Annotated in this window: 58 protein-coding genes and 4 tRNA genes (2 of these 62 only partly in view); 29 read left to right on the top strand and 33 right to left on the bottom strand. The window is 70.9% G+C overall.

The window, feature by feature from the left end; all coding sequences use genetic code 11:
- The 6 genes from AC3IYI_RS24105 to AC3IYI_RS24080 form a co-directional block, all read right to left on the bottom strand.
- Positions 1-152, bottom strand: the beginning of a protein-coding gene (locus tag AC3IYI_RS24105; protein WP_489405724.1) for a TetR/AcrR family transcriptional regulator. The gene continues 403 nt to the left of window position 1, outside the view; only the first 152 of its 555 coding nucleotides appear in the window; the start codon lies at positions 150-152; the stop codon falls past the left edge of the window.
- Positions 153-333: 181 nt separating this feature from the next.
- Positions 334-762, bottom strand: a complete 429-nt coding sequence (locus AC3IYI_RS24100; protein WP_243333324.1) for a MaoC family dehydratase — start codon at positions 760-762, stop codon at positions 334-336.
- Between the two features lies 1 nt (position 763).
- Positions 764-1,255: an FAS1-like dehydratase domain-containing protein gene (locus AC3IYI_RS24095; RefSeq protein ID WP_489405723.1), complete on the bottom strand. Its 492-nt coding sequence runs from the start codon at positions 1,253-1,255 to the stop codon at positions 764-766.
- 107 nt (positions 1,256-1,362) lie between these two features.
- A complete protein-coding gene (gene rpmG / locus AC3IYI_RS24090; protein WP_003956487.1) occupies positions 1,363-1,527 on the bottom strand; it encodes a 50S ribosomal protein L33 in 165 nt (54 codons plus the stop codon).
- Positions 1,528-1,616: 89 nt separating this feature from the next.
- A tRNA-Met gene (locus AC3IYI_RS24085) sits at positions 1,617-1,689 on the bottom strand.
- A gap of 48 nt (positions 1,690-1,737) precedes the next feature.
- Positions 1,738-1,810: transfer RNA gene (locus tag AC3IYI_RS24080), tRNA-Thr, on the bottom strand.
- A gap of 1,530 nt (positions 1,811-3,340) precedes the next feature.
- On the opposite strand from AC3IYI_RS24080, the gene AC3IYI_RS24075 reads away from it, so the two are divergent.
- Positions 3,341-4,657, top strand: coding sequence for an amidohydrolase family protein (locus AC3IYI_RS24075; RefSeq protein ID WP_489405722.1), 1,317 nt, complete (start codon positions 3,341-3,343; stop codon positions 4,655-4,657).
- A gap of 54 nt (positions 4,658-4,711) precedes the next feature.
- Positions 4,712-5,368, top strand: a complete 657-nt coding sequence (locus AC3IYI_RS24070; RefSeq protein ID WP_489405721.1) for an SDR family oxidoreductase — start codon at positions 4,712-4,714, stop codon at positions 5,366-5,368.
- 107 nt (positions 5,369-5,475) lie between these two features.
- On the opposite strand, the gene AC3IYI_RS24065 is transcribed toward AC3IYI_RS24070, so the two are convergent.
- The 4 genes from AC3IYI_RS24065 to AC3IYI_RS24050 form a co-directional block, all read right to left on the bottom strand.
- Complete coding sequence (locus AC3IYI_RS24065; RefSeq protein ID WP_489405720.1) at positions 5,476-5,913, bottom strand: DUF3574 domain-containing protein; 438 nt, start codon at positions 5,911-5,913, stop codon at positions 5,476-5,478.
- 87 nt (positions 5,914-6,000) lie between these two features.
- On the bottom strand, positions 6,001-6,432 hold the full coding sequence (locus AC3IYI_RS24060) for a hypothetical protein (RefSeq protein WP_489405719.1): 432 nt from the start codon (positions 6,430-6,432) through the stop codon (positions 6,001-6,003).
- Positions 6,433-6,596: 164 nt separating this feature from the next.
- Positions 6,597-6,686, bottom strand: a tRNA-OTHER gene (locus AC3IYI_RS24055).
- 55 nt (positions 6,687-6,741) lie between these two features.
- Positions 6,742-6,966: a hypothetical protein gene (locus tag AC3IYI_RS24050; RefSeq protein WP_489405718.1), complete on the bottom strand. Its 225-nt coding sequence runs from the start codon at positions 6,964-6,966 to the stop codon at positions 6,742-6,744.
- Between the two features lie 1,291 nt (positions 6,967-8,257).
- On the opposite strand from AC3IYI_RS24050, the gene AC3IYI_RS24045 reads away from it, so the two are divergent.
- Both AC3IYI_RS24045 and AC3IYI_RS24040 read left to right on the top strand, forming a co-directional pair.
- Positions 8,258-8,695, top strand: a complete 438-nt coding sequence (locus AC3IYI_RS24045) for a GntR family transcriptional regulator (protein ID WP_489405717.1) — start codon at positions 8,258-8,260, stop codon at positions 8,693-8,695.
- 25 nt (positions 8,696-8,720) lie between these two features.
- Entirely contained in the window at positions 8,721-9,269 is a 549-nt protein-coding gene (locus AC3IYI_RS24040) for an HD domain-containing protein (protein WP_489405716.1), read from the top strand.
- A 7-nt stretch (positions 9,270-9,276) separates the two neighbouring features.
- Here the strand turns inward: AC3IYI_RS24040 and AC3IYI_RS24035 are convergent, their stop codons facing one another.
- Together AC3IYI_RS24035 and AC3IYI_RS24030 are read right to left on the bottom strand one after the other, a co-directional pair.
- Positions 9,277-9,750, bottom strand: a complete 474-nt coding sequence (locus tag AC3IYI_RS24035; protein WP_489405715.1) for an NUDIX domain-containing protein — start codon at positions 9,748-9,750, stop codon at positions 9,277-9,279.
- A gap of 2 nt (positions 9,751-9,752) precedes the next feature.
- Positions 9,753-10,493, bottom strand: a complete 741-nt coding sequence (locus AC3IYI_RS24030) for a helix-turn-helix domain-containing protein (protein ID WP_489405714.1) — start codon at positions 10,491-10,493, stop codon at positions 9,753-9,755.
- A 909-nt stretch (positions 10,494-11,402) separates the two neighbouring features.
- Here AC3IYI_RS24030 and AC3IYI_RS24025 point away from each other — a divergent pair.
- The 10 genes from AC3IYI_RS24025 (at position 11,403) to AC3IYI_RS23980 (ending at position 18,300) form a co-directional block, all read left to right on the top strand.
- On the top strand, positions 11,403-11,675 hold the full coding sequence (locus AC3IYI_RS24025) for a DUF6284 family protein (RefSeq protein ID WP_489405713.1): 273 nt from the start codon (positions 11,403-11,405) through the stop codon (positions 11,673-11,675).
- Positions 11,672-11,953, top strand: coding sequence for a DUF6303 family protein (locus AC3IYI_RS24020; RefSeq protein WP_489405712.1), 282 nt, complete (start codon positions 11,672-11,674; stop codon positions 11,951-11,953). Before AC3IYI_RS24025 ends, AC3IYI_RS24020 begins: the two co-directional genes overlap by 4 nt.
- Positions 11,950-12,795, top strand: a complete 846-nt coding sequence (locus AC3IYI_RS24015; RefSeq protein WP_489405711.1) for a hypothetical protein — start codon at positions 11,950-11,952, stop codon at positions 12,793-12,795. The genes AC3IYI_RS24020 and AC3IYI_RS24015 overlap by 4 nt, the downstream gene beginning before the upstream one ends.
- Entirely contained in the window at positions 12,795-13,136 is a 342-nt protein-coding gene (locus AC3IYI_RS24010; RefSeq protein ID WP_489405710.1) for an RRQRL motif-containing zinc-binding protein, read from the top strand. The genes AC3IYI_RS24015 and AC3IYI_RS24010 overlap by 1 nt, the downstream gene beginning before the upstream one ends.
- A gap of 26 nt (positions 13,137-13,162) precedes the next feature.
- Positions 13,163-13,405: a hypothetical protein gene (locus AC3IYI_RS24005; protein WP_489405709.1), complete on the top strand. Its 243-nt coding sequence runs from the start codon at positions 13,163-13,165 to the stop codon at positions 13,403-13,405.
- Positions 13,406-13,486: 81 nt separating this feature from the next.
- Complete coding sequence (locus AC3IYI_RS24000; protein ID WP_489405708.1) at positions 13,487-15,109, top strand: hypothetical protein; 1,623 nt, start codon at positions 13,487-13,489, stop codon at positions 15,107-15,109.
- On the top strand, positions 15,109-17,178 hold the full coding sequence (locus AC3IYI_RS23995; RefSeq protein WP_489405707.1) for a hypothetical protein: 2,070 nt from the start codon (positions 15,109-15,111) through the stop codon (positions 17,176-17,178). Before AC3IYI_RS24000 ends, AC3IYI_RS23995 begins: the two co-directional genes overlap by 1 nt.
- 231 nt (positions 17,179-17,409) lie before the next feature.
- Positions 17,410-17,598: a hypothetical protein gene (locus AC3IYI_RS23990; protein WP_489405706.1), complete on the top strand. Its 189-nt coding sequence runs from the start codon at positions 17,410-17,412 to the stop codon at positions 17,596-17,598.
- Between the two features lie 25 nt (positions 17,599-17,623).
- Positions 17,624-18,109, top strand: a complete 486-nt coding sequence (locus AC3IYI_RS23985; protein ID WP_489405705.1) for a hypothetical protein — start codon at positions 17,624-17,626, stop codon at positions 18,107-18,109.
- An 11-nt stretch (positions 18,110-18,120) separates the two neighbouring features.
- Entirely contained in the window at positions 18,121-18,300 is a 180-nt protein-coding gene (locus AC3IYI_RS23980; RefSeq protein WP_489405704.1) for a hypothetical protein, read from the top strand.
- A 30-nt stretch (positions 18,301-18,330) separates the two neighbouring features.
- On the opposite strand, the gene AC3IYI_RS23975 is transcribed toward AC3IYI_RS23980, so the two are convergent.
- Entirely contained in the window at positions 18,331-19,329 is a 999-nt protein-coding gene (locus AC3IYI_RS23975) for an SRA domain-containing endonuclease (RefSeq protein WP_489405703.1), read from the bottom strand.
- 137 nt (positions 19,330-19,466) lie between these two features.
- On the opposite strand from AC3IYI_RS23975, the gene AC3IYI_RS23970 reads away from it, so the two are divergent.
- The 5 genes from AC3IYI_RS23970 to AC3IYI_RS23950 all read left to right on the top strand — a co-directional run bounded on the left by AC3IYI_RS23970 (position 19,467) and on the right by AC3IYI_RS23950 (position 23,726).
- Positions 19,467-20,387 (top strand): bifunctional DNA primase/polymerase, encoded by a 921-nt coding sequence (locus tag AC3IYI_RS23970; protein ID WP_489405702.1) that lies wholly within the window; start codon positions 19,467-19,469, stop codon positions 20,385-20,387.
- On the top strand, positions 20,384-20,737 hold the full coding sequence (locus AC3IYI_RS23965; RefSeq protein WP_489405701.1) for a hypothetical protein: 354 nt from the start codon (positions 20,384-20,386) through the stop codon (positions 20,735-20,737). Before AC3IYI_RS23970 ends, AC3IYI_RS23965 begins: the two co-directional genes overlap by 4 nt.
- Complete coding sequence (locus AC3IYI_RS23960) at positions 20,737-21,984, top strand: DUF3631 domain-containing protein (protein WP_489405700.1); 1,248 nt, start codon at positions 20,737-20,739, stop codon at positions 21,982-21,984. The genes AC3IYI_RS23965 and AC3IYI_RS23960 overlap by 1 nt, the downstream gene beginning before the upstream one ends.
- A gap of 177 nt (positions 21,985-22,161) precedes the next feature.
- Entirely contained in the window at positions 22,162-22,368 is a 207-nt protein-coding gene (locus AC3IYI_RS23955) for a helix-turn-helix transcriptional regulator (RefSeq protein ID WP_489405699.1), read from the top strand.
- Complete coding sequence (locus AC3IYI_RS23950) at positions 22,365-23,726, top strand: tyrosine-type recombinase/integrase (protein ID WP_489405698.1); 1,362 nt, start codon at positions 22,365-22,367, stop codon at positions 23,724-23,726. The genes AC3IYI_RS23955 and AC3IYI_RS23950 overlap by 4 nt, the downstream gene beginning before the upstream one ends.
- 174 nt (positions 23,727-23,900) lie before the next feature.
- Here AC3IYI_RS23950 and AC3IYI_RS23945 read toward each other — a convergent pair.
- Positions 23,901-23,982 (bottom strand) — tRNA-Tyr (locus AC3IYI_RS23945).
- 198 nt (positions 23,983-24,180) lie between these two features.
- Between AC3IYI_RS23945 and AC3IYI_RS23940 the strand changes: the two genes are divergently transcribed.
- The 3 genes from AC3IYI_RS23940 to AC3IYI_RS23930 all read left to right on the top strand — a co-directional run bounded on the left by AC3IYI_RS23940 (position 24,181) and on the right by AC3IYI_RS23930 (position 27,630).
- On the top strand, positions 24,181-24,669 hold the full coding sequence (locus tag AC3IYI_RS23940) for a YajQ family cyclic di-GMP-binding protein (RefSeq protein WP_489405697.1): 489 nt from the start codon (positions 24,181-24,183) through the stop codon (positions 24,667-24,669).
- A gap of 255 nt (positions 24,670-24,924) precedes the next feature.
- The gene (locus AC3IYI_RS23935; protein WP_489405696.1) at positions 24,925-26,352 is read left to right on the top strand and encodes a SulP family inorganic anion transporter; all 1,428 of its coding nucleotides are present in this window, start codon (positions 24,925-24,927) and stop codon (positions 26,350-26,352) included.
- Between the two features lie 54 nt (positions 26,353-26,406).
- Positions 26,407-27,630: an APC family permease gene (locus AC3IYI_RS23930; protein WP_489411640.1), complete on the top strand. Its 1,224-nt coding sequence runs from the start codon at positions 26,407-26,409 to the stop codon at positions 27,628-27,630.
- Here AC3IYI_RS23930 and AC3IYI_RS23925 read toward each other — a convergent pair.
- The 14 genes from AC3IYI_RS23925 to AC3IYI_RS23860 all read right to left on the bottom strand — a co-directional run bounded on the left by AC3IYI_RS23925 (position 27,614) and on the right by AC3IYI_RS23860 (position 41,611).
- A complete protein-coding gene (locus tag AC3IYI_RS23925; protein ID WP_489405695.1) occupies positions 27,614-28,159 on the bottom strand; it encodes an SMI1/KNR4 family protein in 546 nt (181 codons plus the stop codon). The two genes, AC3IYI_RS23930 and AC3IYI_RS23925, sit on opposite strands and share 17 nt — an antisense overlap.
- A 78-nt stretch (positions 28,160-28,237) precedes the next feature.
- A complete protein-coding gene (locus AC3IYI_RS23920; protein WP_489411639.1) occupies positions 28,238-29,194 on the bottom strand; it encodes a glycosyltransferase family 2 protein in 957 nt (318 codons plus the stop codon).
- Positions 29,195-29,386: 192 nt separating this feature from the next.
- Complete coding sequence (locus tag AC3IYI_RS23915; RefSeq protein WP_489405694.1) at positions 29,387-29,779, bottom strand: YccF domain-containing protein; 393 nt, start codon at positions 29,777-29,779, stop codon at positions 29,387-29,389.
- Positions 29,776-30,639, bottom strand: coding sequence for a zinc metalloprotease HtpX (gene htpX / locus AC3IYI_RS23910; RefSeq protein ID WP_489405693.1), 864 nt, complete (start codon positions 30,637-30,639; stop codon positions 29,776-29,778). Before htpX ends, AC3IYI_RS23915 begins: the two co-directional genes overlap by 4 nt.
- 294 nt (positions 30,640-30,933) lie before the next feature.
- Positions 30,934-32,535 carry an NADH-quinone oxidoreductase subunit N gene (locus tag AC3IYI_RS23905; protein ID WP_489405692.1) on the bottom strand — a complete coding sequence of 534 codons (1,602 nt, stop codon included), beginning with the start codon at positions 32,533-32,535 and terminating at the stop codon, positions 30,934-30,936.
- Entirely contained in the window at positions 32,532-34,100 is a 1,569-nt protein-coding gene (locus AC3IYI_RS23900; protein ID WP_489411638.1) for a complex I subunit 4 family protein, read from the bottom strand. Before AC3IYI_RS23900 ends, AC3IYI_RS23905 begins: the two co-directional genes overlap by 4 nt.
- Before the next feature lie 38 nt (positions 34,101-34,138).
- Positions 34,139-36,166 carry an NADH-quinone oxidoreductase subunit 5 family protein gene (locus AC3IYI_RS23895; RefSeq protein WP_489405691.1) on the bottom strand — a complete coding sequence of 676 codons (2,028 nt, stop codon included), beginning with the start codon at positions 36,164-36,166 and terminating at the stop codon, positions 34,139-34,141.
- Positions 36,163-36,537 (bottom strand): NADH-quinone oxidoreductase subunit NuoK, encoded by a 375-nt coding sequence (nuoK, locus tag AC3IYI_RS23890; RefSeq protein ID WP_489405690.1) that lies wholly within the window; start codon positions 36,535-36,537, stop codon positions 36,163-36,165. Before nuoK ends, AC3IYI_RS23895 begins: the two co-directional genes overlap by 4 nt.
- Positions 36,537-37,142 carry an NADH-quinone oxidoreductase subunit J family protein gene (locus AC3IYI_RS23885; protein WP_489405689.1) on the bottom strand — a complete coding sequence of 202 codons (606 nt, stop codon included), beginning with the start codon at positions 37,140-37,142 and terminating at the stop codon, positions 36,537-36,539. The genes nuoK and AC3IYI_RS23885 overlap by 1 nt, the downstream gene beginning before the upstream one ends.
- On the bottom strand, positions 37,139-37,774 hold the full coding sequence (locus tag AC3IYI_RS23880; protein WP_489405688.1) for a NuoI/complex I 23 kDa subunit family protein: 636 nt from the start codon (positions 37,772-37,774) through the stop codon (positions 37,139-37,141). The genes AC3IYI_RS23885 and AC3IYI_RS23880 overlap by 4 nt, the downstream gene beginning before the upstream one ends.
- Positions 37,775-38,743, bottom strand: a complete 969-nt coding sequence (locus AC3IYI_RS23875; protein WP_489405687.1) for a complex I subunit 1/NuoH family protein — start codon at positions 38,741-38,743, stop codon at positions 37,775-37,777. It abuts the gene before it with no gap.
- Positions 38,740-40,572 carry an NADH-quinone oxidoreductase subunit C gene (locus tag AC3IYI_RS23870; RefSeq protein WP_489405686.1) on the bottom strand — a complete coding sequence of 611 codons (1,833 nt, stop codon included), beginning with the start codon at positions 40,570-40,572 and terminating at the stop codon, positions 38,740-38,742. Before AC3IYI_RS23870 ends, AC3IYI_RS23875 begins: the two co-directional genes overlap by 4 nt.
- The gene (locus AC3IYI_RS23865) at positions 40,569-41,213 is read right to left on the bottom strand and encodes an NADH-quinone oxidoreductase subunit B (RefSeq protein ID WP_489405685.1); all 645 of its coding nucleotides are present in this window, start codon (positions 41,211-41,213) and stop codon (positions 40,569-40,571) included. The genes AC3IYI_RS23870 and AC3IYI_RS23865 overlap by 4 nt, the downstream gene beginning before the upstream one ends.
- Complete coding sequence (locus AC3IYI_RS23860; RefSeq protein ID WP_489370539.1) at positions 41,204-41,611, bottom strand: NADH-quinone oxidoreductase subunit A; 408 nt, start codon at positions 41,609-41,611, stop codon at positions 41,204-41,206. Before AC3IYI_RS23860 ends, AC3IYI_RS23865 begins: the two co-directional genes overlap by 10 nt.
- 155 nt (positions 41,612-41,766) lie before the next feature.
- Here AC3IYI_RS23860 and AC3IYI_RS23855 point away from each other — a divergent pair, with 155 nt between their 5' ends.
- From AC3IYI_RS23855 to rarD, 6 genes are all read left to right on the top strand, one after another.
- Positions 41,767-42,960, top strand: a complete 1,194-nt coding sequence (locus AC3IYI_RS23855; protein ID WP_489405684.1) for a sensor histidine kinase — start codon at positions 41,767-41,769, stop codon at positions 42,958-42,960.
- A 674-nt stretch (positions 42,961-43,634) separates the two neighbouring features.
- A complete protein-coding gene (locus AC3IYI_RS23850; RefSeq protein WP_489405683.1) occupies positions 43,635-45,002 on the top strand; it encodes a sensor histidine kinase in 1,368 nt (455 codons plus the stop codon).
- Between the two features lie 356 nt (positions 45,003-45,358).
- Positions 45,359-46,018: a response regulator transcription factor gene (locus AC3IYI_RS23845; RefSeq protein WP_308313410.1), complete on the top strand. Its 660-nt coding sequence runs from the start codon at positions 45,359-45,361 to the stop codon at positions 46,016-46,018.
- 144 nt (positions 46,019-46,162) lie between these two features.
- Complete coding sequence (locus AC3IYI_RS23840) at positions 46,163-48,151, top strand: 2-oxoacid:acceptor oxidoreductase subunit alpha (RefSeq protein WP_489405682.1); 1,989 nt, start codon at positions 46,163-46,165, stop codon at positions 48,149-48,151.
- Positions 48,144-49,211, top strand: coding sequence for a 2-oxoacid:ferredoxin oxidoreductase subunit beta (locus AC3IYI_RS23835; protein ID WP_489405681.1), 1,068 nt, complete (start codon positions 48,144-48,146; stop codon positions 49,209-49,211). Before AC3IYI_RS23840 ends, AC3IYI_RS23835 begins: the two co-directional genes overlap by 8 nt.
- A gap of 197 nt (positions 49,212-49,408) precedes the next feature.
- On the top strand, positions 49,409-50,392 hold the full coding sequence (gene rarD, locus AC3IYI_RS23830; protein WP_489405680.1) for an EamA family transporter RarD: 984 nt from the start codon (positions 49,409-49,411) through the stop codon (positions 50,390-50,392).
- 78 nt (positions 50,393-50,470) lie between these two features.
- Here rarD and AC3IYI_RS23825 read toward each other — a convergent pair whose 3' ends face one another.
- Positions 50,471-50,869, bottom strand: a complete 399-nt coding sequence (locus tag AC3IYI_RS23825) for a DUF6193 family natural product biosynthesis protein (RefSeq protein WP_489405679.1) — start codon at positions 50,867-50,869, stop codon at positions 50,471-50,473.
- A gap of 192 nt (positions 50,870-51,061) precedes the next feature.
- On the opposite strand from AC3IYI_RS23825, the gene AC3IYI_RS23820 reads away from it, so the two are divergent.
- Positions 51,062-52,378 (top strand): M28 family metallopeptidase, encoded by a 1,317-nt coding sequence (locus AC3IYI_RS23820; RefSeq protein ID WP_489405678.1) that lies wholly within the window; start codon positions 51,062-51,064, stop codon positions 52,376-52,378.
- 63 nt (positions 52,379-52,441) lie between these two features.
- Here the strand turns inward: AC3IYI_RS23820 and AC3IYI_RS23815 are convergent, their stop codons facing one another.
- The 4 genes from AC3IYI_RS23815 to AC3IYI_RS23800 form a co-directional block, all read right to left on the bottom strand.
- Positions 52,442-52,858, bottom strand: coding sequence for a hypothetical protein (locus AC3IYI_RS23815; RefSeq protein ID WP_243333280.1), 417 nt, complete (start codon positions 52,856-52,858; stop codon positions 52,442-52,444).
- Positions 52,855-53,058 (bottom strand): ribbon-helix-helix domain-containing protein, encoded by a 204-nt coding sequence (locus tag AC3IYI_RS23810; protein ID WP_239516343.1) that lies wholly within the window; start codon positions 53,056-53,058, stop codon positions 52,855-52,857. Before AC3IYI_RS23810 ends, AC3IYI_RS23815 begins: the two co-directional genes overlap by 4 nt.
- A 98-nt stretch (positions 53,059-53,156) precedes the next feature.
- Positions 53,157-54,398 (bottom strand): LolA family protein, encoded by a 1,242-nt coding sequence (locus AC3IYI_RS23805; protein ID WP_489405677.1) that lies wholly within the window; start codon positions 54,396-54,398, stop codon positions 53,157-53,159.
- A 303-nt stretch (positions 54,399-54,701) separates the two neighbouring features.
- Positions 54,702-54,977, bottom strand: the final stretch of a protein-coding gene (locus AC3IYI_RS23800; protein WP_489405676.1) for a polyprenyl synthetase family protein. The gene runs 735 nt beyond the window's last position; the window shows 276 of its 1,011 coding nt (coding positions 736-1,011); its start codon lies beyond the right edge, outside the window; its stop codon occupies positions 54,702-54,704.

The raw sequence follows: 54,977 nt of genomic DNA, 5'->3' as shown, positions 1-54,977 counted from the left end.
TTCGGAAAGAGCCGGAACAGGTACGGCTGAGACACCCCGACCCGCTTGGCGATCGCCTCGGTGGAGGTCCCGTAGTACCCGCCCCGAGCGAACTCGCCCATCGCCGCCAGGATGACGCTCTCGCGCCTCTCCTCCGCACTCATCCTTGCCATGCTTCAAAGTTAGTACTCAATCACTAACTTGGCAAGCCGCACCTCGAAACGAGCACCAAAAAGGCTCTGACCTGCGAGTTTCCTCGCCGACCAGAGCCTTGTCGGTAACGCCTGAAACGGATGGGACCCGAGGGACACCCAGGGAGACACCCAGGGAGACACCCAGGGAACCGGGGGCTCCCTACGCGAGAGCGACCACCGCGCGCGACATCCCCAGCACCTTCTGCCCGGCGCTCATGGCCGTCAGGTCGACCCGCACCCGGTTGTCGTCCAGCTTCGCCGCGACCTTGGCCGTGACCTCGATCAGCGCGCCCTGCCCGTCGTTCGGAACGACGACCGGCTTCGTGAACCGCACCCCGTACTCGACGACCGCACCCGGGTCGCCCACCCAGTCGGTCACCACGCGGATCGCCTCGGCCATGGTGAACATGCCGTGGGCGATCACGTCGGGCAGTCCGACCTCGGTGGCGAACTTCTCGTTCCAGTGGATCGGGTTGAAGTCACCCGACGCACCCGCGTACCGCACCAGCGTCGCCCGCGTGACGGGGAAGGACGCCGCCGGCAGCTCGGTGCCGACCTCGACGTCGTCGTACTGGATCTGGGCAGCCATCTCAGGCCTCCTCGGGAGCGGAACCGGCGGCGGCGGGAGCGGCGGCGGGCTCGGGCGCCCGGGAGACGAGCTTCGTCCAGGCGGTCACCACGTGCTCGCCGGACTCGTCGAGGACCTCGCCGCGGATGTCGATGATGTCGTTGCCCGCGAGCGACTTGACGGCCTCGATGGTCGAGGTCACCGTCAGCCGGTCACCGGCCCGCACGGGACGGGTGTAGGCGAACTTCTGGTCGCCGTGCACGACGCGGCTGTAGTCCAGCCCCAGCTGCGGGTCGGCGACGACCTGGCCGGCCGCCGCGAACGTGATGGCAAACACAAAGGTCGGCGGGGCGATCACGTCCTGATGACCGAACGCCTTGGCTGCTTCCGGATCCGTGTACACCGGATTGGCGTCACCCACGGCGACCGCGAACTCGCGGATCTTCTCCCGGCCGACCTCGTACGGATCGGTGGGCGGGTAGCTCCGCCCCACGAAGGACTGGTCGAGCGCCATGACTCCCCCTCCTTGTTGAAAACGATCTGTCGAAACGACATAAGGCCGCCCCCCAAATGAAGGGGACGACCTCATGACTGTGCCTGTTGAACGAGACTCGCTAAGTGCTAGCGGGTCTCGCGGTGCGCGGTGTGCGAGTTGCAACGCGGGCAGTGCTTCTTCATCTCAAGACGGTCCGGGTTGTTACGCCGGTTCTTCTTGGTGATGTAGTTCCGCTCCTTGCACTCCACGCAGGCCAGCGTGATCTTCGGGCGGACGTCGGTGGCAGCCACGTGAGTGCTCCTTGACGGACATTAGGGACGGATGAACGCATAAAAGAGTAGCCGATCGGGAGACCGACCCCGCAATCGGCTACTGTGTGTAGCGGCGACCGGACTTGAACCGGTGACACAGCGATTATGAGCCGCTTGCTCTACCGACTGAGCTACGCCGCTTTGATGAGATCCGCTCCCCACCCGAGGGTGGGGAACCTCTCTCACCAGAGCCCCAATGCGGAATCGAACCGCAGACCTTCTCCTTACCATGGAGACGCTCTACCGACTGAGCTATTGGGGCGAGCGAGGAAGACATTACACGGTCGCCCGCCGATCGCCCAAATCCTTTGCGGGGACTGGCCTCGGAGCGCCCACGCCGCCTTTCTTGATCCGCGCGAAACGCGTCTCCGGACCCTCTTCAGGCGCCTTTCACCCCGAAAGGTGTCAGGCATCACACCCGCGATCGCCCGAGTACCACCCTGAGTCACCAAGAAGCCCCGCCGAACCCCCGGCGGCCCCCCTCACCACCGAAGCCACCCCCGGGGCACCCCCTTCCCCACCACCTCCAAGCCGTCGCTACGGCACCCCGGAGCAGACCCCGGACGGGTCCGGGAACGGGTCCGGGGCGGGGACCCGGGGCCGGCGGCGGGAGCCGGGCCGGGGCCCGAAGCAGGAACGGGGGCGCGGAGGGGGCCCCTCCCGGACTGGCGCGGAGGGCGGGCGCGGGCTCGCCGACCGGGCGCGGGCTCGCCGACGGGGCGCGGAGGCGGCGTCCGTGGCTGGACGGCGGGTCCGTGGCTGGACGGCGGGTCCGGGGCTTACGGACAGGCGCGGGGGCGGGGCCCGATGCGGACGTAGGGCCGGGCGCGGGCCCGCAGCACGCCGGAGGCGAGGCCACAACCAGGCGGGGGTCATGAGCACGGGCGTGCAGCGGGGTCCGCTTCCGATCGACACAGGAGCAGCCGCGGAGCCTCCCGCGGGGGCCCTCGGAGGCGGGCTCGGCGGGCTCGGAGGCGGACTCCGAGGGCGAGCTCCAGAGGCAGGCTCAGGGGCGGGCGCGGAAGCAGGCTCAGGGGGCGAGCTCCGGGGGAACTCGGAGATGGAGCGGCTCCAGAGGCAGGCCCGGGGGCGGACTCCCGGGGGCGAGCTCCGGAGGCGACTCGGAGGCGGACTGCCGGGGGCGAGCTCCAGAGGCAACTCGGAGGCGGACTCCCGGGGGCAGGCTCTGGGGGGAGCTCCCGGGGGCAGGGTCAGGGGGAGCTGCCGGGGGGGCGGACTCGGAGATGCACTCGGGAGCGGGCTCCGGGGCCAGCCCTGGGGGGCGGCTCGGAGTCGGACTCCCGGAGGCGGACTCCGGAGACGGCTCGGAGGCGGCTCGGAGTCGGACTCCCGGAGGCGGACTCCGGAGACGGCTCGGAGGCGGCTCGGAGGCGGACTCCCGGAGGCGGACTCCGGAGACGACTCGGAGGCGGACTCCCGGGGGCAGGCTCTGGGGGGGGAGCTCCCGGGGGCAGGGTCAGGCGGAGCTGCCGGGGGGGCGGACTCGGAGATGGACTCGGGAGCGGGCTCCGGGGCCAGCCCTGGGGGCGGCTCGGAGTCGGACTCCGGGGGCGGCTCGGAGGCGGCTCGGAGGCGGGCTCCCGGGTTTGGCTTCGGTTCGGCCCCCGGGGGACCCTCGCCGTCGCGGTCCACCCAGACGCACCGGTACGACTATTGCCCTCTTCCGCGAAGCGAGCACCCCCGCCCCCTAGGCTCTGAGCACGCTGCGTGATCTTGGGCCGCGGGCCGCGGCCACGGCCCCAGGAACCGCCCGAGCCACCGCAGGAGCGCGATGTCCGACAGCCCGCCGCAGCAGCCGTCCCAGTCCCCGCGCAACCGCCCCGGCAGCGGCCAGGGGCAGGGGCACCGCCCCGCAGGCACCCAGGGAAGCCCCGGGCCGGCGGCCCCCGAGTCCAGCACCCTGCTCCTCACCGGCGCCCGCCTCACCGACGGCCGCACCGTGGACGTCCGCCTCGGCGGCGGCCGGATCCAGGCCGTCGGAACGGCCGGCAGCCTGCCCGCCGCCGCGGGCGCCCGCGTCGACCTCACCGGCTACCTGCTGCTCCCCGCGCCCGCCGAGCCCCATTCGCACGGTGACACCGCCCTGACCGCGGACAGCGAGGGGCCCGTCTCCTACTCCCCCGACGAGGTGCAGCGCCGCGCCACCGAGGCGGCCCTGCTCCAGCTCGGGCACGGTGCCACGGCCGTCCGGTCGCACGTGCGCATCGGCGACGTACACGGCCTCGGCCCCCTGGAGGCCGTGCTCCAGGCCCGCCGCTCCCTGCGCGGGCTCACCGACCTCACCACCGTCGCCGTTCCCCGGCTGCTGACCGGGGTGGCCGGGGCCGACGGGATCGCCATGCTGCGGGACGCCGTGAAGATGGGTGCCTCCGTCATCGGTGGCTGCCCCGACCTCGACCCCGACCCCACCGGCTTCCTCGAAGCCGTACTCGAACTGGCCTCCGAGCACGGCTGCCCCGTCGACCTGCACACCGACGGCGACGACCCCGCCCGTCTGTCCCGGCTCGCGGCCATGGCCGGCGGGCTGCGGCCCGGGGTCTCCATCGGGCCCTGCGGCGGGCTGTCCCGGCTCCCGCTGGACGTGGCGACCCGGGCCGCCGACCAGCTGGCGGCCGCCGGCGTAGGGGTGACCTGCCTTCCCCAGGGCGATTGCGCGGCCCTGGAACGGCGGGGCCTGCGCACCGCCCCCGTACGGCTGCTGCGCGCCGCCGGGGTCCGTGTCGCGGCCGGCAGCGGGGCCCTGCGCGACGCGGGCAACCCGGTCGGGCGCGGGGACCCGCTCGAAGCCGCGTACCTCCTGGCCTCCCAGGGAGGGCTCCGCGCCACCGAGGCCTACCACTCGGTCGCCGGAGCCGCCCGCGAGGCGATGGGCCTGCCGGAGGTGCGGGTGGAGGCCGGCTTCCCGGCCGAGCTGCTCGCCGTGCGCGGGGACCGGATCGCGAGCGTGCTGTCCCTCGCGTACAGCCGGATCGTGATCCACCGCGGACGGGTGGTAGCCCGGACGAGTGCCGTACGGGAGTACTGCGACTCCGCCGTGGCGGTGGCCCTGGACCTGCCCCGGCAGGGCCGTGTGGAGCCCGGCCCCTGAGGGTTCACCGCATGTTCCCGGGCGCGGGCGCCCGGCTCGTCGTACGGTCGTGGCATGCGCATCGTCATTGCGGGTGGACACGGTCAGATCGCGCTGCGGCTGGAGCGCCTGCTCGCCGCGCGCGGGTACGAGGTCGCGGGCATCATCCGCGATCCGGCACAGGGCGACGCCCTCAGGGAGGCGGGCGCCGAACCGGTGCTGTGCGACCTGGAATCGGCGTCGGTCGAGCACGTGGCGGGCATCCTGCAGGGTGCGGACGCCGTGGTGTTCGCGGCGGGCGCGGGGCCCGGCAGTGGGGTCGGGCGCAAGGACACGGTGGACCGGGGCGCGGCGGTGCTGTTCGCGGACGCCGCCGAACGGGCCCGGGTACGCCGCTTCCTGATGGTCTCTTCGATGGGCGCGGACACCCGCCGCGAAGGCGACGAGGTCTTCGACCACTACCTCCGCGCCAAGGGCGAGGCCGACGAGCACGTCCGCACCCGTCTGGGTCTGGAGTGGACGATCCTGCGCCCGGGCTCGCTGACCGACGACGAGGGCGCGGGCCTGGTCCGCCTGGAGGCGCAGACGGGCCGCGGGTCGGTCACGCGCGACGACGTGGCGGCGGTGCTCGCCGAACTGATCGAGACGCCGGCGACCGCGGGCCTCACCCTGGAGCTGATCGCGGGCTCGACCCCGGTCCCGGTGGCGGTCAAGGATGTGGCGGGCAACTAGGCGCCCGTGCCCCGGCCTGTCGCAAGCCACCGGTCGCGGCACGGGCGGCGAACAGCAGGCCAAGGGCCACCGGCCGGTCAGTCGGCCGGCCGGTGGCCGGTGGCCGGTCAGAAGTCGGCGGTCAACCGGTCGTCGGACCGCCCGACGGAATCCTGCTGGAACCGCTTCTCGTAGGCCTCCCGGATCCGCTCGATGCGCGCGCCGCGCTCGTCGGCCTCCTTCTCCGGGTACAGCAGCACCACCTCGTACGAGGTCTCGCGGATGATCTTCCCGTCCCACTGCCACTGGCCGTGCCCGTCCTGGAGGGTCAGCCCTTCGGGGAACGCGGGGGTGATCTCCCGTTCCAGGAACCCCATGAACTCCCGCTCCCCGACCGGTGGACGGCCGTCCGGCCGCTCGGTGCCGAAGTAGAGCCGGGTCTCCTGGTAGGGATGCCCCACATCACTGTTCAGTGCCGCTCCGACCAGGGCCGGGATCCCCGCTCCGAGCAGGGCGAGGAGCACCCCGCCGCCGACCTTTCCGCGCGCGTTCGAAGTCCATGTCACGCCGGATGAACGACCGGAGCCCCGCATCGGTACGCCCGGTCCACCCGATGGCCTCACCCGGTGCCCGCTCCCGCTCCGTCCGGCCGCTCATGCCGTCTCCAGCCGGCGCCGCCACCAGGGATCCCCCGGCCGGGCGTACGGGTCATTGAGCGTCCGGGCGAGGAACCGCGCGTCGAGCGGCGCGAGCACGGCCCGCAACTCCCGCGCAGCGCGCCGGGGCAGGGCCTGGCAGAAGACCTCCAAGGTCTCCCGGTGATCCCCACCCCAGGCGGGTTGGCAGCAGGGGCAGTCGTCGTACCAGCTCGGGTAGATGATCCACGACGGCCCCCGCCCGTACACCGTCGCGCGCCAGTCGGACAGCGCGCGATAGGCCGCGCCCGGCTCGTACCGGTGGCGTTCGACGCGGGCGATCTCCACGAGCGTGCGGGAGGAGACGCCGGGAACGACGGCTCGGTCGCCCTGTCGGGGCGTCCGGCGTGGCAGGTCCGACCGGACCTGCGAGGGCGCCTTACGCGCCATGGCCCTTTCGGCCGCTGATGCTGATGCTGATCATGTGGACAGCATGCGTCCCGGACCGCTTCCCCGCCAGCGGATTCCGTGGGCGGGGATGTGGGCGGGGATTGCGGTGTACGAGAAAACCCCCGCTCACTGCATTTCTGCAATGAGCGAGGGTTTCACTCGCGTGGCGGCGCCAGGGTTCGAACCTGGGTAGGCTGAGCCGGCAGATTTACAGTCTGCTTCCGGCAGCCGCGTCGCACCTACTCTGACCTGCCCCGGAGTCTCCTGCAGGGGCAACCTGAGGTTTCCTCGTCCGCACCTCGTCCACGGTCACTCGACGGACGGACCGTTCTGCGGACCTTCGGCCACGAACCGACAAGCGCCCAGCCCAAGCGTCGCAAGTCCCAGGAACGTGGCTCCAGCACCCCCGAGCACTAGCTTCGGCTCGACGTCCACGACCGTCAGCACGAAGCCGGCGCCGATGGCGCAACAGGCGCTGGCCAGAAGGATGATCGCCAGCCAGACACCCCGCCCCGCTGCGGTGTTGATGCTCATTCGCCCCTCCTCCCCCGGTGAATCACACCGGGCTCAACGACCCCAGCGGGCCGACTCCTTGAAGGTGACAGAGGCAAAAGCGCAGGTCAAAGCACCCATTATGCGTTCCTGCTGGAACAAAATCACCGTACCTATGGACAGGCAGAGCAGTTCCGCAGTAGATATCGCGAGGGTGCGCTGGATGCCAACTACGCTCCCACTGGCAAGGAAGAGGAGAGCCAGTGAACCCCCTGCGTACCCCTGTGACTGCGGTACCCCCGTCTCTCCTGCACGAAGGTCGAGAATCTTGCTGACGCCCACTCAGGCCACCGGAACGGCATCCCTGGAGAAGGCCGCAGATAGAGCGGCCCGCTCCGGCCGGGTGTCCTTCGCTCCGAGCTTCGTCAGGGCGAGCGGCCAGGACGCTCTCCTGCCCCCGATGGCTCGCCTGATCCGCGGCGGACGGGGCGGTGAGGTGCGCCTGAAGCTCTACCTCTGCCTCGTCATGATGGCCACCGCGGAGCCCTTCGACATCAAGCGGCCCCCCACTCCTCAGGCTTGGTGCCGACTCCTTGCACTCCCTCCCGACGCCGGGCGCCGTCGGGTTACCAGCAACCTCAAATGGCTGGCCGAGAACGGCTTTATTGAACTTGGCCCCAGGCGCGGCTACGCGCCACCTTCAATTCAGCTACTCTCCACAAACGGAGACGGGGCACCTTTTGAACGCGCAAGCCTAAAAGGTCGATACGTAGGAATCCACATTGAGTTCTGGCGCAATGGCTGGATCCTCGCCCTATCGCCGACAGCCATCGCCCTCCTATTTGCCCTCCTCGAGTCCCAGGGAGGACATGCAGAGTCTCGATACATACCGAGACAGAGGCGCGATGGATACGGTTTTTCACATAACACATGGACCGAGGCCCGAAAGGAACTTGAGGACCACAAATTCCTCACAGTGACCCGAACCCCTCAAGGTAGCGACTTCGACTATCAGCGAATGAGGAATTCATATTGGGTGGACGAGTCGCGTTTCTTCGACGCACCGGGGTCTCACCTACATTCCGGAGTAAGACAGAATCAGGAAGAGGCACCCCGGGACATTTTTGCCGACTTCTTCAAGACTCAATAGACGCTCCCGTGACAGCGAAGGCCTGATTCAGGATTCCTGCACGCCGTCAGCACACCCCAGGCATCTGAGGAACCACCCTGAAAGACCGATAACGGGCCCTCTCCCCGCGGGCGATGACATGCGAAGCTGGAGTGCGGCCGCCGCCTGGCACCGCCGCGCACAAGGCGGAAGAAGGAGGAACGGGTGACGGACCCCAGCCCGCGCGGGACCTACTTGGTGATCTCGGAGGCTCTGCGGGCAAGGATCGCCGAGGGGGCCTACCCCGATGGCCTTCCGTCCGAAGCGGAGATTGGGCGCGAGTTCGGCGTGGCCCGCACCACCGTCCGTCGTGCGCTTCGCGCACTGGAGGAAGCCGGCGACGTGACCACCGTCGCCGGGGTCGGCCGCCAGGTCGGCAGCGGGGCACAGGTAGCGCCGTACCGCCAGATCATGGCGGACCTTCTGGACCGCATCCGGACGGGTGAGTTGCCCGCCGGCGCTCGCCTTCCGAGCGAGGCCGAGCTCTCCGAGTCCTACGGAGTCGCGCGGGGCACTGTCCGCCGCGCCGTGCACGAACTCGAAGGCGCCGGGCACGTTCACGCTCAGCACGGAGTAGGGCGGTTCGTCGGCCCGGCAACCTGATACTCGACAGCTTGGGGGAACTCGTATGCAGCTGGCCAAGTGGGCTCACGATCTCGCGGAGTCCCTGCTCGCCGAAAGTCTGCCGACCCGTTGGGCCCATTCCCAGCGCGTCTACTCGCAGGCCCTGACCCTGGCCCCGGCACTTGGCGAGGATGCAGAACTACTGGCCGCGGCAGCCATTGCCCACGACGTCGGGTACGCCCGAGTAGCCGTGGACACGGGTCAGCACATGATTGATGGAGCTCGATATCTGCGCGACGTGGTGGGTGCCGACCCCCGACTGTGCAGCATCGTGGCCTTCCACACGTCCTCCCCATGGGAGGCATCCGAGCTGGGGCTGAGCGAGATGCTGGCAGAGTTCGGCCCCGCAGAGCCCGTACTGGTGGACGCAATCACCTACTGCGACCTGACGAGCAGCCCCGTGGGTGCGCTCGTGGACCCGGCGGAGCGGCTGACCGAAGTTCTCGACCGGTACGGCCCCGAGCACGTCGTATTCCGGGCCGTATCCGCAGCTCGGCCCGAGCTGCTGGCCCGGATCGCCCGCGTGCGTCAGCGCACCTTCGAGACGGAGTAGTCCGAGCTCAGCTAATCCGGGGAACGGACGAGTCTAGGAAGGCTTCCTCCAGCCGCCGGCGAGTGGTGGGTGACACGTCAAGGGAGTCCATGTCCGCGCGCGGAATCCACCGCACCTCCAGAGACTCCGAACTCACCCTGATCTCGCCACTGACCGGTCGGGCCCGGAAACAGAGGGAGAACTCCTGACGAACCTCCCCGTCCGCGAACGCGATGACGTGGCCGGGGTCCGTGAAGATGCCCACCAGGCCGACCACCTCAATCAGGATCCCGGTCTCCTCCAGAACCTCACGGACGACCGTTCCCGCGATGTTCTCCCCAATCTCCTGGACTCCCCCCGGCATTCCCCACCGACCGTTGTCCGATCGGCGCTCCAGCAGCACATCGCCCGCATCGTTGACGACGAATGCCGTCACCGCAGGCACGATGCTGTTGGCCTTCGGCGCATTGGGATCGTTGAAGTAGTCCGTACGGCGACTCATGCTCACCCTTCAATGGGGACAGCTTCGGACCAGACCTTCTCGAAGCTCTGCTGATATGTGGAGACCAGCTCAGCCCCGGCGACCTTACGCAGGTGGAGGACCGGGGTCAGGGGCGCACTCACCCCGTACACCTGCGTGTTCACCAACCACTCGTCGTCCGAGCGGTAGAGCGAGTTATGCAGAGTCGACCGGTGGAGACGGAATTCGATCCCCGAAACGGAATACAGGGGGCGATAGAGCTTCATCACCTCGCGAACCTTGTAGGCCACGCCCTCGCCGATTTCCTCCTCATCCCCTCGGCGTCGAATCTCTGGGCTTTCCGGGTCGCCTAGCAGGATGCGAGCCTGAACACCGCCCGCCGCTTTCAACCTGAGCAACTGAGGCCAGCGCGGATTTTCAGCGAGGAAGACACCCGCGTGCACCAGCACGCCGATCTCCCGCTCCGCCCGGCCGAATAGCTGGAGCCATAGGTCCGCCGGCACGTAGGAACGATGCGGGTAGACCTTCAACACCTCGGCATCCGCGGCGTCCTTGCGCTGCCCATCCGGCAGGCCATCAGGCCACAGATAGCCCTCGTCCTCCCGAAGGAAAGCCGAGATGGCAAGGCGGTGGCGCCGGTATGGCGCCCGCCCTTTGGTGATCCAGCGTTCCACCGTCTTGGGGTCGACCCCAAGGTGCTCCGCCAGGGCATCCACGGCGACGCCTTGCGTCAGCATCGCGGACCTTAACCGCTCGTTCGCCATCCAACCCCCAGGGACGTCTAGGGACGCAGCCGCCCCGCAGAACGCTATCGAGGACGTCCCAAGTCGTCCAGGGACGCGGTGACTTCGTCCCACCCTTCACCGGCACTCTGATGTCACACCACAAGGCGGACCGGCTGAGGCGAAGAGCTTGACAGCCTCACTCAAAACCGCCAACCTGAGAGACATGTTCAAGCATGTATCTCATGCGATGAGCGCAGCTACTCGGCGCTGACCTGCATGGATACCTGTCAGAGCTAGGAACGCAGTACCTCGGCGTCCGGCGTGTCCCGTTCTTACGGGAGCCCTTCGGGGTTACCGCACCCGTCGGAGAGCCACCGGCTTCACCTTGAGAACTGAACAGAGTGCTTGATTTGGCGGGGTGAGAGTCCCCGCTCCTGTGGCGGCCGGGTAAGGGCCGCACGGCGACCCCTTGCTCGTGTGCAGCTCTGGAGAACATCCGCGCGGATCATCCCTTCCTTTCGGGAGGTCAGCCGCTCGGGTGCCACCTGACCACGGCCGCCCTGCTTGCGTCAGAGCAGTGACGATGACGCACCGATCAAGGCTCGGGCCCTCCGCTGCGGCAACGGCGGTGGCGAAGCCTTCCCTCACCCGCATCCTCCACGGAGGCAGCAGTGATCCGTTTAAGACCTTGGGCCCTGCCCGCACTGGACCGGTGCGGGCAGGAGCGCCCCTCGCGTCGTTCGACCCTCCGCCGCACTGATGGTGCGGCGGCCGGTTGCCTCCTCTGCCCGTCCGGCGCCCTTTCGGGTGTCGTACGGGCGGGGTCGAGGGGAGCCGGAGCCGGTACGCCGGCCGCTCCACCCCTATCCGAACGCAGTGCAGCCCCCGGCGCTCGAACGCCGGGGGCTGCTGTTCGGGCCCCGTTCCTCTCTCGAAGGAGCAAGACCCATGCAGTCCATCGTTGCACTTCAGAACCGTGTTACCCCGTGGTCGGACGGCTTGGAGCCGTCGGACGCGGAGCTGGAGGCGATCGAGTTCGAGTTGCCGCTGATCCTGGCGGACGTCGACCTCCTCGACGCGGAGATCGCCGTGCTCGACCGGGCGCCGTCCGAGCTGGACGAGCAGCGGATCCGCCGGGCCCGCCGGCGGATGCTCGCGGTCCGCCGGGACCTGACCAACCGGGCCGCCGCCGCGGTGAACATGACGGGCGGTGCCGCATGACGCACAGCGCCCGCATCGCGAACGGCTACCACGGCACCTGGGAGGTGTACGTGGTCACCGACAGCCCCTCCCCGAAGGACTGGCCGGACCATGACTTCGCCCGCACCTCCCCGATTCCCACCCTCGCCGAGCGCACCACGGCCCTCGCCGCCCTCGGCTACGAGGTCGTGGACGGAGCGCAGTGGGAGTGGCACGAACTGACCGACGACGAGACCGACCCGGTCCGCTTCCTCGGCTCGCTCGACGTCCGCCGGACCCCTGCGGGGGAGGACCGGTGACAGGGCGAGAGCCGCTGGAGCAGATCGCCGCCCTTGCGGGGATGCTGTCGAAGCTGACGAGGGTCCTGGTGGCCGTCGCGTTCGTGGCGCTGGTGTTCACCGCGTCGAACGTGACGATGTTCGCGATCGACCACCACGTCTCGCCGTGGATCGCGTGGATGCTCGACCCGATGGTCGCGGTCGCGCTCGGCGCGGTCCTCATCTTCGACGGCCGTCTCTCCGAGTACGGGCTCACCTCCTCCGGCTGGGCCGCCGTCCTGCGCTGGTTCGCCGGCCTGGGCACCTGGGTCATGAACTGCTGGAGCTCGCTGTGGCCCGAGGGGACGGCCTTCGATTTCCCCCGCGCGGTCGACCCGGCCGGGCTCGTCCTCCACTCCATCCCCCCAGTCCTCCTGATCGTTCTCGCCGAAGCGATCAGCCACTATCGGCACGCGATCCTCGCAAAAATCGCCCACCTCCAAGCCCGGGTGGACGCCGAGACGAACAAGGTGGACGCGCACCCCGTCCACCAGGCAGCCACCCCGCCCCCGGCGCCCGCACCCGCAGCCGTACCGGCGGTCACGACGGAGGGACAGCACCGCAGAGACCCGCTGGTCATCTGCGGTGCCGGGCTGGTGTTTCACCCGGCCTTCCCCCTCACATCCACCTCGGTCCACCAGGTGGAGCGGGAACGCCTCCGGCTGTCCGCCGATGACGCCGCGAACGTGATCCGCGCGTGCTGGGTGGAAGGCAAAAGCCTCCCCGAGGCGGCCCGGCTTTCCACCCGGTCCACCTCCTACGTCCACAAGCTCTACCAGCGCCTGAACGACGACCGCGCGGCCCTCCCCGCAGGGGTGAGCTGATGTCCACCCTCCCCGTCTACACCTGGCGCCTGGCCCCCGACGGACTCGCGACTCGCCGCCAGCTCCGCGCGGCCGGCCTCCGGCCCGGCGGACAGGATGTCGTCGCTCAGGTGGAGCGGCCCCGCTACCGGCGCGGGCCGCTGGTCGCCTTCCTGTACCGGATAGAGCTGGCCCGCCCGGTCCGGCCGATGACGCCGGCCAAAGCCGCGGCTCTGGCGAAGGCGAACACGGCCCGCCGGACCTTCCCTACCTGCTCGCGTGATGCCGGGTACATCATCCCGGCCTCGCTCGGCATGTGCGTCCCCTGCGCGTACCCCGATGACGAACAGTGCGCCGCCTGACCATCCGACCTGATCAGGAGACTCCCGTGACCACGCCCAGCGCACAGACCACCACCCCCGCGCCGGTCGCCCAGGGCACGCACTTCTGGGTCATGACCCTGGAGCTGCCCGGCCTGGCGGCGATGACGAAGAACGGCACCTACACCCCGCCCGCCGGGACGACCCGCTACGACGCCTACCAGGCCGTTCGCCGGCACGTCACCGCCGAGCACCCGGAGATGGCCCGCGCGAACACCATGTTCTTCGCGCTGGAGCCGAACCAGTTCTGACCTGCACGTACAGGCAGGGCCCGGCCGTTGCTGTAGGAGGCGGGCGGCCGGGCCCTCTTCTCCCGAGGGAGCACGTTCAGCATGACCGAAACCACCGTCGAACCGCAGGCCCCACCCCAAGAAACCACCCCCACCCCGGCCCCGACCGAGCCCACAGCTACCGCCAAGGCCAAGGAGGTGGAGCACACCCCGGGCGGTTTCCCCGTGGGCCCCCTGTCCTTGACCGGGACGAACACCGCCGCCGGACTCCTGGCCACCGCCGCCTTGGCCGGTGGCCCGATCGCCGCTGCGATCGCGATGACCGGCGCCGCCGTTCTGGGTACCGCCGCCGCACACCAGCGAGCCAAGGACCGCAAGAAGAAGCCCGCGGCCAAGCCCGCCCCGGCCACCAACCGGACCGCCGGGGGAAACAAGGGCCGCGGCGCCCTGGGGCGGATCCCCTCCCAGCCCCGCACCAGCCCGCGTACGGGTGGTGGATCCGGATCCCGCCGGAGTGCTGGCGGGCAGGCCCGCCACCGCGCGGCCGGCACCGCGGGTGGCCGGTCCGCTGGCCGGTCCGGCAGCTCGTTCAACAAGGCGGGGGCGCCGTCCGTCCGTCAGCGGGCTTCGCAGGCCGCTGGCCGTCTGGCCGGCGGCCGGGCAGGGCAGGTCGCTGGCTTGCGTTCGCAGGCCAAGACGCAGGCCCCGACCCGATCCGCCGCCCGCACAGCGGCAGTTCAGGCCCGCAGGCAAGTCGCAGACACCCGGCGGGCGACAAAGGCCGCCGGGCGCACCGCCTCCACCGGTACGAAGGCGCACGGTCTGGCGGCCCGCACCCTCGCCAAGACCATGGGCAAGGCCGCCGCCGTCCGCGACAAGGCCGTCAGCGCCACCCGGGCGGCACGGGACCGCAACGCCCGCCGGGCGGTCGCCAACGGCCGGACCGGGGTGCAGGAGGCAGCACACCGCAGGCGGGTAACCGCGCTGCAGGCCCCCGCGCGGAAGGCCGCACGGAAGGCCCTGCGCCGCTCCGCCGCCCGCTTCCAGGCCCGCCGGGCCCTCTCCGCCGTGCTCGGCGCGGCCCTCGGCGTTCTCGGCATGGTCACCACCCCGCTCGGCCGCAAGCTGCGCTTCAGCTGGCTGATGTTCCCCGGCAAGCGCCTCTACCAGTTCCTCGTCGGCCGAGCCCTCGCCGAGCGCGAAGCCCGGGACGCGGAGATCCAAGCCCAGCTCGAAGCCGACGAGCGCGCGGCTGAGGAGCAGGCCGCCGCCGAGCGTGACCAGGATGCCGAGGGCGACTTTCTCGGGGACCGGGCCGCGCGTCCCACCAAGAACGTTCCCGCACCTCCCGCTAGCCAAGGAGTACGCAGCATGAGCACCGATTCCGGGTTCAGGTTCGAGGAACTGGCCGCCGAGATGGAGCAGGCGGCCCAGGCCTACGAGCCGGAGAGCGCCATGGAGATCCTCGCGATGATCGAGGGTCTGCCCGAGGCCCTTACGTCGATCGCGAACGTGATGCGGATCCTCGCGGAGCGTTCCGACACCGAGTTTCCGCTGGAGAAGGAAGTCGCGGACGGCTTCGACGACATCTACGGCGCGATCAACTCCGCCGTTGCTGTGGCCGAGGACCTGGGACCCGCGTTCCGGCGGGCCCACGAGGCCGACATCGCCCGCCACGAGGACCCCCGCAACGGCCCCGAGGCCGAGAAGGGCTGGAACGTCTGATGACCACCACCTCCACCGTCACCCACAACGGGCTCGCATTGGACTGGGCCGCCGGCCACGGACCCGTCACCGGCGCCCTGTCCGCCACCACCGGCATGTACGCCGTCTCCACCTGCGGAACTCTCGCCCACATGCCGCCCTCTTGGGCGTTGGCCGTCGGCACGGTTGGGGCGATCGGGCACACGGCGTCGGGGCTGCGGCAGAAACTCGCCGCCCGCACCATCGGAGCGCGGGCTGCCTCCTGGCTCGTTGGGTCGGGCTGGACGACGTGGGCGCTGGCCACCGGCCCGCTGAACTGGACCGCCCTCGGCTCCCTCGCCGTGATCGGCGTCAGCATGGGCGCCGCTGCACGCTCGGTCGGCTTCTACGAGGAGGCCCGCGAACTCGAAGCGATCGCCGCCGCTGAGCGGCAGGTTGCCCGGGAACTGTCGGCCGACCGGCGGGCCATCGCCGCCGAGTGGGTCGATCGCGTTCAGCGGGTCTGCGGGATCACCCTGCGGATCGTCGCGGTCGAGATGTGGCCGACGAACACGGGCTTCACCATCGATGCCGAACTCCCCGCCGGCGGGACCACCTACGACCGCATCGCGAAAGAGAACGCTCGCCTCTCCGCGGACGCCCGGCTCCCGCACGGCTGCACCGCCGCTGCCTCACCCGGCATCGACCAAGGTCGCCTCCTCATCGACGTGACCACGGTCAACGTCCTCGCGGCGGAAGTCCCCTACCCGACCGACTACAGCGCCCTGTCGATCCACACAGGTATCCCGTGGGGGTACCGGACGAATGCGGACGCGATCCTGACCTACTTGCGTGAGCAGTGCGCGCTTGTGGTCGGGCCGACGGGGTCGGGCAAGACGAACATGGTGCACGTCATCTTGGCCGGGTTCGCCCGAGCTGACGACATCCTGACCTGGGTTATCGACCTGAACGCTGGATCCGCCGGCCTGCCGTGGATCCGCCCCGCGATGGACGGCTCTGGTCAGGGGCAGACGGTGCGGCCGGGGATCGACTGGCTCGCCGCGTCCCACGAGGAGGCGCTCCTCATGCTGGATGCCGCGCTGCGGATCGGGCTGTACCGCAAGCGGGCCTACCAGGACTTGATGGCCAAGGCCAACACCGATCTCCTGCCGGTCAGCGCGGAGATTCCGCAGATCATGCTGGTCATTGATGAGGGTGCCGAGACCCTCGTCAGCAGCGAGCCCGAGAAGAAGAAGCTCGCGAAGAAGATCCTCGAAGTGATCCGGATGCTCCGCGCCATGGGCATCCGCACCGTCCTCACTGCCCTCGGCGCCACCGGCTCCGTGCTGGGCAACATGATGATCCGCCGCGAAGCCAAGACCCGCGTCGCCCTCACCGGTGGCGCGACCGAGGGCATGGACCTGTCGAAGCTGTTCCCCGGCGGGACCGGGCTACGGATCGAGCAGGCTCCGGACAAGGGCACCGGCTTCATGGGCACGCCCGAATCGCCCGCTGCGCTCTTCGGGACATGGCGGATCCTGCCCACGCAGATCCGCGACATCGTCCACGCCACCTCCGACCGGCACCCCCGGCTGGATGCTGTCTCGGCGAAGGCGGCCGGCGCGGACTACGCCCGCCGGTGGGACCACGGCCGCACCGCATGGATCACCGATCACCAGCAGGCCGACTACCCCACCTCCAGCGGGCCGAGCTCGGCACCTGCGGCCGGTGGGCTGAACTTGTCCGCGCACCGCAAGCAGGAACCCGCGGTGACCGAGGTCGACGGAGTGGACATCGAGTTCCAGCGGCTCATCGACATCGAGTTCAACACCCCCAAGCCAGAGCAGGAACCGGAATCCCGCAAGGAGCGCCCCGGTCTGAACCTGTCGGCGCTGCGCGACGGGGAAGGCGGCCCGGACTGGCTGCCCGAAGCAATCGCCGCCCTCTACACCGCAGGGCCCGACGGGCTGAAGCCCGCGGCCATCGCGGACGCGGTCAGCCGGGGCCGGGAGTCGGTCCGCAAGGCCCTCAAGGCCGCCGCTGAACGCGGTGAGCTCGTCTACCGCGACCGGGGCCCGCACTCCGTCTACGTCCACCCCGACCACGCCTGAACACCGCTACCCAACCGGTTACTGCCTACTGCCCGCCGTCGGCAGTAGGCAGGCCTCTACTGCCCACCTGCCACCCCTGAAACCCTCTCTCATCTGCGGATTGGGCAGTAGGCAGTAGGCAGTAGCCACTAGGCAGTAGGCAGTAACTCCGCACCCGCACGCCCGCCCCTCCGCCCGCGGGCGGCACCCGCTGCGGGGCCGCCCGCCCGCCCCGAACGGGGACCTTCCCGCATGCCCGTGACCATCTCCCTCGTCGTCCTGCTCGGCGTCATCCTCGGCGTCCTGCTCCGGACCAGAACCCTCGGCGCTGGCAGCGCGCTCGTTGCCGTCGGCTTCGGGTTCTTCCTCGCCGCCACCGGCGCAGCCGCCCCCATCAACGACTTCATCAGCGCCGCCCTCACAGCCATATCCGGAACCTGACCACCCCCGTGCCAAGGAGCCTGCTGTGCATGAGCCCACCCGCACGAGCACCACCCCGCCCGCCCGCTACGGCGACCCCATCTACTACCCCGCCACCATCCAGCACCCGGCCATGCCGCTCGCTGAACTCCCGCCCGGAGTCGAGATGGTCACCCTCCCCGGCGGCTACCGCACCCTCGCCTACACCCACCCCGCGGCCCCCACCACGGTCCCGGCCGCGCAGCCGCTACCGGCGTGGGCCAAGACCACCGCCCTGCTCGCCCCGACCATTGGCGGCGGAATCGCCGCGGCCGGATTCGGGATCTCCTACGCCGCCCCGGGACTGATCGCCATGACCGAAGCCCTCTGGGCCGCCATCGCCCTCATCGCCGCCGGCGTCATCGCCCCGCTCCTCCTCCGCGCCGGACGCGCGTCGGGCGGCCGGGGTGCGGGGCCCGTCCAGCACGTCACCCAGAACATCAGCGCGTCCGGAATGTTCGGCCGCGCCAACGGCACCATCAATCACCGCTGAGGAGTCACTCGATGAACCGCTCCACACTGCCCCTGACCGACCGGATCCGCGACGCTCTTCGGCTCGTAGCGGGCCGGCACACGGTCCGTTGCCCCTACCCGGGCTGCCTCATCCAGGTCCGGTACGGCTTCGTCACCCCCGACGAGGCCAAACGCCTCACCGACATCGCCGTGGACCACGCCCGCCACTGAACGCTGCGGGCGTGCCCCTCACGGATGGGGTCAGGTGCCCAGGGGGAAGCCGACGAAGCCGTCCTCGGTCTGGTAGACGAGGTGGATCTTCTGTGAGGCGAGCAGCTCCTTGATGTCCTTGCTCGGCTCGCTCGGCAGCAGTACGGCGACCCTGAGCCCCTCGGACTTGGGGACGTGGCGCCGGTAGTCGGCAAGCTGACCGATGGCCATCCGCACGTTGGTGCGGGTGGTCTGCCCCTTGGCTTCGTAGAGCACATGCTCGGCGATGTCGTACAGGTCCGGCGTGAGCACACTGACTTCGCCGGCGATGGTCATGTCGAACGACTTGTGCGCGTGGCCGGCCGCCTGCAGGTGCTTCTTGAAGGCTTCCATCAGCAGGCCTTCGCGACGCTGGACCTTCCGCGGTCCGCCCGGGATATCCGCGATGGTCTCCGCAGTCGTGTGCGTCTCGGAGTTCTTGTCCTTGACGCTGGTCTGCGCCGGAATCGGCGTGCTGAGGTCGATGTCCTCGATCACGGTCACCGGCGCCGGCTGGATCCGGTCCTCGGCCGTCCACGCCGGCTTAGAGCCCGGTACCGGCCGAAGCCGGAACACCAGGGCGTTGCGCATCTTGTTGTCCTTGCCGAGACCGCGGTGCACCTCGACCGGGTTGATCGGGTCCACGGTCATCTGCCCGATGTAGCGCTGCTGGACCGTGCCGGAGCCCTCCACCGTGCCGTGGGCGACGAACAGGTGGAGCTCCCGCCCGTCCTCGACGTGGTAGCGCAGGGACTTGTTGCGGCTCTTCATCTCCTGGTCACCGTTCGCGCCGTAGCCGGTGTAGAGGTACAGCGGACCGTACTCGTCGTCCTCGGCCCGCCCGTCGAAGGTGTAGCCGAACTCGGCGCCGGCGGAAGGGTCGGAGTACACAAATACCTTCTTGGCGTCCACACCCGGTTCGATGCCCTGGTACTTCCCGCAGCCGAAGATCGCGGCTACCTCATCCCGCGTCGTCAGCCGGCCCGGCACAAGCTCAAAGGTCGTCGTCATAGCCACGACCCTAAGCACCCCCACTGACATCCCGTTACTCAGTTTTCGGGAGACCACAAAGGCGGCCCCTCTCTCGGCAAAAGACCGGGGCCGCCTTCGATCCACCAGCCCTCAACAGACCTATGGAGGTCACCAGCATGACCCAACCCGCCCCCTTACCGCGAGACCGACAGGCACAGCTACTCGCTGACGCACTGAGCCTCGCGGCCCGCGGCTGGCCCATCTTCCCGCTCCGGCCCGGTTCCAAGACGCCCGCTCTCCACGGAGAAGACCGCTGCCCCCACACCGACGGCTGCGCCGACGGGCACCTGAAGTGGGAACAGCGCGCAACCACCGACGGAGCCACGATCGTCCGCTGCTGGACGCACAAGCCGTACAACATCGGCTTGGCCACCGGCCCCGCCGGACTGATCGTGATCGACCTCGACGCCCCCAAGCCCAACAGCAGTCAGGACGCGCCTGGCGGCGCGGAGACCTTTACGGCGCTCTGCGAGCGCGCCGGGCAGGCCGTCCCCACCACCTACCGCACCCGGACCCCCTCCGGCGGAGCCCACCTGTACTTCACCGCCCCGGCCGGACTCCGGCTGGGGAACACGGCCGGCAAGCTCGGCCCGCTCATCGACACCCGCGCCCACGGCGGCTACATCGTCGCCCCCGGCAGCACCACCCCGGCCGGCGCCTACGAGGTGACCGACCCCGCCCCGGTCGCAGAGCTCCCCGGCTGGCTGCTGCCCCTGCTCCAACCGCCCGCCCCGCTCCCGGCCCGTCGGCTCGTGGCGCCGGCCGTCAGCGGCACCAGCTCGGCCCGCGCCGCGCTGGACGCCGAGTGCAACGTCGTCCGTACCGCCCCGGCAGGGCAGGCAAACAACACGCTCAACCGGTGCGCCTTCAAGGTGGGGCGCTTCGTCGCGTGGGGCGACCTGCCTCGGGACGAGGTGGAGGTGGCCTTCCAAGGAGCGGGGGAGGAGCGGGGACTCACCGCTGCCGAGTGCCGCTCCACGATCCGCAGCGCCCTGGACAGCTCCGCCCGTACGGTCCGGGCCCGGGATGCGGCATGAGCACCCGACCTCATCCCCGCTTGGAAGGCCCCACCCTGGCGCCTACCGGCCCCAGCTCCGCCGAACCGGCACCGGCCACGGACGGCAATGGCGCGCCGAAGGTCGTCGCCGAAGGCGTCCCTTCATCTGTTCGCTCGAACCCGGGCTTCGACGACGGACGCCGGCCCGTCGCATGGCTCCACATCAGCGCCCCCGGCCGCGGCGCCACCCCGTCGGCCCGCTCGTGGTGCTCGTGCGGACGCGACCTCTTCGCCGCCGGCCAGAGCCGCGCGCTCGCACTGATCGACGACCACGTGCGCCACCGCACCGTCTGCCCCCAGCTCGTATCCCAGGAAGGGAAGGCCGCCTGATGAGCGACCCGACCATGCCCGCCGAACCGACCAACGGCGCCGCGCTGCTTGATGAGGTGGAGACCTTCCACCGCCGCTTCAACGTCTTCCCGAGTGAGGCCGCCTACGTGGCTGTGACCCTGTGGGACGCGCATGCCCACTTGATCGAGTGCTTCGAGATCACCCCCCGGATCGCATTCCTGTCTCCCGAGCCCGGCTCGGGGAAGTCCCGCGCTTTGGAGATCATCGAAACGCTCACTCCTCGGTCCGTCACCACGGTGTCCGCGTCCGCGAACGCGCTGTACCGACTCGTTGGGATGCCCGAGGGACTGCCTACTGTCCTCTTCGACGAGGTCGACACCATCTTCGGGCCCAAAGCGGGGACCGATGAGGCTCTCCGCGGCTTCCTCAACGCCGGCTACCGGCGCACCAGCGGTGCCGTGCGGTGCGTCGGCGAGGGGTCCAACCAGAACGCGCAGGTCTTCCCCTCCTACTGCGCTGTTGCCATGGCCGGGCTCGGTTCCCTGCCCGACACCGTCCTCAGCCGCTCGGTCATCATCCGCATGCGGAAGCGTGCTCCCAACGAGACGGTCGAGCCCTACCGGCAGCGCAGGGACCAGAAGGTGGGCAACGTCCTGCGCGACCGCCTGGCCAAGTGGGCCGACATCGTCCGCGATCGTGTCGCTGACGCCTGGCCGGAGATGCCCGAGGGCGTCACCGACCGCCCCGCCGACGTCTGGGAGGCCCTTCTCGCCGTCGCTGACGCCGCCGGCGGGCGCTGGCCCGAGCGGGCTCGCGCGGCCTGCCTGGAGCTGGTCCACTCGGGCCAGGACAATGACGAAGCCTCCTTCGGCGTCCGGCTCTTGACCGACCTGCGCGACAAGGTGTTCTGCGGAGCAGACCGCATGCCCACCGCCGTGATCCTCGAATGCCTCCTCGCGCTGGACGACTCCCCGTGGGCCGACCTGGACGACAAGCCCATCAACTCCCGCACCCTCGCCCGGCTCCTCGGCCAGTACGTCACTCCCGGCAACAAGCCGATCAAACCGCGTGGCATCCGCACCCCGTCCGGCTTCCCCAAGGGCTACTACGCCGAGGACCTCACCGACGCCTGGATGCGGTACTGCCCCCTCCCCCCTCAGGAATCCGCCACGTCCGCCACGTCCGCCACACCCCAGGTCAGCGTCGGTGAACGTGTGGCGGATGCCCTGCCGGCGTCCGCCACACGGCCCGGCTCGAACGCCACACCTCTCACGGTCGTCCGCTAGCTCCGCCTTCCCCCGGCGCCGCCTCACCCGGCCCGATGAAGCGGCGCCAATCCGCCACGCATCTGCCATCCGCCACAAACTCAGGCTCCTGACCTGCGATGTGGCGGCGTGGCGGACGTGGCGGATCCCTCAGAGCGAAGAGACCAGACACGGCTCGACCCAAGAGGAGACAGATCCTTGGCTACATCCCGACGCCAACGCAAGCCTGTGGACGAGTGGCTGCCCCTGACGCAGGTACTCGAAGAGCTCGACATCACCCGCGCCACTTGGTACCGGTGGCGAAACCGCGGGTACGGCCCCGCGGCGCACCGGCTCCCCAACGGTCACATCAGGGTTCGACGCAGCGCCCTGGACGCCTTCAACAACGAGCTGGAGGCTGCGTGACCGACTGGAGCTACACGGTCAAGATGTGGGCCATCCGCAAGCGGCCCTACCGGAAGCCCTACCAACTCCGCTGGCAGGTAGGGATCCGACCCCACTCCGAGTCGTTCCTGACGCTCGGGCTCGCCGAGAGCCGGCGCGCGCAGCTCATCACCGCCGCGCGGGCCGGAGAGCCCTTCGACGTCGACAGTGGGCTCCCCCGGTCGCTGATCCAGCGGGAGAAGGACATCCCCTGGTACCAGCACGCCCGGAACTACATCGAGATGAAGTGGGACCACTCCCCGGCCAGCACTCGAAAGACCCTGGCCGAGGCCATGGCCACGGTCACGATGGCCCTGGTGAAGGACACGAAGGGCATGGCCGAGCCGAGCGTCGCCCGGCGCGTGCTCTACAGCTGGGCCTTCAACGTGCACCAGTGGGACAAGGAGCAGCCGGACGAAGTGAAGTCGGTGCTGGCATGGTTCGAGCGGAAGTCCGTTCCCGTGTCAGCTCTCTCCGAGCGCATGCTGGCGCGGAAGGCCTTGAACGCCTGCACCAAGAGGTTGGACGGGAAGACGTCCGCAGGGTCCGTCATCACCCGGAAGCGAGCCATCTTCCATCAGGCCCTCGGCTACGCGGTGGACGCGGAGCTGCTCGCGGAGAACCCGCTCCATTCTCTCCAGTGGTCGGCTCCCGAGAAGATCGACGAGCAACTCGACCGTGCGTGCGTGCCCGGCCCAGAGCTCGCCGAGCAGCTGCTCGCGGGAGTTCGATCGCAGGGGGCACGGGGGCGACATCTGGAGGCCTTCTTCGCCTGCATCCTCTACGCCGCTGCCCGCCCCGGAGAGACGGTGGGGCTGCGCGCCACGGACTTCCACCTGCCCCGGCGAGGGTGGGGGACGGTGTGGCTGCGCGAGAGCCGGCCGCGTGCCGGTCGGGCCTGGACAGACTCCGGTGAGGCTCACGACCGGAAGGGGCTCAAGCACCGGCCGCGCAGCGCCGTACGGCAGGTCCCGATCCCGCCGCAGCTCGTGTCGCTGCTGCGGTGGCACATCACGGTCCACGGTGTCGCGGCGGACGGGAGGCTCTTCCGGACGAGTCGCGGCGGAATGGTGCAGGAGAGCGGGTACGGCGAGGTGTGGGCGGAGGCTAGAGCCGAGGTTCTCAGCGCTCGGGATCAGGCCTCCAAATTGGCGAAACGGCCCTATGACCTTCGCCACACGGCGGTGTCGACCTGGCTCAGCGCCGGGGTGGAGCCGCAGATCGTCGCCGAGCGTGCCGGCCACAGCCTGGCGGTGCTCTTCCGGGTGTACGCGAAGTTCCTGAAGGACGGGGAGGAGGCCGCGAACGCCAAGATCTCCGCGCGTCTGGACGGTCGGTAGCGACCGCGGCCAACCCGCAGGTCAGGTCTCCGATTCCCGTCCACGCTCCGTCCACAGACGCTGGTAGAGAGCGTGAAAGAGGGAGACAGAGCGAGACAGTCGACCATCCGAGTTCGAAAACGAAGAAACCCCCGTTCACTGCGTTTCCGCAGATGAACGGGGGTTCCACTCGCGTGGCGGCGCCAGGGTTCGAACCTGGGTAGGCTGAGCCGGCAGATTTACAGTCTGCTCCCTTTGGCCACTCGGGCACACCGCCATGATCGCTGCCATCTTTCCGCCTTGCGGCGGCGCTCCGTGGCAACGACGTAAACGATACCCGATGACCGGGGGTGCTTCGCCACCGGATTGATCAGCGCCGCACGTGGGCGCGGTGGCTAGGCTTTGCGGAGCGGTCCGGGTATGTCCGGCCGCGCCCTTCGGGGCCGTCCCTACCGACTTCAAGGAGCCACAGCACATGGCCGACTCCAGTTTCGACATCGTCTCGAAGGTCGAGCGGCAGGAGGTCGACAACGCCCTCAACCAGTCCGCCAAGGAGCTCTCGCAGCGCTACGACTTCAAGGGCACCGGCGCCACCATCGCCTGGTCCGGCGAGAAGATCCTGATGGAGGCGAACTCCGAGGAGCGCGTCAAGGCCGTCCTGGACGTCTTCGAGACCAAGCTGGTCAAGCGCGGGATCTCCCTCAAGGCGCTCGACGCCGGTGAGCCGCAGCTGTCCGGCAAGGAGTACAAGATCTTCGCCACGATCGAAGAGGGCATCTCCCAGGAGAACGCCAAGAAGGTCGCGAAGATCATCCGTGACGAGGGCCCCAAGGGCGTCAAGGCCCAGGTCCAGGGTGAGGAGCTGCGCGTCAGCTCCAAGAGCCGCGACGACCTCCAGGAAATCCAGGCCCTCCTCAAGGGCAAGGACCTGGACTTCGCGATCCAGTTCGTGAACTACCGCTGATCACCGGCTTAGGCCTCGGTTCAGCCCGCACGCCGGCCCGGCGGTCCTTCGAGGACTGCCGGGCCGCGGTCGTTGCGGCGGGGGGCCTCGGCGGCGGTGCGCCGCGGGCGGTGTCGCGGGACCGGCGCTCGGTGGGTGTGTGCCGGGCGTGAGCGGCGTACGCGCTCGTGGCGCCCTCCGTGTGCACTTGGGCGGCGGGGAGTGCGCCCACCAGGGTGAGGGGTGTCCGTCACCGCCTCGACAGGGGGTTCCCACATGCCTGGGGCAGGCACGTTACGTGAAGACTTCGGGGCGTCCGTGGTGGTCGCCCTGGTCGCGCTACCGCTCTGCGTCGGAGTGGCCGTCGCCTCCGGGGTACCGGCCGAGCTCGGGATCCTCACCGGGGTGGTGGGCGGGCTGGTCACCGGCTGGTTCCGGGGCAGTTCCCTCCAGGTGAGCGGCCCGGCCGCCGGGCTCACCGTGCTCGTCTACGAGGCCGTGCGGACCTACGGGCTGCCCGCGCTCGGTGTACTCGTCCTGGCCGCAGGCCTGGTGCAGCTGGGCATGGGAGTGCTGCGGCTCGGGCGGTGGTTCCGGGCGATCTCGGTGGCCGTCGTGCACGGGATGCTGGCCGGCATCGGACTCGTGCTGATCGCCGGTCAGCTGTACGCCCTGGCCGATGTGGAGGCCCCGGCGCGGACCCTGGAGAAACTGGCCGGATTCCTGGAGCTCGGCGGGCGCGCCGACTGGACCGCCGTGGCGCTCGGGGCCGGGACCGTCGCGGTCCTGGTGGCCTGGCGGCGGATGCCCGAACGGCTGCGGCTCGTGCCGGGGGCGCTCGTCGGGGTCGCGGCCGCGACCGCCGCGGCCGTACTGCTGCGGCTGCCCGTGGACCGGGTCCGGGTCACGGGCGTCCTGTCGGCCGTGACCCCGCCCGGCTGGGAGGACTTCGGAGTGCTCGCCTCCGTGGGGGCCGTCGGGACCGTGGTCGCGCTCGCGCTGATCGCCTCCGCCGAGACGCTGTTCAGTGCCGCCGCCGTGGACCGCATGCACGACGGGGACCGGACCGACTACGACCGCGAACTGGTCGCCCAGGGCGTCGGGAACACCCTCTGCGGGCTGCTCGGTGCCCTGCCGATGACCGCCGTCATCGTCCGCAGCGCCGCCAACGTCGAGGCCGGCGCCCGCACTCGGGCCTCGCGGATCCTGCACGGCGGCTGGCTGCTGCTGTTCGCCGTGGCCGTCCCCGGGCTGCTGGAGTCCGTCCCGCTCGCCGCGCTGGCCGGGGTGCTGCTGCACGCCGGCTGGAAGCTGCTGCCGGTGCGGGCGGTGGCCGCCCTGTGGCGGTCGCACCGGGGCGAGGCGGTCGTCCTGGTGGCGACGGCCTCGGCGATCGTGGCCACGAACCTCTTCGAGGGGGTGCTCGCCGGGCTGGGGCTCGCCGTCGCCAAGGCGGCCTGGGAGACCTCCCACGTCCACATCGAGCCGGTGTGGGAGGGCGACGAACTTCGGGTGCGGATCCTGGGGAACGCCAGCTTCCTGCGGCTGCCCAAACTGCTCGACGAACTGGACGCGCTGCCCCGCGGCGGCGCCGTCCGCCTGGATCTGAGCGGGCTGCGCCACCTCGACCACGCCTGCCTGACCGCACTGGACGGCTGGGAGCGCAGCCGCACGCCCGTCCCCGGCAGGGAAGGCGTCACCTAACCCGGGTACTCTCCGCCCGTGAACGCCAGGAATGCCAACGCCACGAGTCACGAGATGAAGCGCACCCTGGGCGTCTTCGACGCGGTCGTCGTCGGGCTCGGCGCGATGATCGGCGCCGGGATCTTCGCCGCACTGGCCCCGGCGGCGCGTGCGGCGGGCGGGGCGCTCCTCGCGGCGCTCGCGCTCGCGGCCCTGGTGGCCTACTGCAACGCGCACTCCTCGGCGCGGCTGGCCGCCCGCTATCCGTCCTCGGGCGGCACCTACGTGTACGGGCGCGAACGGCTCGGGCCCTTCTGGGGATATCTGGCCGGGTGGGGCTTCGTCGTCGGCAAGACCGCCTCCTGCGCGGCGATGGCCCTCACGGTCGGGGCCTACGCGTGGCCCGGGCAGCAGCACGCGGTGGCCGTGGCGGCGGTGGCGGCGCTGACCGCCGCGAGCTACGGCGGGGTCCAGAAGTCCGCCCGGATCGCCCGGGTGATCGTGGCGGCGGTGCTGGCCGTCCTGGCCGGGGTCGTCGTGGCGTGCCTGTCCTCGGGCGCGGCCGACGCCGGCCGTCTCGGCAGCTCGGACTGGGCCGCCGCCGGGCTGCTCCAGGGCGCCGGGCTGTTGTTCTTCGCCTTCGCGGGCTACGCCCGGATCACCACCCTCGGCGAGGAGGTGCGTGACCCGGAGCGCACGATCCCGCGGGCGGTTCCCCTCGCCCTGGGGATCGCCCTGCTCGTCTACGCCGCGGTCTCGGTGGCGGCGCTGTCGGTGCTCGGAGCCGACGGGCTGGCACGGTCGGCGGCTCCGCTGGCCGACGCCGTGCGCGCGGCGGGCTGGCCCGGGCTGACTCCCGTCGTCCGGGTGGGCGCGGCCCTGGCGGCGCTGGGCTCGCTGCTGGCGCTCGTGCTCGGGGTGTCGCGGACCACCCTGGCGATGGCCCGGGACGGCCATCTGCCGCGCGCGCTGGCCGCCGTACATCCGCGGCATCAGGTGCCGCACCACGCCGAGCTGGCGGTGGGCGCGGTGGTGGCGGTGCTCGCGGCCACCACCGATCTGCGGGGCGCGATCGGCTTCTCCTCCTTCGGCGTGCTCGCCTATTACGCGATCGCGAACGCCTCCGCTTGGACTCTCGATTCAGGTGTCAAGGACCGGGCCGTGGCAGTAGTGGGGCTGTCCGGCTGCGTGGTGCTGGCCTGTGCGCTGCCCGCCGCGTCGACCGTCGCGGGGGCCTCGGTGCTGGCGCTGGGCGCGCTGGCCTACGGCGTGCGCCGGCGGCTCACACCCGGGCTCTGAAGCCTGCCCAGGGGGTCAGCTCCAGGTCCCACTCCTCCCCCGCGCCCGATTCCTCGCTGAACCAGGCGCTGCCGTCGAGCCAGCCGCGCAACCAGTCGGCGAGCGCGGGTGATTCGAGGAACCAGGCGAGGTCGGGGTCGCCCGAGTTCGGTTCGAACAGCAGGACTTGGGCGGTTGCCGAGCGGCAGTCCACGCAGGCGCGCAGGGCGCAGCCGAAGTCGGCTATGGGCAGGACGCCCTCGGGCCAGCGCCAGGCCGACGCGCGCATCGCGGTGTATTCGGCGACGGCGCGCTCCAGGGCGAGCAGGCCGTACTCCGGGCCGAAGCCACCGTCCGCGACCCGGGTGTGGAGGGCCGCGAGGAGGGGCGGCAGGGCGAAGCCCAGGGTGGCCTCGGCCCGGTGCAGTTCCGCGGTGGCCAGGGGCGCCGGAAGGGGCGCGGCCGGGGTGCCGGTGGCCGCGTGCCGCCCCTGGTGGGAGGTGTGCGCACGACCGGCGACTTGCTTCAGCAACTGCTCGGTGTCATCCATGCACACAGAGTGACACCCCCCACTGACAATCCCTCTGACCTGGGAATTCAGGGGATCCCAGCAGCTGTCGGAGGGTCCTCAGTCCGCTTGGTGTTCCGTGTTCCGCGCCCCCGCGGCGTGCGAGTCGTACCCGACGAAGAAGGTGGGCCGGCACTGCACCGCCGTGTAGATGCGGCCGATGTACTCGCCGAGCAGGCCGACGCAGATCAGCTGCACCCCGCCGAGGAACAGCATCACGATGAACAGCGAGGTCCAGCCGGGGACGGTGTGGCCCTTCAGGTAGATCGCCAGGGTGGCGCCCACCATCAGCAGGCAGCCGAAGAAGCTGGCCACACCCAGCCAGGTCGCCAGGCGCAGTGGAGCGGCGGAGAAGTTGATGACGCTGTCGACGCCGAGCCGGAGCATCTTGCTCAGCGGGTACTTGGTCTCGCCCGCCACCCGCTCCTCGCGCTGGTAGGTGACCTGGCCGCTGGGGAAGCCGAGCCACGGCACGAGCAGGCGGTACACCTGGTGCTGGTCGGGCATGGCCTTGACGGCGTCGACCGCCGCGCGGCTCAGCAGCCGGAAGTCGCCCGCCTGCGCGGGCACCTGCTTGCCCACCAGGCGGCGCACCAGCCAGTAGTACGCACCGGCCGTGTGCCGCTTGAACCCGGTGTCGGTGCTGCGGTCGGCCCGGACCCCGTAGACGATGTCGAGGCCGTCCGCGCGGGCCAGGTCGAGCATCTCCGGGATCTTCTCCGGCGGGTCCTGGAGGTCCGCGTCGATGCTGGCCACGTACGCGCCCGAGGCGCTGTGCAGACCCGCGGTCAGGGCGGCCTGGTGGCCGGAGTTCCCGCGCAGCCGCACGATCCGCAGCTCGGGCCATTTGGTCTGGAACTCGGTGAGCAGTTCCGCGGTGCGGTCCTTGCTGCCGTCGTCGACGGCGACGACCTCGTAGCGGACGGCCATGGAGTCGAGTGCCGGGCGCAGCCTGCCGACCAGGGCCGGCAGCGCGTCCTCCTCGTTGTACATCGGCACGACCACCGAGAGGGTCATGGGGAGCTCGGCGGGCTCAGAAGGCTCGGAGTGCTCGCAGAACTGGGAGGGCTCGGAGGGCTCAGAGGGCTGGTGGGGCTCAGTCGACATCGGTTCTTCCCTGCCCGTTGTGCGTGCCGCTCGTCCGCGTCACTCGTCCGCAACCCGGAACTTTAATACGAGTGGATGAACCGGATCCGGGCTCGGCCCGGGTCAGCGCGAGGCGAACGGAGCGTCCGTGGGAACGATCTCGCGGCCCAGCGGGAGCAGGGAGAGCGGGACCATCTTGAAGTTGGCGATGCCGAACGGGATGCCGATGATCGTGACGCACAGCGCGATGCCGGTGACGATGTGGCCGAGGGCCAGCCACCAGCCCGCCAGGACCAGCCACAGCACGTTCCCGACGCAGGACGCGGCGCCCGCGTCACGCCGCTCGACGGCGGTGTACCCGAAGGGCCACAGGGCGTACACGGCGATGCGGAACGCGGCTATGCCGAAGGGGATTCCGATGATGGTGATGCAGAGGATCACACCCGCCAGGCAGTAGCCCAGGAAGAGCCAGACTCCGCTGAGGACGAGCCAAATGAGATTCAGGATGGTCTTCATTGACTGCGGCCTGCCATCTGTTCGAGCCGGGCGATGCGCTCGGCCATCGGGGGGTGCGTGGAAAACATCTTGGACAATCCTTCGCCGGGACGGAAGGGATTGGCGATCATCATGTGGCTCGCGGTCTCCAGTCGCGGCTCGGCGGGCAGCGGGAGCTGCTTGGTGCCGGCGTCCAGCTTGCGCAGGGCGCTGGCGAGGGCGAGCGGGTCCCCGGTGAGCTGGGCCCCGGAGGCGTCCGCGTCGTACTCGCGCGAGCGGCTGATGGCGAGCTGGATCACGGAGGCCGCCAGCGGGCCCAGGATCATGATCAACAGCATGCCGAAGAGCCCCGGACCCTCGTCGTCGTTGGAGCGGCCGATGGGGATCAGCCACGCGAAGTTGACCAGGAACATGATCACGGAGGCGAGGGCGCCCGCAACGGACGAGATGAGGATGTCGCGGTTGTAGACGTGGCTGAGCTCGTGGCCGATGACCCCGCGCAGCTCGCGCTCGTCGAGTATGCGCAGGATGCCCTCGGTGCAGCAGACCGCGGCGTTGCGCGGGTTGCGGCCGGTGGCGAAGGCGTTGGGGGCCTCCGTCGGGGAGATGTAGAGCCGGGGCATGGGCTGGCGCGCGGACGTGGAGAGCTCGCGCACCATGCGGTAGAGCTCGGGTGCCTCGAACTCGCTGACGGGGCGGGCCCGCATCGCGCGCAGCGCCAGCTTGTCGCTGTTCCAGTACGCGTACGCGTTGGTGCCGAGGGCCACGAGGACGGCGACGATCAGGCCGCCCCGGCCGAAGAAGCTTCCGATGAGGATGATGAGGGCCGACAGACCACCGAGGAGTACGGCGGTCTTCAGCCCGTTGTGCCGGCGGTGCACGGTGCGCCCTCCAAGTGGTGCGGCAGGGGAACCCGTCCAGGATCTGCGGATCGGAGGGCCTACGGTCCAGTGGACCCTTCCTTCCTGGTCAACGCGAGGTGAGCGCGGCAGGTTCCCCGGGCGCGCCCGTCCCCGCCGTCCCGGTGGACCGGGGGGCGGGGCCGCGGCGGGCGCGATGGAGGTTAGGCCGTACGGGTTACGGGCGCGGGGCAGCCCACGGCTCCGACGGGGCCCTGACCGGGCCCTCACGGGTCTCTGGCAGGGCTCCGGCTGCGCTCCCGTTGCGCTCCGGCTCTACAGCGGGAAGAGGCTGCCCGTGGCGAAGCGCAGGACGAGCTGCGGGGCGCCGGAGAGGACCAGGGCGGTGGCGGCGGTGAGCACGATGGCCGCCGTGACCGGCCAGGGGGTCCTCGTACGGGGCTGCCCGCCCTGCTGGGCTCCCTCCTGCGCGCCCTCCTGGGCCGCGTGCCCGTCGGGGGCGCGGAAGAGCAGGGCGGTCCAGCGCAGGTAGTAGTACAGCGCGATGACGACGTTGACGGCCATGACCACGGCGAGCCAGCCCAGCCCCGCATCGACCGCCGAGCGGAAGACGGTGACCTTCGCGAAGAGCCCGATGATGCCCGGCGGCAGACCGGCCAGGCAGAGCAGGAAGAAGGCCATCGCGAGGGCGGCGAGCGGCCTCTCGGCGTACAGGCCCCGGTAGTCGGAGAGCCGGTGCAGGGGCTTGGTACGGGCCACCAGGGCGGCCACGGCGAAGGCGCCGAGGTTCACGGCGGCGTACATGAGTGCGTAGGCGACGGTGGAGCCGATCTGGTCGCGGCCGGCGTAGGCGGCGGCCGCGATCGGGACCAGCAGGTAGCCGGCCTGGCCCACGGAGGACCAGGCGAGCAGCCGTACGGCGCCGCCCGGCCGGTCGGCGGACTGGCGCAGGGCCGCGGCGTTGCCGAGGGTCATGGTGAGCGCGGCGAGGACGGCGAGGGCGGGGCCCCAGACGTCGGAGTACGCGGGGAAGGCGATCACCGTGACGAGGATGAGGCCGGTGAAACCGACGGCCTTGCCGATGACCGACAGGTATCCGGCGACGGGCAGCGGGGCGCCCACGTAGGTGTCCGGGACCCAGAAGTGGAAGGGGACGGCGGCCGTCTTGAAGGCGAAGCCGACCAGGGTGAGCGCGACGCCGGCCATGGCGAGGGTGTCGAGCTGCCCGGGGACGTTCCCGAGCCGGTCGGCGACCTGGGTGAGGTGCAGGGAGCCGGTGGCGGCGTAGACGAAGCTGACGCCCATCAGGGACACGGCGGTGGCGGTGACGGAGGACAGGAAGAACTTGAGGGCGGCCTCGGAGGAGAGCCGGTCGCCGCGCCGCATGCCGACGAGCGCGAAGGCGGGCAGCGAGGCGACTTCGAGGGCGACGATCAGGGTGGCGAGGTCGCGGGAGGCGGGCAGCAGGGCCGCGCCGGCGGCGGAGGAGAGCAACAGGAACCAGTACTCACCGGCCGGCATGCGCGCCTCGCGGACGGCCGTGACCGACAGCAGGGCGGTGATCAGGGCGCCGCCCAGGACGAGGAACTGGACGACGAGCGCGAAGTGGTCGGCGGCGTAGCTGCACGCGGCGGGGTCGGCCGTACCGGGCCCGGTCAGGCAGAAGGTGGTGCGGTCGCCGGCGCGCAGCGGCAGCAGGGTGGCGGTCGCGGCGGCCAGTCCGGCGATGGAGATCCAGCCGAGCAGCGGCTTGCGGCGCTCCGGCAGGAAGAGGTCGGCGACCAGCACGAGGAGGCCGACGGAGGCGGTGATGACGACCGGCGCGATGGCGAGCCAGTCGACGGACTGGACCATGCTGGGGCCGTCGGCGGCGGCGATGGCGGTGCTGGTGATGGTGATGGGGCTGAGGACCGTCATGAGTTCCCTCCCGCGAGGAGCTTCTGGACGGCCGGGTCGGTGAGGCCGAGGAGGACCGCGGGCCACAGGCCGGCGAGGAGGGTGAGGGCGACGAGCGGGGTCCAGGCGGCGTACTCGTAGCGCTGGATGTCCGCGAGGACCACGGGGGCGGCGGCGCTTTCGCGCGCGGCCTTCGGGTCGCCCATGCACACCCGCCGTACGACGATCAGAAGATAGGCGGCGGTGAGCAGGGTGCCGAACGCGCCGACGGACATGTACGTGAGGAACGCGGGCCGCGACAGGCCCTCGGCCGGCTCGAACGCGCCGAAGAGGGCCAGCATCTCGCCCCAGAAGCCGGCCAGGCCGGGGAGGCCGAGCGAGGCGATGGCGGCAAAAGCGAGGAGGGCGCCGAAACGGGGGGCGCGGCCGTAGAGGGCCGCTCCGGTGGCTCCGGCGAGGGTGTCGAGGTCGGCGGTGCCGTAGCGGTCCTTGAGGGCGCCGACCAGGAAGAAGAGGAGGCCGGTGATCAGGCCGTGCGCGACGTTGGCGAAGAGCGCGCCGTTGACTCCGGTGGGGGTCATGGAGGCGATGCCGAGCAGCACGAAGCCCATGTGGCCGACCGAGGAGTACGCGATGAGGCGCTTGAGGTCGCCCTTGTTGCCCTTGCGGGCGAGGGCAAGGCAGGCCAGGGACCCGTAGACGATGCCCACGGCGGCGAAGGCGCCCAGGTACGGGGCGAAGGTGGCCATGCCGTCGGGGGTGGCGGGCAGCAGGATCCGGACGAACCCGTAGGTGCCCATCTTCAGCAGGACGCCCGCGAGGAGGACGGAACCGACGGTGGGTGCGGCGGTGTGGGCGTCCGGCAGCCAGCTGTGCAGCGGCCACATCGGGGTCTTCACGGCGAGGCCGATCCCGATGGCCAGAACGGCCAGGACCTGGGTGGTGTGGGACAGTTCGCGGCCATTGTCAGAGGCGAGTGCCACCATGTCGAAAGTGCCGCTGTTCAGTCCGATCAGCAGCAGACCGAGCAGCATGACGACGGAGCCGAGGAGCGTGTAGAGGATGAACTTCCAGGCGGCGGCCTGCCGCTGAGCACCGCCCCAGCGGGCGATGAGGAAGTACATCGGGATGAGGACCATCTCGAAGGCGAGGAAGAACAGCATCAGGTCCAGGACGGCGAAGGTGGCGAGGGTGCCGGACTCCAGGACCAGGAGCAGGGCGACGAAGGCCTTCGCGGAAGGGCCCGCGGGGAGCTTGAAGTAGCTGTAGAGCGCGCAGAGGAAGAACAGCAGCGCGGTCATCAGGAGGAGGGGGAGCGAGATGCCGTCGATGCCGAGGTGGATCCGGACGTTCAGCGCCTGGATCCAGCTGATGTCCGTCGTCGCCTGGAAGCGGGACGGGGCGTCGTGGTCGAAGCCCACGGCGAGGACGATCGCCGCGGCGAGGATGGCACCGGTCACGGTCACGCCGTGGCGCAGGACGGCCTGTTCGGGGCTCTTTCCCTTCAGTCCGGGCGGGGCCGGCAGGAGGGCGGCGACCGCACCGACGAGGGGTCCGGCCACGACGAACGCCAGAAGGAACTGCATCACGGACGGGCTGATATCAATCACGGCTGACTCACGGCTCACGATCCGGCGTTGACGTTGGCGAGGACGGCGGTGGCGATCGCCAGGACCACGGCGCCGGCGAGCAGGGCACTCAGGTAGCTCTGCACGTTGCCGGTCTGGGCGCGGCGTACGAGGCCGCCGAGCAGCCGGGGGCCGAGGCCCGCGCCACGGACGTACGAGTCCACCACCTCGCGGTCGAGGAAGCGTACGAGGGCTGCGGCGGCTCGGACGGGGCGGACGAACAGGCGGTCGTAGACGGCGTCGAGGTGGAAGCCGACGGCGGCGTGCCGGTGCAGCGGGCCGAGCAGCGCGCGACCGGGGTCGGCGGCGGGGGCGGTGGAGACGACCGGGTGGTCGTGGGTGACCTCGCCGACCTCGGGGGTCTCGGCAGCGGACTCGGCGGCTGCGACGGACGCGGGTACCGCATCGGTGGCGGGCACCTTGGCGGGGCCGGCTCCGGCCGCGGCGAGGGCTGCCTGGGCCTGGGCGCGCTGCCACAGGGCGTAGGTGAGGACCGCGCCGACGGCGGCGGCGCCCGTGCCGAGGACCGAGGTCGTCAGCGACGGGGTGAGCTCGCGGCCGTCGAAGAAGTCGGACAGCGGCCCGGCCAGCAGGCCGAAGCCGACGGACGGGACGGCCAGCAGCCACAGCACGCCGGTCATGGCGACGGGCTCCTTGCCGTGGTCGGGTGCGGCCGCACCCCGGCCGCGGAAGGCCATCAGCCACAGCCGGGTGGCGTAGGCGGCGGTGAGCAGGGCGGTCAGCACGCCGGCGACGAGGACCACCCAGCCGGCCGCACTCGGGGCGAACTCCGAGTGGCCGCCGGCGGTGTGCTCGGCCGCGACGAGGACGGCTTCCTTGGAGAAGAAGCCGGCGAAGGGCGGGAAGGCGGCGAGCGCGAGCAGCGCGATCGTCATCGTCCAGAAGGCGTCGGGGATGCGCTTGGGCAGGCCGTCCATGCGGGACATGGCGGCGAGGGAGTTCGTCCCCGCGGCGTGGATGATCACGCCGGCGCCGAGGAACAGGAGCGCCTTGAAGGCGCCGTGGGACAGGAGGTGGAAGACGGCGGCCGCGCGGTCGCCGACGGCCAGGGCCCCGGTCATGTAGCCGAGCTGGCCGATCGTGGAGTAGGCGAGGACCCGCTTGATGTCGTCCTGGGCCAGGGCGGCGAGGGCGGAGCCGACCATCGTGACGGCCGCCATGACGGCCATGACCACCAGTGCGGCCCGGGACGCCGCGAAGACGGGGAGGAGGCGGGCCACGAAGTAGACACCGGCGGCGACCATCGTCGCGGCGTGGATCAGTGCGGAGACCGGGGTGGGGCCCGCCATGGCGTCCGGAAGCCAGGTGTGCAGCGGGAACTGCGCGGACTTGCCCGCGACTCCGGCCAGCAGGAGGAGCGCGATGAGCGTCGGGTGGTCGAGCCCGCCCGCGGCGACGGTGCCCAGGATCTTGGTGATCTGGAAGGACCCGGCGTCGGTGGCGAGCGCGAACAGGCCGATGAGGAAGGGGACGTCGCCCAGCTTGGTGACGAGGAAGGCTTTCAGGGAGGCGGAGCGGGCCGCCTCGGTCTCCCAGTAGTGGCCGACCAGGAAGTACGAGCAGATGCCCATGATCTCCCAGCCGACCAGCAGCACCATCAGGTCGCCGGAGTAGACGACGAGCATCATGGCGGAGGTGAACAGTGAGACCAGGGCGGCGTAGGACGGGTAGCGCGGGTCCTCGCGCAGGTAGGCCGTCGAGTAGATCTGCACGCAGGTGGCGACGACGCCCACGAGGACGGCCACCATGACGGCGAAGCCGTCCAGGTAGAGCGAGAGCTCGATGGGCACCGAGCCGGTCGGGGTCAGCTCGGTCGCCGTGTCGATCGCCTTGCCGCCGGCCTGGCGGAAGGCGACCAGGACGGCGAGGACGGCGGCGGCCAGCGTCGGCAGGACGGCGAGCGGCTTGACGAAGCCGGGGGCGGTGCGGCCGAGCAACAGTCCCGCCAGCGCGCCCAGGAAGGGCAGGAGGGGGACCAGTACGGCGAGGGTCGGGGTGCTCACGCGGCGGCTCCGGTCGCAGGGTTCGCGCTGTCCGCGCTGTCCGGGGTCAAGCCGTCCTGCTCGTGGCCCTCGGCGGTGTCGCGCAGTCGGTCCACGTCCGCGGTGCCCCGGTTGCGGTAGACCATCAGCACGATCGCGAGGCCGATGCCGATCTCGGCGGCGGCGATGGCGATGGTGAAGAGGGTGAGGGCCTGGCCGGCGTGCAGGCTGTCGCGCAGCCAGACGTCGAAGGCCACCAGGTTGAGGTTGACGGCGTTGAGCATCAGCTCGACGGACATCAGGACCAGGATGGCGTTGCGGCGGGCGAGCACTCCGTACAGGCCCGTGCAGAAGAGGAGCGCCGCCAGCACGGCGGGGTAGGCGAGGTGCATCAGCGCTGCCCCTTCTTGTCGGTGGCGGGCGCGCCGGGGGTCGCGGCGGCGGAGGGCGCGGTGTCGGGGGTGTCCTTGCGGGACAGCACGATGGCGCCGATCAGGGCCGCGAGGAGGAGGACGGAGAGCGCCTCGAACGGCAGCACCCAGTGCCGGAAGAGGGTCTCTCCGGAGACCTTGGTGGAGCCCTGGGCGGGGCCGTCGAGGTCGATCCAGGTGGTGCGGAAGGCGTCGACGACCACCCAGACGAGCGCGGCGGCCGCGACGAGGGCGACGCCGAGCGCGACCGGGCGGTTGCCGGAGTCGGCGTCCGGTGAGCGGCCGATGGGGGCCTTGGTGAGCATCAGCCCGAAGAGGAGGAGGACGACCACGGAACCGAGGTAGATCAGCACCTGGACCCAGGCGATGAACTCGGCGGTCAGAAGCAGGTACTCGACGGCGATCCCGCCGAGCGCGACGACCAACCACAGGGCGGCGTGCACGAGCTGCTTGGTGGTGACCGTGACGGCGGCCGCGCCGAGGGTGGCGAGGCCGACGAGGACGAAGGCGATCTCGACGCCGGTAGGGGAGAGGAAGCCGTTGCCTTGGGCGGCTGCGGTGATCACGCGTCTCCTTCCGGGGCCGGGTTCTGGGCCTGGTCCTGGGCCGGGTTCTGGTCCTGGGCCGTGGTGTCGGGGTTCGCCTCGGCGGCTGCGGCAGCGGCGGCTGCCGCAGCTGCGGTCTCCGCCTTCTCCACGGCCTTGCGGGCGGCCGCGATCTCCTTGGGCTCCTCGGCGGCCGGGTCCAGGGCGGGCGGGGCCGGGACGGTCCACATCCACTCGCGCAGCTTGTCGCGCTCGTGGGTCAGTTCGTGGATGTCGGTCTCGGCGTACTCGAACTCCGGCGACCAGAACAGTGCGTCGAAGGGGCACACCTCGATGCAGATCCCGCAGTACATGCAGAGGGAGAAGTCGATGGCGAAGCGGTCGAGGACGTTGCGGCTGCGCTCACGGCCACCGGGGGCGGCGGCCGGGAGCGTCTCCTTGTGGGAGTCGATGTAGATGCACCAGTCGGGGCACTCGCGCGCGCACAGCATGCAGACCGTGCAGTTCTCCTCGAACAGGCCGATGACCCCGCGCGAGCGCGGCGGGAGTTCGGGCTGCACCTCGGGGTACTGGGCGGTGTGCGAGCGCTTCGTCATCGTGCGCAGCGTGACGGCCAGGCCCTTGGCGAGGCCGGAGCCGGGGATGGGAGGCATTTACTGGATCGCCACCTTCACGATGCCGGTGAGCGCGATCTGGGCGAGCGCGAGCGGGATGAGTACGGTCCAGGAGAGCTTCTGGAGCTGGTCCTCGCGCAGCCGGGGGTAGCTCACGCGGAGCCAGATCACCACGAAGGAGAGCGCGGCGATCTTGAGCAGGGTCCAGATCCAGCCGAAGTCGTCGCCGCCGAAGGGGCCGTGCCAGCCGCCGAGGAAGAGGACGGTGGTCAGGGCGCACAGGACGACGATGCCGGCGTACTCGGCGAGCAGGAACAGCGCGAAGCGCAGGCCCGTGTACTCGGTGTACGCGCCGAAGATGATCTCGGAGTCGGCGACGGGCATGTCGAAGGGGGGCCGCTGGAGTTCGGCGAGGCCGGCGGTGAAGAAGACGAGCCCGCCGACGATCTGCCAGGGCAGCCACCACCACTCGAAGGCACCGACGATGCCGGGGAGCGACACCGTTCCGGCGGCCATGGCGACCGAGGCCGCCGCGAGCAGCATGGGGAGCTCGTAGGCGAGCAGCTGGGCGGCGGTGCGGAGGCCTCCGAGGAGGGAGAACTTGTTCGCGGAGGCCCAGCCGGCCATCAGCGAGCCGAGCACGCCGATGCCCATGACGGCGAGCGCGAAGAAGAGCCCGGCGTCGATGACCTGGCCGACGGCGCCTTCGCCGGGGCCGATGGGGATGACGAGGAGCACCAGGAGGTACGGGAGGAGCGCGACGGCGGGGGCGATCTGGAAGACGCGGCGGTCGGCGTTGGCCGGGACGATGTCTTCCTTCTGCGCGAACTTGACTCCGTCGGCGACGAGCTGGGCCCAGCCGTGGAAGCCGCCGGCGTACATGGGGCCGAGGCGGCCCTGCATGTGGGCCATCACCTTGTGCTCGGTCTGCCCGACGACGAGCGGGAGCACGAGGAAGACGGCGAAGACGACGATCAGCCGCAGGGCGACGTCGAGGACGTCGTTCACGCGGCGCCTCCGGTGGGGTCGTTGGGGGTGGGGTCCGTGTCCGAGGGGTCCGTCTTGGGGGCGGACTTGGACCCGGGCTCCTGCTCGGACTCGGACTCGGGCTCGGGCTCGGGCTCGGACTCGGGCTCGGACTCGGGCTCGGACTCGGACTCGGGCTCGGCGGAGCCCGCCGGGCCGTCGGCCGAAGCGGCCTGGTCCGCCGGAGCAGGCGGGGTCGCCGGAGCGGGCGGTTCAGCCTTGGCCGCAGCCGCCGCAGGGGTCGGGGTCGGCGGAGCGGCCGGGGTCGCTTGGTCAACCGGATCTGCCGGAGCAGCTGGTTCGGCTGGCTCGGCCGGCTCGGCCGGAGGGGTGTCGAAGGCGGGCTTCGGGTTGTGCCAGGGGGCGTCCGTGCTGCCGCGTACCGGGCGCGCCGGGGTCTGTGGTTCCGCCGCGGGCGTGCCCTCGGCTTCGGCCGGAGCCGCGGTCTGGCTCGCGGAGCCGTCCGCGACCGAGCGGGTACGGCGCGGCGCGCGGGCAGGGGCTCCACCGGTGCCCGGCTCCGCCTCCGGGGTGCCGGCTGCGTCGGCCGGGGCCTCCGCCTGGCTCGCCGAGCCTTCGGAAGCCGACCGGGTACGGCGCACCGGGCGGCCCGGGGCCGCCTCGGCCGGGGCCGGGCTCGTTTCAGCCGGCGTCGCTGCCGCCGGGGCCGCCTCGGTTGAGGCGGCCGGGGTGGCAGCCGCCGGGGCCGGAGCAGCCGCCGTAGGAGCCGGGGTGGCCTCCGCAGGGGCCGGAGCGGCTGCCGCCGGAGCCGGAGCGGCCGCCGCCGGGGCGGGAGCGGCCGCCGTAGGAGCCGGGGTGGCCTCCGTAGAAGCCGGAGCGGCTGCCGCCGGAGCCGGGGTGGCTGCCGCCGGGGCCGGAGCGGCCGCCGTAGGAGCCGGGGTGGCCTCCGTAGGAGCCGGGGTGGCTGCCGCCGGGGCCGAAGCAGCCGACGCCGGAGTCGGGGCTGTTTCCGTGGGCAAGGCGGCCTGCGCCTGGCTCGCGGAGCCGTCTGTGACCGAGCGGGAGCGGCGTACCGGACGGGCCGGGGGCGCGTCGGTCCCGGCCTCGGGGGCTTCGGTCGAGGTCGGCGAGGGCGGGGTGCCTTCGCGGGGGGTGCGCGCCGGGCGGTCGCCGGGGGCCCCGGCCGCCGCGCGCGGGGTGCGGGCCGGGCGGTCGCCGGCAGCGCCGGCCGCCGCGCGGGGGGTGCGGGCGGGGCGGGCGGGGGCCGGGGGGAGCTGGCCCTTCATCGGGCCCCAGTCATTGGGGTCCGGTACGCCCGGCGGGAGCATCTGGCGGCGCTTCGGCGCGTCCGGGTCGTGCGCCTCGCCCGGCTCCTTCGCGCCCGGCCAGGCCTTGGCGACGCGCGCCGCGAGGACGAAGTCCTTGCGCAGCGGGTGGCCCTCGAAGTTCTCCGGGAGGAGCAGCGGGACGAGGTTGGGGTGGTCGGTGAAGACGACGCCGAACATCTCGAAGGTTTCGCGCTCGTGCCATTCGGCGCCCGCGTAGACGGCGACGGCCGAGGGCAGGGAGGGCGCCGAGTGCGGGACGGTGGTCCGCAGCAGGAGGCGGCGTACGCGGTGGTTCTCCAGGGAGACGACGTGCGCGCAGATGCGGAAGCCCGTGCCCGGCTCGTCCACCGCGCTCAGCCAGTCGAAGTAGGTGCAGCCCAGCTTGTCGCGGGCGATCTCCAGCGCGGGGATCCAGCTCGCGGTGGGGACGTCGACCGTGAGGACGGAGTAGGCGAAGGACCCGACGGCTTCCTCGCCGAAGACCGTTCCCGCCGCGTCGGGGAGGGAGTCGTAGAGGTTCACGCGTCCGTCCCGGGAGCAGGGGGAGCAGGGGTAGCAGCGGGAGCAGGGGGAGGGGATACCAGGCCGCTCGTGAGTTGTGCGGGCGACGGCGGAGGCGTGTTCGTGTAGCGCTCCGCCAGCGATTCGCGGGCGATCTTCTCCTGGAGCTTGAGGATGCCCTGCAGCAGCGCCTCGGGGCGGGGCGGGCAGCCGGGGACGTAGACGTCGACCGGGATGATCTGGTCGACGCCCTTCGTCACCGAGTACGAGTCCCAGTACGGGCCGCCGCAGTTGGAGCAGGCGCCGAAGGAGATCACGTACTTGGGCTCGGGCATCTGCTCGTAGAGCCGCTTGACGGCCGGGGCCATCTTGTCCGTCACCGTGCCGGAGACGATCATGAGGTCCGCCTGGCGCGGGCCCGGCGCGAAGGGGATGACGCCGAGCCGGATGAAGTCGTGGCGGGCCATCGAGGCCGCGATGAACTCGATCGCGCAGCAGGCGAGGCCGAAGTTGAAGACCCACAGGCTGTAGCGGCGGCCCCAGTTGAGGACCACCTTCATGGGCTCGGGCGCGAGGCGGGACAGGACGCCCAGCCGCTTCGGCTCCGGGAGCAGCTGCGGCTCCGACGGCACGGCCGGGGTACCGGCCGGGGTCACAGCCATTCGAGGACGCCCTTCTTGTACGCATAGAGCAGGCCGACGGCCAGGAAGCCGAGGAAGATGAACATCTCCACCAGCGTCGTGGCGCCGTAACCGGCGGCGGCGAACACCGTCGCCCAGGGGAAGAGGAAGATCGAGTCGACGGCGAAGACGACGTAGAGGAAGGCGTAGACGTAGTAGCGGACCTGGGTGTGCGCCCAGCCCTCGCCGACCGGGTCCACACCGCACTCGTAGGTCAGCAGCTTCTCGCGGGTCGGGACGGACGGACTCAGCAGGCGGTTGGCGCCGAACGCCACCGCCACGAAGAGCACGCCGAGCGCGGCCAGGAGACCGACGACCGAATACGTTCGGAAGTAGTCCGCTGCGAGCACGGATACGGTCGATACCGTTGGTTCGGGCACGTCCGTTCCTCGTTCCTCGGCCACTGTCGACGATCAGGTTGATCTGGTACGGACGGGAGTCTAGGGCCTGGGCTCCACGGGGTGGGGTTATCCCCCGTTTACCTCGGCCCGGCTACCCCATGGCATCGGGCCCGCACGCTTGGCAGGGTGGGCGCATGACCGCGAGCAAGCACACCCCCGACGATGGCGCTCCTCCTCCCGTACGCGCACCCCTCGATGCCGTGACGTGGAAGGAAATCGCTTACCTGTTGAGCAATTTGCCCGCCGCCCTCATCGGGTTCGTCTTCACGGTGGTGATGGTGTCGACCGCGGGCGGTCTGTCGGTGACCGCGATCGGTCTGCCGCTGTTCGCATGTGGTCTGTTCATGTCTCGCCAATTGGGACGACTGGAACGGGGGCGGGCCCGCGGCCTCTTGGGCATACGGGTCGACGAGCCGACGCCGATGCCGGGGCCGGGGCGGTCCGGGGGGTTCTTCCCCTGGCTGTGGGCGAGCCTCAAGGACCCGGTGGCGTGGCGGACCGTGCTGTTCGAGCTGATCCGCCTGCCGTGGGCGGTGCTCACTTTCAGTGTGGCACTGACCGGACTGTTCGTGCTGTGGCCGGTGCTGCCGTGGGTGGTCCGCGGGCTCGCGAACGTGGATCGGGCGATGGTACGGGGCCTGCTGTCGCCGTCCGACGAGCTGGAGCGGCGCATCGCCGAGCTGGAGTCCGACCGCGGTGTCGTGGTCGACACCGCGGCGGCGGACCTGCGGCGCATCGAGCGCGACCTGCACGACGGGGCGCAGGCCCGGCTGGTGGCGCTGGCGATGGGGCTGGGCCTGGCCAAGGAGAAGCTGCTGGAGGACCCCGAAGGGGCGGCGGCGATGGTGGACGAGGCGCACGGAGAGGTGAAGATCGCCCTCCAGGAGCTGCGGGACCTGGCCCGCGGGATCCACCCGGCGGTGCTGACCGACCGGGGGCTGGACGCGGCGCTGTCCTCGGTGGCCTCCCGGTGCCTGGTCCCCGTGAAGGTGGCGGTGGATCTGCCGGCGCGGCCGGCGGAGGCGATCGAGGGGATCGCGTACTTCGTGGTCTCGGAGCTGCTGCAGAACGTGAGCAAGCACGCGGGGCCGGGCGCTCGGTGCGCGGAGGTCGAGGTGTGGCGGACGGGTGGCTCCGCCGACGGGCGGCTGCTGATCCGGGTGTCGGACGACGGGCGCGGTGGAGCGGACGCGGCTGCCGGGTCCGGGCTGGCGGGGTTGAGCGAGCGGCTCGACGCGGTGGATGGCGTGCTGGTGGTGGAGTCTCCCGAGGGGGAGGGGACCGTGGTCACGGCGGAGCTGCCGTGGCGGGAGCGGGCCTCGCGATAACGCTCCGCGCAGCGGGGCCGAGTCCTGGCCGGGCCGGGGGCCCGTCCGCCTCGGGCGATGGCGGGGCTGGTGTGGGGGGCGTGGTGCTGCCCGCCGTGGGTGGGTGCGGCGCCGTACCCGGGGACCAGCCCCCGGACCCCCGCGCCTCAAACGCCGGCGGGGCTGGATTTTGGCTACGTCCGTCTGCACGTGCGGGCCGTAGGGCGCCTGGATTTCGGCTGCGCCCGTCGGCACGTGTGGGCCGTAGGGCGCCTGGATTTCGGCTACGCCCCTCGACACGTGCCGGCCATAGGCGCCTGGATTTCGGCTACGCCCCTCGACACGTGCCGGCCATAGGCGCCTGGATTTCGGCTACGCCCCTCGACACGTGCCGGCCGTAGGCGCCTGGATTTCGGCTACGCCCCTCGACACGTGCCGGCCGCTGGGGCTGGAACACCCTGCAGGGTGATCCAGCCCCGCCTGCGTTTGGGGCGCGGGTCTGGGCGGAGTCCAGGGAACGGGCGAAGGGCGGGTGGGGGACTCGGCCTCCGCGTAGCGGCGGCGATAGCCGTGGCCCCGGGCCTGCCCCGGGGTGGGGTTAACCCCCCGGGGGAGAGGCCGACCTGCCGGATGGTTTGCGGCAGGGGGCCGCGGGAGGGTGGGGGGACACAGTGGATGAAGGGCGGGTTGGCGATATGGGTAGCGGCGCACACAGCGACAGCGGGTTCGGCAGGGTGGTGCGGGCTCCCTTCGAGGGGCGGACCTGGCGGGAGTTCGGGTACCTGATGCTCGGGCTGCCGCTCAGCACCCTGTACTTCTCGCTCGCCATCACCGGCGTCAGCCTCGGCGCCGGGCTGCTCGTCACCTTCCTCGGGGTCCCGGTGCTGGCCGGGGTGCTGGCCATGTGCCGCGGGTTCGGGCGGGTGGAGCGGGCCCGGGTGCGCGGGATGCTCGGCCACGACATCGCCGAGCCCGCGCCGATCCGGGCGCAGAAGGGCGGGGCGATCGCCCGGATGGGGGCGCTGCTCAAGAGCGGGAGCGCCTGGCGGCACGTGCTGTACTCGGTGATCCACTTCCCGTGGGCGGTGTTCGCCTTCTGCGTGGCCCTGACGTTCTGGGCCTACGGGTGGGCCATGCTGCTCTACCCGCTCTGGTTCTGGGTGTTCCCGGCGTTCACCGACCAGCCGGGGCTGCAGCTCTTCCAGAACGACGACTACGCCTTCTACCTGGACTCCCCGCTCGCGATCGCGGCGACCTGCGCGACCGGGGCCGCCCTCACCCTCGCCACCCCCTGGGTGGTCCGCGCGCTGACCACCGTGGACCGGGTGCTCGTCTCCGGGCTGCTCGGGCCTTCCCGGCTCGCGCACCGGGTCAGCGAGCTGGAGTCCGACCGGGGTGTCGTGGTCGACACCGCCGCGGCCGACCTGCGGCGCATCGAGCGCGATCTGCACGACGGTGCGCAGGCCCGGCTGGTGGCGCTGGCCATGGACCTGGGGCTGGCGAAGGAAAAGCTGACGGAGGATCCGCAGGCCGCCGCCCGCATGGTGGACGAGGCGCACGGGGAAGTGAAGATCGCTCTGCAGGAGCTCCGGGACCTGGCCCGCGGGATCCACCCGGCGGTGCTGACCGACCGGGGTCTGGACGCGGCGCTGTCCTCGGTGGCCTCCCGGTGCGCGGTGCCCGTACGGGTGACCGTGGAGCTGCCCTCGCGGCCGGCGGCGGCGATCGAGGGGATCGCCTACTTCACCGTGTCGGAGCTGCTGCAGAACGTGAGCAAGCACTCGAGGGCTCGTAGGGCCGGGGTCGACGTGTGGAAGTCCGGCGAGCGGCTGCTGATCCAGGTCGCCGACGACGGTGTCGGCGGGGCCGACGCGGTGGCCGGATCGGGACTGGCGGGGCTGGCCGAGCGGATCGACGCCGTGGACGGGGTGCTCGTCGTGGACTCCCCGGCCGGTGGCGGCACGACCGTGACCGCGGAACTCCCCTGGCGGACCGCCACCGCCTCCACCGCCTCCGCCGCCACCGCCTCCGCCGCCACCGCCTCCACCACCACCACCGCCTGAAACACCCCCTCCCTCCCCGCTCCACCAGGCCGACCCGATGACGTGACCGCACGGATGCCCCGCCCTGAGGAGCAGCCGTGCGGTCGCATGTCGTGTCTCCCCGTCACCCCCACACCACCCCCACCACCCCCGTCGCCCCACCCGGGTGCCGTTCGGCCCCTCCTCGCCGGGGGCCAAAGCCCTGACTTCGGGAGGTGGGTGGCCCAGGGGGGCGCCCAGGGCCGAAAACAGCCGGTCCGGGGGCACGTGTTGATCGCGCTCCGGCTATATCCGGTCTCAAGACTGGGATGCTTGGCTGAGTCAGGGAAACACGGGGCATGAGCGGACGCGGGAGCAGCGAAGTCGTGGAAGACAGGGTGCGGGTGGTCATCGCCGAGGATTCAGTGCTGCTGCGCGAGGGCCTGACCCGGTTGCTGACCGACCGGGGGCATGACGTCGTCGCGGGCGTCGGGGACGCGGAAGCCCTGATCAAGACGGTGGCGGAGCTGGCGGCCGAGAACGCGCTGCCGGACGTGGTGGTGGCCGACGTGCGGATGCCGCCCACACACACCGACGAGGGCGTACGGGCCGCCGTACGGCTGCGGCGCGATCACCCCGGCATAGGTGTGCTCGTGCTGTCGCAGTACGTGGAGGAGCAGTACGCCACCGAACTGCTGGCCGGGTCCAGTACCGGAGTGGGGTACCTGCTGAAGGACCGGGTGGCCGATGTGCGCGAGTTCCTCGACGCCGTCGTCCGCGTCGCCCGGGGCGGTACCGCCCTGGACCCGGAGGTCGTCGCGCAGCTGCTCGGCCGCAGCCGCAAGCAGGACGTGCTGGCGGGGCTGACCCCGCGCGAGCGCGAGGTGCTCGGGCTGATGGCCGAGGGGCGGACCAATTCCGCGGTGGCCAAGCAGCTGGTGGTGAGCGACGGCGCGGTGGAGAAGCACGTCAGCAACATCTTCATGAAGCTGGGCCTGTCACCCAGTGACGGGGATCACCGGCGCGTGCTGGCCGTTCTCACCTACCTAAGATCTTGATCAACTGACACTCTGTCAGGTAAGGCCGGATTCGGACAGACCGCCGAAGGGGCGGTCCAGAAAATGAGCAGCCCGGGGAAGCGATCCCTACGGACGTAGGGTGGAACTTGGGCATAGCTCACGCCTCGAAGGAGGTCCAGTTCAGTGACCAGCCAGGTCAGTAGCCCAGCCGAACAGTCCGACGGGGCCGAAGGCGCAGTCGTCGGCGAGCAGCGGACGTCCCCGGGCCCGAACGGCGAACCCGCAGGCCACAAAGGCCGCGGCGCCGGGGACGCCGGGACGAAGGAAGTGCGCCGTCTCGATCGGGTGATCATCCGCTTCGCGGGTGACTCCGGTGACGGAATGCAGCTCACCGGTGACCGTTTCACCTCGGAGACCGCCTCCTTCGGCAACGACCTCTCGACGCTGCCGAACTTCCCGGCCGAGATCAGGGCGCCCGCAGGCACCCTCCCCGGCGTGTCGTCCTTCCAGCTGCACTTCGCCGACCACGACATCCTGACGCCGGGCGACGCCCCGAACGTCCTGGTGGCGATGAACCCGGCGGCGCTGAAGGCGAACATCGCGGACGTGCCGCGCGGCGCGGAGATCATCGTCAACACCGACGAGTTCACCAAGCGCCCGATGGCCAAGGTCGGCTACGAGACCTCCCCGCTGGAAGACGGCTCGCTGGACGCCTACAACGTCCACCCGGTGCCGCTGACCACCCTCACCGTCGAGGCGCTGAAGGAGTTCGGGCTCTCCCGCAAGGAGGCCGAGCGCAGCAAGAACATGTTCGCGCTCGGGCTGCTGTCCTGGATGTACCACCGGCCCACCGAGGGCACCGAGACCTTCCTGCGGCAGAAGTTCGCGAAGAAGCCCCAGATCGCGGAGGCGAACGTCACCGCCTTCCGGGCGGGCTGGAACTTCGGCGAGACCACCGAGGACTTCGCCGTCTCCTACGAAGTGGCCCCGGCCACCCGCGCCTTCCCGGCCGGCACCTACCGCAACATCTCCGGGAACCTCGCCCTGTCCTACGGGCTGATCGCGGCGGGCCAGCAGGCCGATCTGCCGATCTACCTGGGCTCGTATCCGATCACCCCGGCCTCGGACATCCTGCACGAGCTGAGCAAGCACAAGAACTTCGGCGTACGCACCTTCCAGGCCGAGGACGAGATCGCCGGCATCGGCGCGGCGCTGGGCGCGGCCTTCGGCGGCGCGCTCGGCGTGACCACCACCTCCGGCCCGGGCGTGGCCCTGAAGTCCGAGACGATCGGGCTGGCGGTCTCCCTGGAGCTGCCGCTGCTGATCGTGGACATTCAGCGCGGCGGCCCGTCGACCGGTCTGCCGACCAAGACCGAGCAGGCCGACCTGCTCCAGGCGATGTACGGGCGCAACGGCGAGGCCCCGGTGCCGATCGTGGCCCCGCGCACGCCGGCGGACTGTTTCGACGCCGCGCTGGACGCGGCCCGGATCGCGCTGACCTACCGGACCCCGGTGTTCCTGCTCTCCGACGGATACCTCGCCAACGGCTCTGAGCCCTGGCGGATCCCGGACGTGGCGGACCTGCCGGACCTGAAGGTCCAGTTCGCCTCCGGACCGAACCACGAGCTCGCGGACGGCACCGAGGTCTTCTGGCCGTACAAGCGCGATCCGCAGACCCTGGCCCGCCCGTGGGCGGTCCCGGGCACGCCGGGGCTGGAGCACCGGATCGGCGGCATCGAGAAGCAGGACGGCACGGGCAACATCTCGTACGACCCGGCCAACCACGAGTTCATGGTGCGCACCCGCCAGGCCAAGATCGACGGCATCCGGGTCCCCGACCTGGAGGTCGACGACCCGGACGGCGCGCGGACCCTGGTGATCGGCTGGGGCTCGACGTACGGGCCGATCACGGCGGCCGTACGGCGGCTGCGGATCGCCGGGACCCCCATCGCGCAGGCCCACCTGCGCCACCTCAACCCCTTCCCGAGGAATCTGGGTGAGGTCCTGAAGCGTTACGACAAGGTAGTGGTGCCGGAGATGAACCTCGGGCAGCTCGCGACCCTCCTGAGGGCGAAGTACCTGGTCGACGCGACGTCGTACAACCAGGTGAACGGCATGCCGTTCAAGGCCGAGCAGCTCGCCAACCATCTCAAGGAGGCCGTCAATGTCTGAGGTGACCGACCGCCCCTCCCTGCTCTCGCTGGTGCCCAAGGCGGCCGCCAAGCAGTCGATGAAGGACTTCAAGTCGGACCAGGAGGTCCGCTGGTGTCCCGGCTGCGGCGACTACGCGGTGCTCGCCGCCGTCCAGGGCTTCATGCCGGAGCTGGGGCTGGCGAAGGAGAACATCGTCTTCGTCTCCGGCATCGGCTGCTCCTCGCGCTTCCCGTACTACATGGACACCTACGGGATGCACTCGATCCACGGCCGCGCCCCGGCCATCGCCACGGGGCTGGCCACCTCGCGCCGCGACCTGTCGGTGTGGGTCGTCACCGGTGACGGGGACGCGCTGTCCATCGGCGGAAACCACCTGATCCACGCCCTTCGGCGCAACGTGAACCTCAAGATCCTGCTGTTCAACAACCGGATCTACGGGCTGACCAAGGGGCAGTACTCCCCCACCTCCGAGGTCGGCAAGATCACCAAGTCGACCCCGATGGGTTCGCTGGACGCGCCCTTCAACCCGGTCTCGCTGGCGATCGGCGCGGAGGCCTCCTTCGTGGCCCGTACGGTCGACTCCGACCGCAAGCACCTCACCGAGGTGCTGCGCGCGGCGGCCGACCACGAGGGCACGGCGCTGGTGGAGATCTACCAGAACTGCAACATCTTCAACGACGGCGCCTTCGAGGTCCTCAAGGACCACGAGCAGGCCCAGGAGGCCGTGATCAGGCTGGAGCAGGGGCAGCCGATCCGCTTCGGCGCGGACAACACCAAGGGCGTCGTGCGCAACGTGGCCACGGGCGACCTGGAGGTCGTGATGGTGACCCCTGAGAACGAGTCCCGGATCCTGGTCCACGACGCCTCCTCGGCCTCCCCGACCAACGCGTTCGCGCTGTCCCGGCTGGCCGACCCCGACACGCTGCACCAGACGCCCATCGGGGTGTTCCGCAACGTGCGGCGGCCCGTCTACGACACGCTCATGGCCGACCAGCTGGAGACGGCCGTGGACCGCAGCGGCAAGGGCGACCTGGGCGCGCTGCTGAGCGGGAACGACAACTGGACCGTCGTCGGCTGAGGCATCCGCCGCAGCCCTTCGAAGCCCGGACCCGCAGGGAGGGTCCGGGCTTCGTCGCGTTCCGGCCGCCGGGCCGCCGGGCTGCCGGGCCCCGGGCCGCCACCCAAGTGTCATGAGCATCTCGCCAGACGCTAATGACTTTCGGCGCGCGCGGCGCTACCGTCGTCAGGTTGGCTTGAAGTAGCTCTGGAGGTCCCGTGAAGGCACAGAACGACCAGCGCACGGGGTTGCTCTACGGATTCGCCTCGTACGGAATGTGGGGGATCGTGCCCCTCTTCTGGCCGCTCCTCCAGCCCGCCGGAGCAATCGAGATCCTCGCCCACCGCATGGTGTGGTCCCTGGCCGTGGTCGGCCTGGCGCTGCTGGTCCTGCGGCGCTGGGGATGGATGGCGGAGCTGCTGCGCCAGCCGCGCAAGCTCGCCCTCACGGGAGTGGCCGCCGCCCTGGTCACCGTGAACTGGGGCGTGTACATCTGGGCCGTCAACAACGGCGCGGTCGTCGAGGCGAGCCTCGGCTACTTCATCAACCCCCTGGTCACCATCGCGCTCGGCGTTCTGGTCCTCGGCGAGCGCCTGCGCCGCACGCAGTGGGCGGCGGTCGCGATCGCCGTCACCGCCGTGCTGGTCCTCGCCGTCGGGTACGGCCGGCCGCCGTGGATCTCGCTGATCCTGGCCTTCTCCTTCGCCCTGTACGGGCTGATCAAGAAGCAGCTCGGCATGGGCGGCCTGGAGTCGCTGACCGCCGAGACAGTGATCATGTTCCTGCCCGCCCTCGGCTACCTGCTGTGGCTCGGCTCGCAGGGCGAGTCGACCTTCACCGCCCAGGGCCCGGGGCACGCCGCCCTGCTGGCCTCGGCCGGGCTGGTCACCGCGATCCCGCTGATCTGCTTCGGCGCGGCCGCGATCCGGGTCCCGCTGTCCACCCTCGGACTGCTCCAGTACATGGCCCCGGTCTTCCAGTTCGGCCTCGGCGTCCTGTACTTCCACGAGGCCATGCCGCCCGCGCGCTGGGCCGGCTTCTCCCTGGTCTGGGTCGCCCTCTCGATCCTCACCTGGGACGCCCTGCGCACCGCCCGCCGCTCCCGCGCCCTGCGCCTGGAAGCCCTGTCGCCGGCGTTCCAGAGCTCCGCCCCGGGCCCCCTCCCGGGCCCCCTCCCGACCCCGGCGCGCGAGACCGCGTAACGCCGCTCGGAGCACCGACGGGCGCGCCTTCGGGCGCGCCCGTCCGCATGTCCGACCCCTGCGCACATCTGCCCCGGCCTACGCGTCCATCGGCAGCCCCGTAGCGGCGAGCCGGAGGCGGGGCGGTACGTGCGCGAGCACCAGGGCCACGGCCTCCCCGGCCGTGGCGACCTCGCCGACCTGCCCGGAGGGGTCGCGCCGCATGACGCGGAACCGCCCGTCGGGCAGCGGGATCACGAAGGGGACCGCCACCTCGTAGGGGAAGCGGGTCGTGCTGCTGAAGTGCACGTGGCAATGGCTCGTGTACGGGTACAGCTGCCGCAGGATCGGGTCCTCGTGGGCCGCCTCCAGCACGGCGATGGTTCCCAGACGCCAGACCTCGGGACCGAGGCGCTCCAGGCGGTCCGCCCATGCCCGCCGCGTGTCGAGCCACTGGGCCTCGACGGCCGCCGCACGGGTCTCTTCGTTCACATTCATCCCCCCAGTGTGCTCCCGCCCCGGCTCCACGGGCGGCTGCGTCCGCTTTGCGAACGGGTGTGACCGGATTCAGGTCTTGACGGAGCGTCACGCTCTCACTGACCATCAGGCTCGCACTGACGCACGTTGCTCACCTGTTCTACCCCGCACGTTTCCGCACACATCCCCAGTACGGAATCCCGGAGCCCCCACATGAGCCTGTCCGTCTCCCGGCGCCTCGCCACCGTGACCGCCCTCGCGGTCGCCGGTCTGATCGCCGCCACCGCCCCCGCCGCGCTCGCCACGCCGACCTCGGTCGCCGCTGCGCCCACGCCGCCCGACATCCCGCTCGCCAACGTCAAGGCGCACTTGACGGAGTTGCAGTCGATAGCCACCGCCAACGGCGGCAACCGCGCCCACGGCAGGGCCGGTTACAAGGCCTCGATCGACTACGTGAAGGCCAAGCTGGACGCAGCCGGTTTCACGACCAGCCTGCAGACCTTCACCTCCGGCGGCGCCACCGGCTACAACCTGATCGCCGACTGGCCGGGCGGCGACCCCAATTCGGTCCTGATGTCCGGCGCACACCTCGACTCGGTGTCCTCCGGCGCGGGCATCAACGACAACGGATCCGGCAGCGCGGCCGTCCTGGAGACCGCGCTCGCCGTCTCCCGGGCCGGCCTCACGCCCACGAAGCACCTGCGCTTCGGCTGGTGGGGCGCGGAGGAGCTGGGCCTGGTCGGGTCGAAGGCCTACGTCAACAGCCTGCCGACCACCGAGCGGGCGAAGTTCTCCGGCTACATGAACTTCGACATGATCGGCTCGCCGAACCCGGGCTACTTCGTCTACGACGACGACCCGACGATCGAGCAGACCTTCAAGAACTACTACGCGGGCCTCGGCGTCCCCACCGAGATCGAGACCGAGGGCGACGGCCGCTCCGACCACGCGTCCTTCAAGAACGTCGGCATCCCCGTCGGCGGCCTGTTCACCGGCGCCAGCAACACCAAGACGGCGGCCCAGGCGCAGAAGTGGGGCGGCACCTCCGGTCAGGCCTTCGACCGCTGCTACCACTCCTCCTGCGACAACGCGTCGAACATCAACGACACCGCCCTGGACCGCAACTCCGACGCCATCGCCTACGCGGTCTGGAACCTCGGGTTCGCCGTCCCGGTCCCGCCGGGCCCGTCCTTCGAGAACACGGCCGACGTCTCCATCCCGGACTCCCCGGCCGCCGCGGTGAACTCGCCGATCACGGTCTCGGGCGTCACGGGCAACGCCCCGGCCACCACCAAGGTCGACGTGAACATCGTCCACCCCTACATCGGTGACCTGGTGGTCGACCTGGTCGCCCCCGACGGCACCCTGTACAACCTGCACAACCGCACCGGCGGCAGCGCGGACAACATCGTCAAGTCCGTCACGGTCAACGCCTCCTCCGAGGTCGCCAACGGCGTGTGGAAGCTCCAGGTCAAGGACGTGGCCGCGCAGGACGTCGGCTACATCAACAGCTGGAAGATCACCTTCTGAGACGGCAGTCCCCCGGGGCTCCGGCGTGATCCCGACCGGATCGCGCCGGAGCCCCCGGCCGTCCTACGAGTCCTGCGCGAGGCCCCGTAGCGAGGCCGACAGCGGCTCCTGGATCCGGGCCCGCAGCTCCTGCGCGACCGCGGCGACATCGGCGCGGCCCAGCTTCGCGGCCTCCACCAGATCGCCGAGTTCCTCCGGCGAGGGCAGCTGCTTGGCCCCGGCGACCCGCAGGTACGAGCGGGTGGCGGCGGCGGCGTAGAACTCGTTCATCGGGGATTCCAGCGCCGGGCACACCGCGAGGGTGTGCAGAAACGCGGCGGCCCGCCACGCGGTGTCCGGGGCGGGCTGTTCGGGGACCAGGACGAGGTCGTTCTGGTGGCGGGCGACGGCGGCGGCCACTCCGGAGGGATCCCATACGGCGGGATCTGACGGGAGATGGTGGGCCAGAGCGGTCCAGGCCCACTCCATGGTGATCTTCAATGCCCGAACCGCTCCTGGAAGTAGCCCCAGTGGTCGGCGAACTCCTCGATCCCGGACAGGAAGTTCTTCCGGTCCTCGTCGAGCTCGCGTTCCGTGACTTCGGTGATCAGAGCGGTGACCGTCGTGCCCAGGGCCGCCGCACGCGCCTTCAGGCGTTCGTGGAACTCTTCTTCCAGGCGGATGGTGACGTGTCTCGACATGCTTTTCACGGTACAGCGGGGCCGCTGTACACAGGGCCGGAACGGCACAAGGGTGGGCAGGGACACAGTCCCCGCCCACCCTCGTGCATCCGCTTCGGCTACTTGTTGGCGTCGGCCGCCTTCACCAGCTCGGCCTTGGTGACCGCGCCGACGTAGACCTTGCCGTCGTCCGTGAGCAGCGCGTTGACCACGCGGGTCTTCAGGACGCGGCCCTCGCCGAACTTCCCGGAGACCTTCTCACCGAGCGCGTCGAGGAACTGCGAGGCGCCCTTGGGCGCGTTCTTGTCCTTCGCCGCGTCGTCGAGGCCCTTGAGGGTGTTGTTCGCGCCGGTCTCGATCCGGGCGATCGAGGTCCAGCCCTCGCCGAGGACCTTCGGCTCGCCGTTGACGCCCCCGGCGCCACCCGTCAGGCCGCCCAGGCCCGGGATGGCCTCCAGAGCGTCCAGCCCCTTGTCCTTGCCGTCCTTGCCGTGCTCGCCGGGCTTGCCGTGCTCGCCGGCCGCGCCCTCGGTCACCTTGGCGTCCTTGGGCGGGGTGAAGGCGAAGGTGTCGGCGGCGGGCTTGGAGAAGTCCACCTTGCTGAAGCCGGCGTCCACGATCGGCTTGCCGCCGTCGGTGGAGAGCACCTGCACGCGCAGCGGCATGCCCTTCTTCGCGTCCACCGCGATCTTCACCGAGGCGACCGTCGAACCGGTCCCCTTCGGCTTCAGGACCAGCTGGTAGGCGTCGCGCCCGGCCACCTGGGCCGTGTCGCCGACGCTGATGTCGGTGGTCGGTCCGGCGGCCTTCAGGACCTCCTGGGCGATCTCCTGCGGAGTGGCGGGCAGCCCGTCGCCGGCCTTGTGCTCGGAGCTCTTGCCACCCTTGTCAGCTTCTGCGGGGGCCTTCTCGTGGAAGACCTCCTTCGACTTGGAGTCGTATCCCCAGACGTCGTCGCCGTTGTGGACGAGGCTGTACTCGTCCTTGCCGTCGACGAAGGTCAGCTTCTGGCGGTCCGGGCCGTCGGCGGCCACGCGGAAGGTGTGGGTACCGCTCACCAGCTGGGCGAGCTTGTCCTGCGGGTCCGCGGAGCCGCCGGTCACGCCGCCACCGCCGCCCAGCAGGCCGGCCGGAAGGCTCGGCAGGCCCAGGTCCGTGCTGATCTTGGCGCTACCGGACAGCTGCTGCACGTCCGAGGCCGCGATCTTCTCGATGAGCTGCTGGGCCGTCACCTTCGGAAGGTCCGGTCCCCCGGCGTTCGCGAAGGCCGGAACCATCGCGATCGTGCCGGCGACCACACCGAACACCGCGACCGGTACGGCGTACCGAGCAGCCTTGCGGGTCTTTGCGTTCGTTGCCATGTCTGTCTGCCCTACCTCTGTGTGTACGGCGGCGACCTACCCGTCTTGCATGTGGCCGACAAGCGCGACCACGTCCACCCCTCGCCGCCAATCTCACCCGATCTGGTGGGGATGTGCCTCTATCTGACCAAAGAAGAGGGGGTCGGGGCGTCAGCCCCCGGAGCCAACTGTGCGTACACCCCAGGGATGACATGACGAGGGCCCGGCCTCCCCCACCCGTAGGGGTTGCCGGGCCCTCGCCCCTGACTTCGGTGTGCTTTCCGGCTGTGCCGCGTGGTCAGCCCGCGTGGTCGGCCCCGGCGGTCAGCCCGCGCGGTGGACCACTGCGTCGCAGAGCTCCACCAGCGCCGACTTCGCGAAGCAGTCGGGCAGCGGGGCCAGCGTGGCCCGCGCCTCCTCCGCGTACCGCACGGTGTCCTTGCGGGCCTGCTCCAGGGCCGGGTGGACCCGCAGCCGGGCGAGCACGTCGGCGTGCCGGGCGTCGTCCGTCAGGTCGCCGTCCAGGAGCCGTACGAGCTCCAGGTCGTCGGGGTCGCCGCCCTGGGCCGCCATCTCCCGCAGCCGCAGGACCGGCAGCGT

It is taken from the genome of Streptomyces sp. GL_148, from assembly GCF_057834205.1.
The sequence above is the reverse complement of the archived record's forward strand: the minus strand, read 5'-3'. Positions and strand labels throughout refer to the sequence as shown.

Bases quoted from the DNA above. Each gene is read 5' to 3' on its own strand.
- nuoK (WP_489405690.1), bottom strand. From the start codon at position 36,537: ATGCACCTCGCCTACCCCGCCGTGCTGGCGGCGCTCCTCTTCTGCACG.
- AC3IYI_RS23995 (WP_489405707.1), top strand. From the start codon at position 15,109: ATGACCACCACCTCCACCGTCACCCACAACGGGCTCGCATTGGACTGG.
- AC3IYI_RS23835 (WP_489405681.1), top strand. From the start codon at position 48,144: ATGTCTGAGGTGACCGACCGCCCCTCCCTGCTCTCGCTGGTGCCCAAG.
- AC3IYI_RS23900 (WP_489411638.1), bottom strand. From the start codon at position 34,100: ATGCAGTTCCTTCTGGCGTTCGTCGTGGCCGGACCCCTCGTCGGTGCG.
- AC3IYI_RS23855 (WP_489405684.1), top strand. From the start codon at position 41,767: ATGACCGCGAGCAAGCACACCCCCGACGATGGCGCTCCTCCTCCCGTA.
- AC3IYI_RS23930 (WP_489411640.1), top strand. From the start codon at position 26,407: ATGAAGCGCACCCTGGGCGTCTTCGACGCGGTCGTCGTCGGGCTCGGC.
- AC3IYI_RS24095 (WP_489405723.1), bottom strand. From the start codon at position 1,255: ATGGCGCTCGACCAGTCCTTCGTGGGGCGGAGCTACCCGCCCACCGAT.
- AC3IYI_RS23805 (WP_489405677.1), bottom strand. From the start codon at position 54,398: ATGGCAACGAACGCAAAGACCCGCAAGGCTGCTCGGTACGCCGTACCG.
- AC3IYI_RS23865 (WP_489405685.1), bottom strand. From the start codon at position 41,213: ATGGCTGTGACCCCGGCCGGTACCCCGGCCGTGCCGTCGGAGCCGCAG.
- AC3IYI_RS24035 (WP_489405715.1), bottom strand. From the start codon at position 9,750: ATGAGTCGCCGTACGGACTACTTCAACGATCCCAATGCGCCGAAGGCC.
- AC3IYI_RS24050 (WP_489405718.1), bottom strand. From the start codon at position 6,966: ATGAGCATCAACACCGCAGCGGGGCGGGGTGTCTGGCTGGCGATCATC.
- AC3IYI_RS24025 (WP_489405713.1), top strand. From the start codon at position 11,403: ATGCAGTCCATCGTTGCACTTCAGAACCGTGTTACCCCGTGGTCGGAC.
- AC3IYI_RS23965 (WP_489405701.1), top strand. From the start codon at position 20,384: ATGAGCACCCGACCTCATCCCCGCTTGGAAGGCCCCACCCTGGCGCCT.
- AC3IYI_RS23960 (WP_489405700.1), top strand. From the start codon at position 20,737: ATGAGCGACCCGACCATGCCCGCCGAACCGACCAACGGCGCCGCGCTG.
- AC3IYI_RS23975 (WP_489405703.1), bottom strand. From the start codon at position 19,329: ATGACGACGACCTTTGAGCTTGTGCCGGGCCGGCTGACGACGCGGGAT.
- AC3IYI_RS23820 (WP_489405678.1), top strand. From the start codon at position 51,062: ATGAGCCTGTCCGTCTCCCGGCGCCTCGCCACCGTGACCGCCCTCGCG.
- AC3IYI_RS23925 (WP_489405695.1), bottom strand. From the start codon at position 28,159: ATGGATGACACCGAGCAGTTGCTGAAGCAAGTCGCCGGTCGTGCGCAC.
- AC3IYI_RS23825 (WP_489405679.1), bottom strand. From the start codon at position 50,869: ATGAATGTGAACGAAGAGACCCGTGCGGCGGCCGTCGAGGCCCAGTGG.
- AC3IYI_RS23935 (WP_489405696.1), top strand. From the start codon at position 24,925: ATGCCTGGGGCAGGCACGTTACGTGAAGACTTCGGGGCGTCCGTGGTG.
- AC3IYI_RS23810 (WP_239516343.1), bottom strand. From the start codon at position 53,058: ATGTCGAGACACGTCACCATCCGCCTGGAAGAAGAGTTCCACGAACGC.
- AC3IYI_RS23940 (WP_489405697.1), top strand. From the start codon at position 24,181: ATGGCCGACTCCAGTTTCGACATCGTCTCGAAGGTCGAGCGGCAGGAG.
- AC3IYI_RS24000 (WP_489405708.1), top strand. From the start codon at position 13,487: ATGACCGAAACCACCGTCGAACCGCAGGCCCCACCCCAAGAAACCACC.
- AC3IYI_RS24060 (WP_489405719.1), bottom strand. From the start codon at position 6,432: ATGGCGCGTAAGGCGCCCTCGCAGGTCCGGTCGGACCTGCCACGCCGG.
- AC3IYI_RS23990 (WP_489405706.1), top strand. From the start codon at position 17,410: ATGCCCGTGACCATCTCCCTCGTCGTCCTGCTCGGCGTCATCCTCGGC.
- AC3IYI_RS24100 (WP_243333324.1), bottom strand. From the start codon at position 762: ATGGCTGCCCAGATCCAGTACGACGACGTCGAGGTCGGCACCGAGCTG.
- AC3IYI_RS23970 (WP_489405702.1), top strand. From the start codon at position 19,467: ATGACCCAACCCGCCCCCTTACCGCGAGACCGACAGGCACAGCTACTC.
- AC3IYI_RS23915 (WP_489405694.1), bottom strand. From the start codon at position 29,779: ATGAAGACCATCCTGAATCTCATTTGGCTCGTCCTCAGCGGAGTCTGG.
- AC3IYI_RS24030 (WP_489405714.1), bottom strand. From the start codon at position 10,493: ATGGCGAACGAGCGGTTAAGGTCCGCGATGCTGACGCAAGGCGTCGCC.
- AC3IYI_RS23850 (WP_489405683.1), top strand. From the start codon at position 43,635: ATGGGTAGCGGCGCACACAGCGACAGCGGGTTCGGCAGGGTGGTGCGG.
- AC3IYI_RS24010 (WP_489405710.1), top strand. From the start codon at position 12,795: ATGTCCACCCTCCCCGTCTACACCTGGCGCCTGGCCCCCGACGGACTC.
- AC3IYI_RS24075 (WP_489405722.1), top strand. From the start codon at position 3,341: ATGTCCGACAGCCCGCCGCAGCAGCCGTCCCAGTCCCCGCGCAACCGC.
- AC3IYI_RS23905 (WP_489405692.1), bottom strand. From the start codon at position 32,535: ATGACGGTCCTCAGCCCCATCACCATCACCAGCACCGCCATCGCCGCC.
- AC3IYI_RS23880 (WP_489405688.1), bottom strand. From the start codon at position 37,774: ATGCCTCCCATCCCCGGCTCCGGCCTCGCCAAGGGCCTGGCCGTCACG.
- AC3IYI_RS24020 (WP_489405712.1), top strand. From the start codon at position 11,672: ATGACGCACAGCGCCCGCATCGCGAACGGCTACCACGGCACCTGGGAG.
- AC3IYI_RS24070 (WP_489405721.1), top strand. From the start codon at position 4,712: ATGCGCATCGTCATTGCGGGTGGACACGGTCAGATCGCGCTGCGGCTG.
- AC3IYI_RS23980 (WP_489405704.1), top strand. From the start codon at position 18,121: ATGAACCGCTCCACACTGCCCCTGACCGACCGGATCCGCGACGCTCTT.
- AC3IYI_RS23920 (WP_489411639.1), bottom strand. From the start codon at position 29,194: ATGACCCTCTCGGTGGTCGTGCCGATGTACAACGAGGAGGACGCGCTG.
- AC3IYI_RS24040 (WP_489405716.1), top strand. From the start codon at position 8,721: ATGCAGCTGGCCAAGTGGGCTCACGATCTCGCGGAGTCCCTGCTCGCC.